At 32.8% G+C, this 57671-nt stretch carries 49 protein-coding genes and 2 tRNA genes (1 of these 51 running past the window's edge); 28 read left to right on the forward strand and 23 right to left on the reverse strand.

What is annotated here, in order from left to right:
* Window positions 1–287, forward strand: partial view of a hypothetical protein gene (locus OIU80_RS10165; protein ID WP_264286898.1) — the final stretch only. It extends 439 nt beyond the left edge of the window; 287 of the gene's 726 nt are visible here — the last part of the coding sequence; the start codon falls outside the window, past its left edge; the stop codon is at window positions 285–287.
* A gap of 78 nt (window positions 288–365) precedes the next feature.
* Here the strand turns inward: OIU80_RS10165 and OIU80_RS10170 are convergent, their stop codons facing one another.
* Window positions 366–1454 (reverse strand): NHL repeat-containing protein, encoded by a 1089-nt coding sequence (locus OIU80_RS10170; RefSeq protein ID WP_264286899.1) that lies wholly within the window; start codon window positions 1452–1454, stop codon window positions 366–368.
* Window positions 1455–1766: 312 nt separating this feature from the next.
* Between OIU80_RS10170 and OIU80_RS10175 the strand changes: the two genes are divergently transcribed.
* The 3 genes from OIU80_RS10175 (at window position 1767) to OIU80_RS10185 (ending at window position 4796) form a co-directional block, all read left to right on the forward strand.
* Entirely contained in the window at window positions 1767–2819 is a 1053-nt protein-coding gene (locus OIU80_RS10175; protein ID WP_264286900.1) for a sensor histidine kinase, read from the forward strand.
* Window positions 2820–2864: 45 nt separating this feature from the next.
* Window positions 2865–4031 carry an alpha/beta fold hydrolase gene (locus tag OIU80_RS10180; RefSeq protein ID WP_264286901.1) on the forward strand — a complete coding sequence of 389 codons (1167 nt, stop codon included), beginning with the start codon at window positions 2865–2867 and terminating at the stop codon, window positions 4029–4031.
* 66 nt (window positions 4032–4097) lie between these two features.
* Window positions 4098–4796, forward strand: coding sequence for a LytR/AlgR family response regulator transcription factor (locus OIU80_RS10185; RefSeq protein ID WP_264286902.1), 699 nt, complete (start codon window positions 4098–4100; stop codon window positions 4794–4796).
* Between the two features lie 239 nt (window positions 4797–5035).
* On the opposite strand, the gene OIU80_RS10190 is transcribed toward OIU80_RS10185, so the two are convergent.
* Both OIU80_RS10190 and rsmG read right to left on the reverse strand, forming a co-directional pair.
* Entirely contained in the window at window positions 5036–6451 is a 1416-nt protein-coding gene (locus tag OIU80_RS10190) for an alkaline phosphatase (RefSeq protein WP_264286903.1), read from the reverse strand.
* Window positions 6452–6591: 140 nt separating this feature from the next.
* The gene (gene rsmG, locus OIU80_RS10195) at window positions 6592–7221 is read right to left on the reverse strand and encodes a 16S rRNA (guanine(527)-N(7))-methyltransferase RsmG (protein ID WP_264286904.1); all 630 of its coding nucleotides are present in this window, start codon (window positions 7219–7221) and stop codon (window positions 6592–6594) included.
* Between the two features lie 107 nt (window positions 7222–7328).
* Here rsmG and OIU80_RS10200 point away from each other — a divergent pair, with 107 nt between their 5' ends.
* The 4 genes from OIU80_RS10200 (at window position 7329) to OIU80_RS10215 (ending at window position 12471) form a co-directional block, all read left to right on the forward strand.
* Complete coding sequence (locus OIU80_RS10200) at window positions 7329–8423, forward strand: fatty acid desaturase family protein (RefSeq protein WP_264286905.1); 1095 nt, start codon at window positions 7329–7331, stop codon at window positions 8421–8423.
* Window positions 8424–8458: 35 nt separating this feature from the next.
* Window positions 8459–9649, forward strand: a complete 1191-nt coding sequence (locus tag OIU80_RS10205; RefSeq protein ID WP_264286906.1) for a pyridoxal phosphate-dependent aminotransferase — start codon at window positions 8459–8461, stop codon at window positions 9647–9649.
* 203 nt (window positions 9650–9852) lie between these two features.
* Window positions 9853–10431: a hypothetical protein gene (locus tag OIU80_RS10210; protein ID WP_264286907.1), complete on the forward strand. Its 579-nt coding sequence runs from the start codon at window positions 9853–9855 to the stop codon at window positions 10429–10431.
* A gap of 165 nt (window positions 10432–10596) precedes the next feature.
* On the forward strand, window positions 10597–12471 hold the full coding sequence (locus tag OIU80_RS10215; protein WP_264286908.1) for a peptidase U32 family protein: 1875 nt from the start codon (window positions 10597–10599) through the stop codon (window positions 12469–12471).
* A 43-nt stretch (window positions 12472–12514) separates the two neighbouring features.
* On the opposite strand, the gene OIU80_RS10220 is transcribed toward OIU80_RS10215, so the two are convergent.
* Window positions 12515–13354 (reverse strand): hypothetical protein, encoded by an 840-nt coding sequence (locus OIU80_RS10220; protein ID WP_264286909.1) that lies wholly within the window; start codon window positions 13352–13354, stop codon window positions 12515–12517.
* A gap of 412 nt (window positions 13355–13766) precedes the next feature.
* Here OIU80_RS10220 and purT point away from each other — a divergent pair, with 412 nt between their 5' ends.
* From purT to OIU80_RS10235, 3 genes are read left to right on the forward strand one after another with little or no spacing between them, the layout of a single operon-like run.
* Window positions 13767–14942: a formate-dependent phosphoribosylglycinamide formyltransferase gene (purT, locus tag OIU80_RS10225; protein WP_264286992.1), complete on the forward strand. Its 1176-nt coding sequence runs from the start codon at window positions 13767–13769 to the stop codon at window positions 14940–14942.
* A gap of 3 nt (window positions 14943–14945) precedes the next feature.
* Window positions 14946–15263, forward strand: coding sequence for a DUF6370 family protein (locus OIU80_RS10230; RefSeq protein ID WP_264286910.1), 318 nt, complete (start codon window positions 14946–14948; stop codon window positions 15261–15263).
* Window positions 15263–15841: a Crp/Fnr family transcriptional regulator gene (locus OIU80_RS10235; protein ID WP_264286911.1), complete on the forward strand. Its 579-nt coding sequence runs from the start codon at window positions 15263–15265 to the stop codon at window positions 15839–15841. The genes OIU80_RS10230 and OIU80_RS10235 overlap by 1 nt, the downstream gene beginning before the upstream one ends.
* Window positions 15842–15957: 116 nt before the next feature.
* Here OIU80_RS10235 and aceA read toward each other — a convergent pair whose 3' ends face one another.
* Together aceA and aceB are read right to left on the reverse strand one after the other, a co-directional pair.
* The gene (aceA, locus tag OIU80_RS10240) at window positions 15958–17238 is read right to left on the reverse strand and encodes an isocitrate lyase (RefSeq protein WP_264286912.1); all 1281 of its coding nucleotides are present in this window, start codon (window positions 17236–17238) and stop codon (window positions 15958–15960) included.
* 236 nt (window positions 17239–17474) lie between these two features.
* Window positions 17475–19076 carry a malate synthase A gene (gene aceB, locus OIU80_RS10245; protein WP_264286913.1) on the reverse strand — a complete coding sequence of 534 codons (1602 nt, stop codon included), beginning with the start codon at window positions 19074–19076 and terminating at the stop codon, window positions 17475–17477.
* A gap of 119 nt (window positions 19077–19195) precedes the next feature.
* Between aceB and OIU80_RS10250 the strand changes: the two genes are divergently transcribed.
* The 4 genes from OIU80_RS10250 to OIU80_RS10265 all read left to right on the forward strand — a co-directional run bounded on the left by OIU80_RS10250 (window position 19196) and on the right by OIU80_RS10265 (window position 22851).
* Window positions 19196–20677 (forward strand): helix-turn-helix domain-containing protein, encoded by a 1482-nt coding sequence (locus OIU80_RS10250; RefSeq protein WP_264286993.1) that lies wholly within the window; start codon window positions 19196–19198, stop codon window positions 20675–20677.
* A gap of 418 nt (window positions 20678–21095) precedes the next feature.
* Entirely contained in the window at window positions 21096–21812 is a 717-nt protein-coding gene (locus OIU80_RS10255) for a pirin family protein (protein WP_264286914.1), read from the forward strand.
* Between the two features lie 168 nt (window positions 21813–21980).
* Window positions 21981–22211 carry a (4Fe-4S)-binding protein gene (locus OIU80_RS10260; protein WP_264286915.1) on the forward strand — a complete coding sequence of 77 codons (231 nt, stop codon included), beginning with the start codon at window positions 21981–21983 and terminating at the stop codon, window positions 22209–22211.
* Window positions 22212–22320: 109 nt separating this feature from the next.
* Window positions 22321–22851 carry a YceI family protein gene (locus OIU80_RS10265; protein ID WP_264286916.1) on the forward strand — a complete coding sequence of 177 codons (531 nt, stop codon included), beginning with the start codon at window positions 22321–22323 and terminating at the stop codon, window positions 22849–22851.
* Between the two features lie 536 nt (window positions 22852–23387).
* Here OIU80_RS10265 and OIU80_RS10270 read toward each other — a convergent pair.
* Window positions 23388–24251 (reverse strand): AraC family transcriptional regulator, encoded by an 864-nt coding sequence (locus OIU80_RS10270; RefSeq protein ID WP_264286917.1) that lies wholly within the window; start codon window positions 24249–24251, stop codon window positions 23388–23390.
* 99 nt (window positions 24252–24350) lie between these two features.
* On the opposite strand from OIU80_RS10270, the gene OIU80_RS10275 reads away from it, so the two are divergent.
* The 4 genes from OIU80_RS10275 (at window position 24351) to OIU80_RS10290 (ending at window position 26790) form a co-directional block, all read left to right on the forward strand.
* Window positions 24351–24713, forward strand: a complete 363-nt coding sequence (locus tag OIU80_RS10275; protein WP_264286918.1) for a DUF983 domain-containing protein — start codon at window positions 24351–24353, stop codon at window positions 24711–24713.
* 75 nt (window positions 24714–24788) lie between these two features.
* Window positions 24789–25664 carry an ACP S-malonyltransferase gene (gene fabD, locus OIU80_RS10280; RefSeq protein ID WP_264286919.1) on the forward strand — a complete coding sequence of 292 codons (876 nt, stop codon included), beginning with the start codon at window positions 24789–24791 and terminating at the stop codon, window positions 25662–25664.
* A gap of 164 nt (window positions 25665–25828) precedes the next feature.
* Entirely contained in the window at window positions 25829–26155 is a 327-nt protein-coding gene (locus OIU80_RS10285) for a LytR/AlgR family response regulator transcription factor (RefSeq protein WP_264286920.1), read from the forward strand.
* A gap of 113 nt (window positions 26156–26268) precedes the next feature.
* The gene (locus OIU80_RS10290) at window positions 26269–26790 is read left to right on the forward strand and encodes a hypothetical protein (RefSeq protein ID WP_264286921.1); all 522 of its coding nucleotides are present in this window, start codon (window positions 26269–26271) and stop codon (window positions 26788–26790) included.
* Between the two features lie 254 nt (window positions 26791–27044).
* Here OIU80_RS10290 and OIU80_RS10295 read toward each other — a convergent pair whose 3' ends face one another.
* From OIU80_RS10295 to OIU80_RS10320, 6 genes are all read right to left on the reverse strand, one after another.
* The gene (locus OIU80_RS10295; RefSeq protein WP_264286922.1) at window positions 27045–28244 is read right to left on the reverse strand and encodes a glycerophosphodiester phosphodiesterase; all 1200 of its coding nucleotides are present in this window, start codon (window positions 28242–28244) and stop codon (window positions 27045–27047) included.
* A 63-nt stretch (window positions 28245–28307) separates the two neighbouring features.
* Window positions 28308–28655 carry a hypothetical protein gene (locus tag OIU80_RS10300; RefSeq protein WP_264286923.1) on the reverse strand — a complete coding sequence of 116 codons (348 nt, stop codon included), beginning with the start codon at window positions 28653–28655 and terminating at the stop codon, window positions 28308–28310.
* Window positions 28643–28840, reverse strand: a complete 198-nt coding sequence (locus OIU80_RS10305; protein ID WP_264286924.1) for a hypothetical protein — start codon at window positions 28838–28840, stop codon at window positions 28643–28645. The genes OIU80_RS10300 and OIU80_RS10305 overlap by 13 nt, the downstream gene beginning before the upstream one ends.
* A 106-nt stretch (window positions 28841–28946) precedes the next feature.
* Window positions 28947–29852 carry a DMT family transporter gene (locus OIU80_RS10310; protein ID WP_264286994.1) on the reverse strand — a complete coding sequence of 302 codons (906 nt, stop codon included), beginning with the start codon at window positions 29850–29852 and terminating at the stop codon, window positions 28947–28949.
* A gap of 82 nt (window positions 29853–29934) precedes the next feature.
* Complete coding sequence (galE, locus tag OIU80_RS10315; protein ID WP_264286925.1) at window positions 29935–30957, reverse strand: UDP-glucose 4-epimerase GalE; 1023 nt, start codon at window positions 30955–30957, stop codon at window positions 29935–29937.
* Window positions 30958–30993: 36 nt separating this feature from the next.
* On the reverse strand, window positions 30994–32124 hold the full coding sequence (locus tag OIU80_RS10320; RefSeq protein WP_264286926.1) for a DegT/DnrJ/EryC1/StrS family aminotransferase: 1131 nt from the start codon (window positions 32122–32124) through the stop codon (window positions 30994–30996).
* A 165-nt stretch (window positions 32125–32289) separates the two neighbouring features.
* Here OIU80_RS10320 and OIU80_RS10325 point away from each other — a divergent pair, with 165 nt between their 5' ends.
* Together OIU80_RS10325 and OIU80_RS10330 are read left to right on the forward strand one after the other, a co-directional pair.
* Window positions 32290–33516, forward strand: a complete 1227-nt coding sequence (locus tag OIU80_RS10325) for a 3-deoxy-D-manno-octulosonic acid transferase (RefSeq protein WP_264286995.1) — start codon at window positions 32290–32292, stop codon at window positions 33514–33516.
* Between the two features lie 371 nt (window positions 33517–33887).
* Entirely contained in the window at window positions 33888–34115 is a 228-nt protein-coding gene (locus OIU80_RS10330) for a hypothetical protein (RefSeq protein WP_129540885.1), read from the forward strand.
* A gap of 150 nt (window positions 34116–34265) precedes the next feature.
* Here the strand turns inward: OIU80_RS10330 and OIU80_RS10335 are convergent, their stop codons facing one another.
* The 4 genes from OIU80_RS10335 to mutS form a co-directional block, all read right to left on the reverse strand.
* Window positions 34266–34613, reverse strand: coding sequence for a YegP family protein (locus OIU80_RS10335; protein ID WP_264286927.1), 348 nt, complete (start codon window positions 34611–34613; stop codon window positions 34266–34268).
* Window positions 34614–34778: 165 nt separating this feature from the next.
* Window positions 34779–34864: transfer RNA gene (locus tag OIU80_RS10340), tRNA-Leu, on the reverse strand.
* Window positions 34865–34878: 14 nt separating this feature from the next.
* Window positions 34879–34951: transfer RNA gene (locus OIU80_RS10345), tRNA-Gly, on the reverse strand.
* A 150-nt stretch (window positions 34952–35101) separates the two neighbouring features.
* Window positions 35102–37711, reverse strand: coding sequence for a DNA mismatch repair protein MutS (gene mutS / locus OIU80_RS10350; protein WP_264286928.1), 2610 nt, complete (start codon window positions 37709–37711; stop codon window positions 35102–35104).
* Between the two features lie 157 nt (window positions 37712–37868).
* On the opposite strand from mutS, the gene OIU80_RS10355 reads away from it, so the two are divergent.
* The 3 genes from OIU80_RS10355 to OIU80_RS10365 all read left to right on the forward strand — a co-directional run bounded on the left by OIU80_RS10355 (window position 37869) and on the right by OIU80_RS10365 (window position 39523).
* Window positions 37869–38291, forward strand: coding sequence for a DUF1573 domain-containing protein (locus tag OIU80_RS10355; protein ID WP_129540884.1), 423 nt, complete (start codon window positions 37869–37871; stop codon window positions 38289–38291).
* Between the two features lie 79 nt (window positions 38292–38370).
* The gene (locus OIU80_RS10360; RefSeq protein ID WP_264286929.1) at window positions 38371–38907 is read left to right on the forward strand and encodes an RNA methyltransferase; all 537 of its coding nucleotides are present in this window, start codon (window positions 38371–38373) and stop codon (window positions 38905–38907) included.
* Window positions 38908–38929: 22 nt separating this feature from the next.
* Complete coding sequence (locus OIU80_RS10365; RefSeq protein WP_264286930.1) at window positions 38930–39523, forward strand: CHAP domain-containing protein; 594 nt, start codon at window positions 38930–38932, stop codon at window positions 39521–39523.
* Here OIU80_RS10365 and folK read toward each other — a convergent pair whose 3' ends face one another.
* A complete protein-coding gene (folK, locus tag OIU80_RS10370; protein WP_264286931.1) occupies window positions 39524–40657 on the reverse strand; it encodes a 2-amino-4-hydroxy-6-hydroxymethyldihydropteridine diphosphokinase in 1134 nt (377 codons plus the stop codon).
* Window positions 40658–40792: 135 nt separating this feature from the next.
* Between folK and sppA the strand changes: the two genes are divergently transcribed.
* On the forward strand, window positions 40793–42556 hold the full coding sequence (gene sppA / locus OIU80_RS10375) for a signal peptide peptidase SppA (RefSeq protein ID WP_264286932.1): 1764 nt from the start codon (window positions 40793–40795) through the stop codon (window positions 42554–42556).
* Between the two features lie 419 nt (window positions 42557–42975).
* Window positions 42976–45612: an AsmA-like C-terminal region-containing protein gene (locus OIU80_RS10380; RefSeq protein WP_264286933.1), complete on the forward strand. Its 2637-nt coding sequence runs from the start codon at window positions 42976–42978 to the stop codon at window positions 45610–45612.
* Window positions 45613–45692: 80 nt separating this feature from the next.
* Here the strand turns inward: OIU80_RS10380 and OIU80_RS10385 are convergent, their stop codons facing one another.
* The 3 genes from OIU80_RS10385 to OIU80_RS10395 form a co-directional block, all read right to left on the reverse strand.
* Window positions 45693–47558: an alpha,alpha-trehalase gene (locus tag OIU80_RS10385; protein ID WP_264286934.1), complete on the reverse strand. Its 1866-nt coding sequence runs from the start codon at window positions 47556–47558 to the stop codon at window positions 45693–45695.
* Window positions 47548–48768, reverse strand: a complete 1221-nt coding sequence (locus OIU80_RS10390) for an MFS transporter (RefSeq protein WP_264286935.1) — start codon at window positions 48766–48768, stop codon at window positions 47548–47550. The genes OIU80_RS10385 and OIU80_RS10390 overlap by 11 nt, the downstream gene beginning before the upstream one ends.
* A gap of 436 nt (window positions 48769–49204) precedes the next feature.
* On the reverse strand, window positions 49205–51850 hold the full coding sequence (locus tag OIU80_RS10395; protein WP_264286936.1) for a TonB-dependent receptor: 2646 nt from the start codon (window positions 51848–51850) through the stop codon (window positions 49205–49207).
* A 357-nt stretch (window positions 51851–52207) separates the two neighbouring features.
* Between OIU80_RS10395 and OIU80_RS10400 the strand changes: the two genes are divergently transcribed.
* Window positions 52208–53236 carry a LacI family DNA-binding transcriptional regulator gene (locus tag OIU80_RS10400; protein WP_264286937.1) on the forward strand — a complete coding sequence of 343 codons (1029 nt, stop codon included), beginning with the start codon at window positions 52208–52210 and terminating at the stop codon, window positions 53234–53236.
* A 177-nt stretch (window positions 53237–53413) separates the two neighbouring features.
* Here OIU80_RS10400 and OIU80_RS10405 read toward each other — a convergent pair whose 3' ends face one another.
* Complete coding sequence (locus tag OIU80_RS10405) at window positions 53414–54208, reverse strand: DUF2797 domain-containing protein (protein ID WP_264286938.1); 795 nt, start codon at window positions 54206–54208, stop codon at window positions 53414–53416.
* 266 nt (window positions 54209–54474) lie between these two features.
* On the opposite strand from OIU80_RS10405, the gene OIU80_RS10410 reads away from it, so the two are divergent.
* A complete protein-coding gene (locus OIU80_RS10410) occupies window positions 54475–55983 on the forward strand; it encodes a GH3 auxin-responsive promoter family protein (protein ID WP_264286939.1) in 1509 nt (502 codons plus the stop codon).
* Window positions 55984–56330: 347 nt separating this feature from the next.
* Here OIU80_RS10410 and serB read toward each other — a convergent pair whose 3' ends face one another.
* Window positions 56331–57560 (reverse strand): phosphoserine phosphatase SerB, encoded by a 1230-nt coding sequence (gene serB / locus OIU80_RS10415; protein WP_264286940.1) that lies wholly within the window; start codon window positions 57558–57560, stop codon window positions 56331–56333.
* Window positions 57561–57671: the final 111 nt, after the last annotated feature.

Consider the following 57671-nt stretch of genomic DNA (forward strand, 5'->3'; position numbering starts at 1 on the left):
TATTACTAGTTCGCCATACCACTCCTAAGAAAAAAAAATTCAACAAATGGCTTAAAAGCAACTTAAAAAGACTTAATCTTTTATTTCCTTGTCAATATACTTATGACGATTATAATAATGAGGAAGCCTATAACCCTTCAGAAGAACCTGTAATATGCCGTGACTTTTTCTTTGATCCACTATACAAATACACAATAAAATCTTCTGAGATTGCAATTAAGACTTTTGTTGCAAGGTTGGATTACGAAACAAATCCTTTTTTATGTTTTCCAAAAGAAGCTAGTTAAATCAATCTATTTTTATAAAAACCCACAACTTTAAAATGTCTTTAAATTTGTGGGTTTTCTTTTTAGTATAAACGAAGTCTATTTCCCTAATTCAAAACTAGAAATAGTATGAAAGGAATCTATTTCTGTATTCTTCTCCCCTTTAAAAGTATCATAGTTTACAACCAATAATTTTCCTTTATAAATTATCGTTTCACAAGGATTATCTAATTGTCCATCAGAACCATCTGCATTGCCATTTTCCCAAATTAAATGCATCGTATTCGTATTTAAATCCAACTGATGAACACTATTATTATCATAATTAGCTATAAAAATAGAATTCCTTTGCTCGTCATAAAAAAAGCCATCACAACATTTTAATTTATCCGAATCAAAAACTACTTTCTTAGATTTTAGCTTACCGTCTTTTGTAAATTCAAGTTTTGTAATCACACCATCTCCAAAGTTCCCTGCATATAGATTCCCCTTTTTATCAAAAGCAATACCGTCAATTCCAATAGTTCGTTTGGTTACTTCAGGCTTAAGAGTAAATGTGGTTACTAGATAATTGGGTTTCGTATTCTTATCCAAAATTATTTTCCCAGAATTTAATTCCTTTAACGAAAAACTATAAATCCCACTTTCTCTTCTATTCTCAAAAAGAGCATCAGTAATATAAACTCTATCTTTATACCACCTTACAGCTTCTCCAAAATTGAAGCCTTCTGCCAGAACCTCGGCATATTTAGGCTTTCCATTCTCAACTACAACCCTTATCAATCTAGAAAAATTTTCATTATCAGTAAAAAACTGATTATCCATTAAATACAAATTTCCGTCAGGACCAAATTCCATTCCCATAGGATGTACTTTCTTCGTTATGGGATGTACTGGTAATTTATCAAACCATGTTATGGGTTTATCATTTTCATCAAAAGTTAGAATCTTACTTCCGTGCTTTTCAAAAGTTACCGGATTAGTAATTGACAAATAAAGATTCCCTTTTTTATCCAAAGCCATACCGTCGGGAGTTTGACACGTTTCGCCCAAATCGGCAAATAAGGTTGGCTTAATTGTTTTCGAAACTTCACTATAAGTAATCTCTTGCTTGCTTTCTTGTGAAAATAAATTTACGGTATTCATTAAAATCAGAATACCAAGTACGTTTTTAATCATTGTGTTCATTTTGTTTTGGTTTAATTATTTTTGGATTGTTTTATAACAGAATACTTTTTAGTTCATTTACTAAAAATAATGCGAATAGAAGAATCAGTTTTATCATGATTTATATATTTGAAAGCGAATATAATTCCAGAGTCAATTCGCTGTTTAGTGCGCAATCGAAAACACAGCTTTAGCATTCAAAAAATAGATTTTAGACGAATATTGCATTCGTATGCCCAAATGCTATTTTTGGAAGCAAAAACTCTTTATTTAAATCTAGGGACAAAGCATACCTCTATATTTTATTATCTTGTTCCCTCATAAAACATTATAATGAGTTTTTTAAAAAATATCGATCTAAAAAGAATTCTCTTCCATTGCATCTATTGGATTTCCTTTTTGCTTTTATATATTTCCAGCAAGTCTAATGACATTAGTTCTTATGACTTTACTTTTGTATATACATGGAAAGTCTTAGCACAAGCAACAGCCGGCTACGGATTAATTTATTGGATTATTCCTCAAACACTGGATAGAAAAAAATATTTACTTTTTATAGTTTTTGCCACAAGCTGGCTCTATCTTGTTTTTGCTGTTTTAATGATTTTTAAATACTATTATCTTGAACCAAAATTCCCAGGTTTCTTTGATGATTGGCTTGGACACAAAATGTCTGTTCCCGAAAGATTAACTTCGTTTAAATTAATATTTAGAGAGTTTTCTTTTATCACTTATCCAATTATCATATTAGGTTTTATTAGTTTTAATCGCAAACAGCAACGCCTTTTAAAACTAGAAGAAGAGAAAAAATCGATGGAATTGAAAGTATTAAAGAATCAGTTAAATCCACATTTTCTTTTTAACACCCTTAATAATTTATACACATTAACGCTTAAAAAAGATGATAAAGCTCCCGAAGTAATTGCGAAACTATCCGAAATTCTGGACTTTGTATTATACCGTTGCAATGAAGATTATGTTTCTATTGAAAAAGAAATTGCTTTAATTGAGAATTATATTGCTTTGGAAAAACTCCGCTATAGCGAAAACAGATTAGATATTTCGTTTACCAAAAACATTCAGGAAAGTAACAAAATTTCACCTCTTATTATATTGACATTTATAGAAAATGCTTTTAAACATGGTGTAATCAATGAAACGGAGAAAGCTACTATCATACTGAATTTAGAAAGCAAAAAAGGACAAATCTTTTTTAGTATCGAGAATACAAAACCTCAGAATAATTTTGCTACAATTACTAATAAATCAAAAATTGGATTGGAAAATGTTCGAAAACAATTGGATTTATTATATCCAAAAAAACACAAATTAGAAATAGAAGAAACGCAATTTCTTTTTAAGGTTAAACTTAATCTTAATCTCTAAAATTTCAAAACAATTTTCTACAAAAAACTAACCCTCTCAACTTTTATGAAAAAACACCTCCTAATTAGTCTTTTATCTATTTTCTGCTTTATCACCGCAAAAAGCCAATCTAAAACCGTTGATACGTTAGTCGATGTAGGGAATCACAAGATTCATTTTAAGATTGTAAAAGGCAAAGGTATACCTATACTTTTTGACTCTGGTGGCGGGAATGATGGTTCCGTTTGGAATTCTATTTTAAAACCAATTTCCGAAATAACAGATGCGACTTTAATAACATACGACAGAGCTGGTTTTGGCACAAGCACCATCGATACTTTACAAACCAATGATGCTAAACAAGGAATTATAAGCAGTATTGAAGATTTAGAAATTGGCTTAAAAAAACTAGGATACGATAAAGAAATCATGCTTGTTTCACATTCTTATGGCGGTTATCTATCAACTCTTTATGCTACCAGACATCCTAAACTTGTAAAAGGGGTTGTATTAATCGATGTTAATCATAGCTATTTTGAAGACGGCTACATTGAAAAAGTATTAGCTACACAAGATAAACTTATACCACAATGGAAAAAGAGCAATAAAGGCATTTATTATATGTCGGCAACTATTGCCAAAACTGTAAAAATAATGAGTAAGTTATCCATTCCTCAAAACATTCCAGTTGTTGATTTTGTCAACGGAATTCCTTTCTATAAAATACCCGATGAAATAGAGCGATGGAAAAATTGTCATAACAAATATGTCGAAAATAACCCTAACGTTACCGGCATTATAGCTTATGGTTGCGGTCATGCTATTTGGATGGACAATCCCCCATTAGTAATTACAGCAATTACCAAAATGTATGCAAATAGTTCTAAACAAAAAACTGAAATTCAAGAACGCGCTTTACAATACACAATACAGGCTTTTAACGAGGATAAAAAAGAGCAATTGGCACACAATAATTCCGAAGACGATTTGAACAATTGGGGATATGAATTATTACGTAAAAATGAAAATGAAAAGGCTGCCGAAGTCTTCAAATTAAATATGCTTTTAAATCCAAAAAGCGCCAATACCTATGACAGTTATGGCGAAGCTTTACTAAAAATCAATAAGAAAGAAGAAGCTATTGCAATGTATAAAAAATCTATAGAACTAAATCCTGAAAATAAAAACGGAAAAGAAGTTTTAGAACGCATAACAAAAGAAACTGCAAAATAACTAGATTAGATTGCAAACAAATTTCAAAAAGGTTAAAATTGCATCTGTTAAACATAAAAAATTCAAATGAAATATAAATGCATTATCATTGACGACGAGCCTTTGGCGAGAGAATTAATTACCTCTCACCTTCTAAATTTTGACAACTTCGAACTTGTCGATTCATTTGAAAATGCATTAAAGGCATATACTTTTTTAGAAACAAATACTGTAGATTTGATTTTTTTGGATATCGAAATGCCTTTATTAAAAGGAAATGATTTTTTGAAAAAATTAAAAAATCCACCTAAGGTAATTTTCACAACTGCTTATCGCGAATATGCCATCGAAGGATATGAACTCAACGTTATTGATTATCTTTTAAAACCAATTACTTTTGACCGTTTTTTTGTTTCAATAGAAAAATTCAAACAGTTTCAAAAACCTAAAAAAGAAGAGAAAGCAATTCCTGAAAATCATATTTTTGTATCTAGTGGAAGTAGGAATATCAAAATAGTTTTTGAAGAAATCTTATACATCGAAAGTTTAAAAGATTATATCACAATACATCTTGAAAACGATAAATCGCATCATCTCAAACAGAACATTTCTGCCTTCGAAAAATTACTAGATTCAAATTTTGTTCGAGTTCACCGTTCTTTTATTATTCAAACAAAAAAGCTAACTGCTTACTCTAAAAATGAAGTCGAAATAAACACAATAGAAATTCCAATAGGAAGTAGCTATAAAGAAAACTGGTTGGCCTATTTAAAAAACATCAAATAATATAAAACCCCACAAACTCAGAATAATTCTGAAACTTGAGGGGTTTTACTTTTTTTAAAACATTAAAAAAAAACAGTTAGAATTAATTATAAATACATATAACCAGCTATGCGAAAGAAATATATTTCTTTTTGTATTCTCTTTTACACATAAAACCTATGTCTCTATGTGTTAAATAAAATTTTACGCGCCGAGCAAACCAAACAGATACAGTAATTACACGCAACAGATTAAATTAATTAAAACTTATTTTCTACTTCTGCGGCTTGCAGCATCAAATAATGCAAATCGGTATTTTTTACGAAAGGTTTTAAAAGTTCGCTTCCGGGACCAAACATAGCCAACTCAACATAATCGGCAGAGTGATCCATACTAATCCAGCCCACCGAGTTTATTTTTCCTTGCATTTCGGCAAACGCTTTATAAGGCAATTTCTTGTAATTGTATAATCCGTCTTCCTTATGTAAACCATCGTAATAACTCAAAACTGTTTTAGCATCATCATCCGAAACCGAATGTCCATTTGCCTTTTCTATAATCTCTTTTACTTGTGATATTGAAGAATCAGGTTTAATTTGATTTAAAATCCATTCATTTGTCTGCGTATATTTCTGAATACTATCAAAATTCTCATTGGCATACTTGCCATAAATAATTCCTGGATTAGCATTCCCATGATCGGTAGTAATAATAACTAACGTTTCCTTGTCTTTTTCAGCAAAATCAATTGCAATTTTTACCGCTTCATCAAATTCAATTTGGTCATTAATCAAACCAGCAATATCATTCCCGTGCGCAGCCCAGTCAACCTTTCCGCTTTCTATTTGCAAAACAAAGCCATTTTTATGGTCTTTCATCCTGTCAATAGCTTTCTGAGCCATTTCGGCTAAACTTGGAACTGTTTGTTTTAAATTATTATCGCTATTTCTATCTACATAATACGGAAGACCGTCCTCTGAAAACACTCCTAAAATAGGCTTAGAATTAGATGCTGCATCCATTTCAGAACGTGTTTTTACCACCTGATATCCTTTTGCGCTAAAAGCAGCATACATATCCTTCTTATCTTTTCTTACCCCAGAGTTAAAATAGTTTGAACCTCCACCCATCATAACATCAAAACCAAGGTCTAAATATTGTTCGGCGATATCATCCTGAGCATTTCTGCTTTTACTATTTACACAAAAACCCGCAGGAGTTGCATGAGTTATTGGAACTGTAGTTACACAACCAGCCATTTTCCCTGATTTCTTGAACTTTTGCCAAATAGGCAAATGTGGTTCCCCTTGAGGACTAACATTAAGCACTCCATTATTTACTCTGAAACCACCACCCCAAGAAGAACTTGCAGCCGATGAATCGGTAACAATAGAACTAGCAGAAGCTGTATCCATCAGAGCTCTTGAAACTCGATTGTCTTTATATAACTGAATCCAATTAGAACCTTTTCCTGTTTTTCTGTTTAGGAATAAATCGGTCATATTTAAAGTTCCAGTGCTCATTCCATCACTAACTAAGAGAATTATATTTTTGGCTTTCTTATTTTTATTAACTGATTCTAAATCTAAAATATTAGCCGATCCCTGAAAAGGATTCATAACTGCTGCTCCAATTGTAAATAAAGAGCCATTTCTAAAAAACTTCCTTCTATCCATCATTACTTTGTTTATGTAAGTATTTCAAAGATAAAAAAATACACCAACTAACAAAATTATCTTTCTGTTATGATACCGAACTAAAAAGCAAAACCCCATCTAATCTAGACAGGGTTTTATAAATTGTATTTCGGTAAATCTTAAACTATAAATTTCAAAGGTAAATGAACTACTTTTTTGGTTTCAAAAAATTCATCTTCAAAGAAATCTGCTAAATTATATTCTGTTGCTTTAGGAAAATCTTTCAATTCTTCAGTTAAATCTCCTCCTTTAAGGTATAAAATTCCGTTTTTAAGTTCATGTTTGTGTTTTTTCTTGATTTTATCTTTAATCCAAGAAACAAAATCAGGCATATTAGTCACAGCACGACTTACAATAAAATCGAAATCTCCTTTTACATTTTCAGCACGAAGCTGTTCTGCTTTTACATTTTTTAAATCCAAAGCATCAACAACGCCCTGAACCACTTTTATTTTTTTAGCAATAACATCAATCAAATAAAAACGGGTTTCTGGAAAAAGAATTGCTAAAGGAATCCCAGGAAATCCACCACCAGTACCCACATCAAGAACATAAGTCCCTGGTTCAAATTTTATAATTTTTGCAATTCCAAGCGAATGTAGAATATGCTTGGTGTATAAGGCATCAATATCTTTACGTGAAATAACATTAATTTTTTCATTCCAGTCATGGTATAAAAAATCTAATTTTTGAAATTGTTCTTTTTGAACGTCAGTCAAATCAGGAAAATATTTCAGAATCTCATTCATTGTTCTATTTTTTTAACAAAAGTACTACTTTACAGTCGAAATATTTAACTCATTTTTGTAAATTGAAAATTTATAATAATTACCTTTGAGAACTATTTAAAATTTATATGAATAAGACCATACCTACATTTGCTAAGCAAGACAATTTAAAGTTTTTTAGAACACTTAACTCTCGAGTGAACAGTTACTTTAAAGATAATAACATCCAAAAGACAGGAAATTGGAAACTTCATTTAAAAGCCATTATTCTGTTTACAGTTTTTCTTGCGCCCTATTTTTTAATACTTACACTCGATATGCCATTTTGGGCTCATTTACTATTAACCATTGTTATGGGAATTGGTATGGCTGGAATCGGAATGAATGTAATGCATGATGGAAATCATGGTTCTTATTCTACCAAAAGTTGGGTAAACAAAATCATGGGAGGAAGTATTTATGTTCTTGCAGGAAACGTACACAACTGGCAAGTACAGCATAATGTTTTACATCATACTTATACTAATATTCATGGTCATGACGAAGATCTTGATGCAGGAAGAATTATTCGTTTTACACAAAATGCTGAGTGGCATCGTTTTCATAAGTTTCAACACTATTATTCGTTTTTCCTTTACGGATTATTGACTTTCAATTGGGCTTTAACAACCGATTTTAAGCAAATGAAAAACTACTTAAAAAGAAAACTATCATACGGAACACCACAAAGTCCTGCCAAATTATGGACTGTACTTGTAATTACAAAAATTATTTATGTACTAATCTGGATGGCATTACCAATGCTTTTAGGTATTGTATGGTGGAAAGTTGTTATTGGATTCTTTGTAATGCATTATACAGCAGGATTAATTTTGAGTATCGTATTCCAATTGGCACACGTAGTCGAAGAAACATCTAACCCTGTTCCAAATGAAGATGGTGAGATGGAAAACACATGGGCAATTCACCAATTGTACACTACAGCCAATTTTGCTCCAAAGAACAAAGTTGTAAACTGGTTTACAGGCGGATTAAACCACCAAATCGAACATCATATTTTTCCAAACATAAGCCATATACACTACGGAAAAATTGCCGAAATCGTAAAACAGACTGCAATCGAATGCAACTTACCATATCATGAATTCAAAACCATGAGAGGAGCAGTTTTGGCACACTACAAACATTTACGAGATTTGGGTATGAAACCCGAAATAGCATAATATCAACACAATAACAAACCACAATTAACTATAAAATGAATCACATTCTTTCAGACAGAATTAACAATTTAGCTACATCACAAACTTTAGCAATGGCCGCTTTGGCACGCGAATTAAAAGCACAAGGAAAAGACATTATTAGTTTAAGTTTAGGAGAACCTGACTTTAATACCCCTGACTTCATTAAAGAAGCAGTTAAAAAAGCAGTTGACGAAAATTACAGTACATATTCTCCAGTAGAAGGTTATCTAGAATTAAGAGAAGCAATTTGCAGAAAATTTAAAAGAGATAACGGATTAGACTACAAACCAACTCAAATCGTAGTTTCTACAGGAGCAAAACAATCTTTATACAACATTGCGCAAGTAATGTTAAACGATGGTGACGAGGTTATTTTACCAGCACCATACTGGGTTTCTTATTTCGAAATTGTAAAACTTTCTGGCGGAGTTCCTGTTGAAGTTCCAACATCTGTAGATACCGATTTTAAAATTACACCAGAACAATTAGAAGCTGCCATCACACCAAAAACAAAAATGATGTGGTTTAGTTCTCCTTGTAACCCTTCAGGTTCTGTTTACAGCAGAGAAGAATTGACAGCACTTGCAAAAGTGTTAGAAAAACACCCAAATATATACGTCGTTGCCGATGAGATTTATGAGCATATCAATTTCTCAGGAACATTCTGTAGTATCGGTTCAATCCCAGGAATGTTAGAAAAAACAATCACTGTAAACGGAGTTGCAAAAGCATTTGCTATGACAGGATACAGAGTTGGTTATATCGGAGCACCCGAATTTATTGCAAAAGCATGTACAAAAATTCAAGGACAAGTAACATCTGGAGCAAACTCTGTAGCACAACGCGCTACAATTACAGCAGTAGATGCTGATCCAAGCGTATTAAACCACATGGTTCAGGCTTTCCACACTCGTAGAGATTTAGTTGTTGGATTATTGAAAGAAATTCCAGGAGTAAAAATCAATGTTCCAGAAGGAGCATTTTATGTTTTCCCAGACGTTTCTTCATTCTTCGGAAAAACATTAAAAGGAACTCATATCAAAGATGCCAATGATTTCTCAATGTATCTTCTTGGTGAAGCAAACGTAGCAACAGTTACAGGAGATGCCTTCGGAAATCCAAACTGTATTCGTTTCTCTTACGCAACAAGCGACGATATTTTAAAAGAAGCATTACGCAGAATCAAAGAAGCTTTGGCTGCATAATACCATAAAATAAGTTTATTTAAACGGCTTAAGGTTTAAAGTTTCATCACTTTACACTTTAAGCTGTTTTTTTATGGGGTTTCCTCTGGTCGGGCAATTCTCTGCAAATCCTCGCACTACTTCGTCATTACGCTGGGGGAGTTTTTTATTTAAATTGAAAAATAATCCTACATTTGCAGCATTTTATAAATCAAAAATATTTTATGACACAAATTGTACGTAATCTTTCTTCAATTCTAATTTTTACACTATTTTTTTCTAATCAAACAAAAGCCCAAACAACAGGCAATTTTATTAAAGTCTCAATAGGTTTTGGCTCAAGTACTTCAAATTACGAAGAAGAAAATCCGGAAATCATAGATGGCACTGGTTTTTTTACCCAAGGAGAATATATAATAGGAGTTACCAAATGGTTTAGCGTAAGACCTTATGCCGGCGTTATTTTTACCTCAACTAGTAAAGATGCTATTAAAAACCCACAAGGCTACAAAGTAGAAACTAATGCATTTTTACTAGGAACAAAAGTTCGCCTTTGTGCTCCCATACCTTGGGTTGCACCATTTATAGAAACTGGTATTGGCGCTTCAATAGGCTCTTTTAAAACCTACACTAATTATGTCAATGAGAAAAAAAGTGGTGTAATTGCACATATTCCAATTAGCATAGGACTTGCATTGGGTCCAAAAAACAACATAGAAATTGGAGTTACGTTTTACGGAAATCTATCTGGTGAGCAAGCTTTCGGTGCATTTACAGCAGGATATACTTTTCCAATAGATTAAAAAACAGCAATCCTTAAACATCATCATTCCATATTACCTAACTATTTCAAAAAAAGTCACTTTAGCATTAGTAAACTCAAATAATTTATAAGAACTTTGCAAACTTTTTTAGGCGAAAGCCAAAAAGTATAGCGTTTTAGAAATAAATAATTTATCATCAACTCGATGAAGAAGAAAATCGAAATATTAGCTCCTGCTAAAGATTTAATTGGAGGAATGGCAGCTATAAATAGCGGAGCCGATGCAGTTTACATTGGGGCACCACAATTTGGAGCCCGTTCTAATGCAAATAACTCTCTTGAAGATGTTGCTGCGTTAGTAAAATATGCCCACTTATTTAATGCACAGGTTTTTGTCGTTATGAATACCATTTTGTACGACAACGAATTAGAAACCTGTCGCCAAATGATCTATGAATTATACGATATTGGTGTAGATGCATTAATTATTCAGGATATGGCAATTATGGAAATGGAGCTACCTCCTATTGTACTTCACGCCAGTACCCAAGCCAATAATCGTGATGCTGACAAAATTAAATTCCTAAAAGATGCAGGAATAAAACGTGTGGTTTTAGCACGCGAACTAAACTTACATCAAATTAAAACGATTTACGACGAAGCTGATGTTGAACTAGAGTTTTTCGTAACTGGAGCTCTATGTGTTTCATTTAGCGGAAACTGCTATATGAGTGTGGCAAACGGAGAACGTAGCGCCAATCGTGGTTCTTGTGCACAAAATTGTCGTTTACCCTACAACTTAATCGACGGAAACGGAGAAACTTTAATAAAAAACAGTCACTTACTTTCGATCAAAGATTTAGATATTTCAGATCAAATCCCGAATTTAATTGAAGCCGGAATTGTTTCTTTTAAAATTGAAGGAAGATTAAAAGATGTTGTTTACGTAAAAAATAACGTATCCTTTTTACGTCAAAAACTAGACAGCTATTTAGAAGGAGCAGGAAGCGAAAAATATACCAAAGCTTCTTCAGGAAAATGTACGTATACTTTCGATTCTTCTTTAAACAGAACATTTAACCGTGGTTACACCGATTATTTTGTAAACGATAGAAATCATAGTATTGGTTCTTGGGAAAGCCCAAAATCAAAAGGACAATATATAGGCAAACTAATCCGAACGGTTGGAAACGCCTACGAAATAGAAAATGGCGAATTGTTAAACAACGGAGACGGACTTTGTTTTATCAATGAAAACAATGAAGCCGATGGAATTTATGTAAACAAAGCCGAAAATGGCAAAATTTACCCGAACGTTTTAAAAGAAGTAAAAGACGGAACTTTTATTTACCGTAATAACGACGCTGCTTTCATTAAAATTGTAGAAAGAGAAGACAGTGCAGTTCGTAAACTAAGCACTACTTTACTGCTTACTGAAAACGAAACTGGTTTTGAATTAATCGCAACCGACGAAGACGGAAATGTAAGCGTTGTTACTTTAGAACATTCAAAAGAACAAACTAAAACCGGCGAATCAATAGAAGAAAACATCAAGACACAATTGGCAAAAACAGGTTTTACACCTTATATAGCCAATGAAATTAATATAATGTTTACTCAAAACTGGTTCCTTCCTATTTCAAAAATCAACGAGATGAGAAGAACAGTTTACGATCAATTAACTGAAATTCGTTTAGCAAATTACAAGCGCGAAGAACACCAATTAGTAAAAACATCACATCCGTACCCTGAAACCAAATTAGATTTCATGTACAACGTTTCGAACAAAACGGCACGTAAATTCTACGAACGTCATGGCGTAACCGAAATCGAAAAAGCATTTGAATTGCAATGGGATCCTGGGAAATCACGTGTAATGACAACCAAATATTGTATCAAATACGAATTAAAAAAATGTCCAATACATCAAAAAGATATAATGGGTGTTAAAGTAAAAGAACCATTGGTATTAAAACAAGGCGAACTAGAATACAAACTGAAATTCAACTGTAAACCTTGTGAGATGGAAATTTGGGAAAAAGATGCCGAATTTGAAATCGAAGAAGATCATTTTCACTAAAAAACAAAAAAGCGATACTTGGTAAAAGTATCGCTTTTTTTAGTTATTTTTTCTTCGTGTTTTTTGGTACTGGCTTTGTTACCGCCTTTGGTTTCGTGTTTTTTTGATCCGCTTTTTGTTCTGTTTTCGGTTCTCGTTTCTTCACAGGTTTCACATTATACAAATTGACAACTTTTTCAATGTCATCATATTTATATTCCTTCTCTTCAATTTTTTTAGCTATGTCCGGATTATCACTAAAATAATAAACACCAAACTGTCTAAAAAAAGCATTATAACCAATAGAAGCTCCATTCGAACTTACAGAAACCAATATAGGATAATCCTCATTATTCCTTTTCATATAATGATTAACCTGTTTACTAACCACTTCCATTTTAGATTCTTTTATCTTTTCTTTTGTCTCTTCATCCTTTACCTTAACTTCTTTTATTCCATATTCTTCACCACCTAAATACAAAGATGCTTTTCCACTAATCGTTTTACACAACCATCTTTCTTTAATAACCTTAAAATCTGTACCTTTCTTTTTATATTCTTTTGTTTTCGTCCATAAGAAAGTATACGACAACTTTTTCTCTGCATCAAAAATCTGGATTGAATCTATTTCACTAGCCGCATATTTTTCATTAGTATCTCCTACTTTAATTTTCACTTTCTTATCTTCAAAATCAGGGAAATGAAGTATGCCACTAACTGTTTGCTTATCTTTTTTAAAAATTACAGCTTCTGCTTTCTGCTGGCCCAGTCCAAATCTATATATAACGATCTGACAATTTGCTGCTGATGTAATGAATAAAATACTCATCACTAAAAAAAATTTAAATTTCATTTTTGGGGGTTTTATTTGTAAGCTGGCAAATATATAAATATCGTATGGCATTAAAAGAAATTTCAAATCAGTTATAACCATAATTATTAACAAAAAATTTCTCCGTAAAAACTTTTCAAAATTTGAGCGTGACCACAAGGGTCGGGCTATTCGCTGCAAGTCCTCGCACTTCCTTCGTCAGGCTGTGGGCTATCCGCTACTATCCCTCACGCAAGTCTGCAAACGAGAGCTATTTATTTCCAATTTTATTTACACGTACAGATTGTAGAAACGCACCGCAGTATTTCTACACACAGTATTTCTACTCAGCTATTAATTAAATCTGCCGAATCTGCAAAATCTGCGTGAAACTCTTTACCTTAAACATAGATTACATAGAAGCACTGCAATGCATCTGTACATTAAGACATATGAATTGAACTTTGCGGTTAAAAACATTTTTCGCTACTTTTACTACTCCAACATTACAAAACTCCAAATGAAAATACTACTTCTAGGTTCAGGCGAATTAGGTAAAGAATTTACCATCGCTGCACAACGAATCGGACAAACTATAATTGCTGTAGATAGTTACGAAAATGCCCCTGCAATGCAAGTTGCACATGGTTTTGAAGTAATCAATATGCTCGATGGCGAAGCCTTAGACCGAATCGTAGCTAAACACAAACCCGATTTTATAGTTCCCGAAATAGAAGCCATTCGTACTGAACGTTTTTACGATTACGAGAAACAAGGAATTACTGTAGTTCCATCTGCGAAAGCGGCAAACTACACCATGAACCGTAAAGCAATCCGTGATTTAGCAGCTAAAGAACTTGGACTAAAAACCGCCAAATACCAATATGCAACCTCAGCCGAAGAATTACAAAAAGCCGTTCAGGAAGTAGGAATGCCATGTGTTGTAAAACCTTTAATGTCCTCATCAGGAAAAGGACAATCAACCATAAAAACCCAAGATGATATCCTAAAAGCTTGGGATTATGCCGTAGCAGGATCTCGCGGAGATGTTATCGAAGTAATTGTAGAAGCCTTTGTAAATTTCCATTCAGAAATTACACTTTTAACAATTACTCAAAATAATAATCCAACACTTTTTTGTGCACCAATAGGTCACCGACAAGAACGTGGCGATTACCAGGAAAGTTGGCAACCCGCCAGAGTATCCGATAAAGATTTATACGAAGCCCAAGATATGGCCGAGAAAATAACCGAAGCTTTAGGAGGCGCAGGGCTTTTTGGAGTAGAATTTTTTCTAACCAATGAAGGAGTTTATTTCTCAGAACTTTCCCCTCGCCCGCATGATACCGGAATGGTAACTTTAGCAGGAACGCAAAACTTCAATGAATTTGAATTGCATTTACGTGCTATTTTAAGTTTACCTATTTTCGAAATAACACTAGAGAAAGCTGGAGCAAGTGCTGTAATTCTAGCCACTGGAGATTCAAATAGCCCAACTTATACCGGGATAGAAAAAGTTGCTGCATTACCTAAAACCGACTTCCGTATCTTTGGAAAACCAACCTCAAGACCTTATCGCCGTATGGGAGTTGTTTTATCAAATGACATTCTGGAAACTTCTATTGAAGAAGTAGTCGAAAGAGCAAAAAAAACCGCACAATTAATAACCGTAAATTTATAAAAGATGAAAAAATTAGTATTCTTAGCATTTCTATTCTTGAGTATTACAATCAATGCACAAGACAAAAAAACCACCGAAAAACCTCAAATCGTAGAAGCAGCTTGTGGAGAATGCCAATTCGGGATGAAAGGCAATAGTTGTGATTTAGCTATTCGTATTGATGGCAAACCCTATTTTGTAGATGGAACTAAAATTGACGAACACGGAGATGCTCATGCAAAAGATGGCTTTTGTAATACCATTCGTAAAGCTGAAGTTACTGGGAAAATAGAAAAAAACCGTTACAAAGTAACTTCGTTTACATTGATAAAAAGCAACTAATGGCTTTAATTCTAGAGAACATTGCCAAACACGTTTTACTAACACCTGAAGAAGAGGCACATTTTTTATCAAAAACAGAAACTCGCTTTTACAAAGCCAAAACTATTTTATTGAATGCAGGAGATGTTTGCAAAGAATCTTATTTCATAAATTCAGGAATCATCCGAAGCTTTAATATCAATGACAATATTGTAGAGCATGTATTAAGTTTTTCTTGCCAAGGCTGGTGGATTAGTGACATGTATAGTTTAATTACACAAAAACCAGGACAACTCTTTATAGAAGTTTTAGAAGATTCTGAAGTAGTAGTTCTTAGTAAAGAAAATCAAGAACAATTGTATTTTGATATTCCAAAATTAGAACGTTTTTTCAGGATTTTAACCGAAAATTCATTGGTTGCCAATCAGCAACGGTTAATGGATAACTTAAGTTTATCTGCCGAAGAGCGTTTTGAAAAATTCTGTACTAAATATCCAACACTAATCCAGAAAGTACCTCAAAAACAAATAGCTTCTTTCATCGGAGTTACACCTGAGTTTTTTAGCAAAATGAAAGCAAGGCTTTTGAAAAGCAAATAATATTTTTTTTTAACCATTAAGAGATTAAGAAAAATTAAGCTTATGTCTTAACGAAACTTAATATCTTAATGGTTTAAATTTTAAAATCAGTTCAATGCTAAACTAGTTTTATTGAATTAAAATTGTTCAACCTCAGTAGAATGTTTCATTGCTGTAGTTGTTGATTTCCCTATCGTTACTGTATTTTGTACCGCATCAAAATAAGAAGTTCCTACGAAAGCCTGATGTTTTACAGCACGGAATCCGCTACTTTGCAATGCAAATTCTTTTTCCTGTAATTCAGAATAGCCTGCCATTCCTCTTTCTTTATATGCTTTAGACAATTCGAACATACTTGTATTTAAAGCATGGAAACCTGCTAATGTGATGAATTGGAATTTATATCCCATTGCAGCCAAGTCTTCTCTAAAAGTTTCCATCTCGGCAACAGATAATTTAGCAGCCCAATTAAAAGATGGAGAACAATTATAAGCCAGCATTTTATCTGGAAATTGCTCACGCATCGCATCGGCAAACTTTTTAGCATATACCAAATCCGGGTTACTGGTTTCCATCCAGATTAAATCAGCATAAGGTGCGTAGCTTAATCCCCTTGCAATTCCTTGATCGATTCCACTATTTACATAAAAGAAACCTTCGTTAGTTTTTTCGCCAGTAATAAACGGCGCGTCTCTAGGATCTACATCGCTCGTTAATAAATTAGCTGCATCGGCATCTGTTCTCGCAACAATAAGCGTTGGCGTTCCCATAACATCTGCTGCTAATCTTGCTGCTACCAATTTATTAATCGCTTCCTGAGTTGGCACTAAAACCTTTCCTCCAAGATGTCCACATTTTTTAGCAGAACTCAATTGATCTTCAAAATGAACTCCAGAAGCACCAGCCTCAATCATAGATTTCATTAGTTCGAATGCATTTAGGTTCCCTCCAAAACCAGCTTCGGCATCGGCAACAATAGGCACTAAATAATCTTTTTTATCTTGAACTCCATTAACAACCTGAATTTGATCGGCTCTTAATAAAGCATTGTTTATTTTCTTAACCACCATAGGCACACTATTTACAGGATAAAGAGATTGATCAGGATACATTTCGCCAGCCAAATTAGCATCCGCAGCGACTTGCCATCCACTCAAATAAATAGCTTCTAAACCTGCATCAACTTCTTGTATCGCCTGATTACCAGTTAAAGCACCTAATCCTGCTACAAAATCCTGACTTTTAAGTTTTCTCCATAATTTTTGAGCTCCCATTTTGGCAATAGAATGTTCTATTTCATAAGAACCTTGTAAAGTAACCACCTCTGTTGCTGTGTAAGGTCGCTCTACTCCTGCCCATCTTGGGTTTGTTAACCAATCGTTGATCAATTCCTGAATTCTGTCTTCTGTTGTTTTCATAGTATCGTTATTTGGGTTGTTAGTAAGCAATTTTCTGTTTTTTGAGTAATTTTCAACACATAGAGACATAGCTTTCCTTTGTGGTTATAAAGGCGTTTCACTTATTTAAACACACATAGCTATGTGTGAAAATCATGATTTTTTAAAATCTCCTTAATTTTAAATTCTATCCCGATACTTCTATCGGGACTATGTTTCTATGCGTTTATTTTTCAATTATTAAGCTCAACGTTTTTTTATAAATATTTGTAACATGGTATAGTAAGAAAGTTTTCAAAGTCGAGCGTTACAACCAACCTTTCTAATACTTTTTCAGCCAAAGGAAACCAGCGTTTTTCATAGTTTTCTTCGCCCAATTCCTTTTTAATTTTACTAAATTCATCTAAAGCTAATTTGTGATAATAGGCCAGATTCAACTGCTTTCCATTATCCAAAACCACTTTGTTATACAACCATTGCCACAATTGAGATCTCGAAATCTCTGCTGTTGCCGCATCTTCCATTAAATTATGTATAGCTGCTGCACCTTGTCCGTTAAGCCAAGAAGCCAGGTACAAAACTCCCACATTAATATTTTTTCGAACTCCTTCTTCAGTTATAGTACCATTTGGCACTTCAAGCAAATCTTGTTCGGTAATTGTAAGGTGTGGTCTTGCAATGTGAATCTGATTTGGCGTTGGCATTCCAGCATCAAATACCTCTTTTGCTAATGAAACCAAATCTGGATGTGCTACCCAAGTTCCGTCATGTCCATTACGTACTTCACGCTCTTTGTCCGCTTTTACTTTCGCGAAAGCGATAGCATTAGCTTCATCATTATTCTTAATCGGAATTTGTGCAGCCATTCCACCAATCGCATGAATTCCTCTTTTATGACATCTCTGAATTACCAGATTAGAATATGCTTTCATAAAAGGCGAAGTCATATTTACCTGATCTCTGTCTGGAACCAAAAACGAAGGATGCTTATGGAATTTTTTTATGTATGAAAAAATATAATCCCAACGACCACAGTTTAATCCAACGATGTGATTTTTTAATTCGAATATAATTTCATCCAACTGAAAACTTGCTGTTATCGTTTCTATAAGAACCGTAACTTTAATCGTTCCCTGAGGAATTCTTAAATAGTTTTGAGTAAACTCGATAACGCTATTCCACCAACGCGCTTCTAGATAATGCTCTAATTTTGGAATATAGAAATAAGGAGCTGTTCCGTTTTCAAGTAATTTTTTATGATTATGAAAAACATACAAGCCAAAATCTACCAATGATGCCGAAACTACCTGACCTTCTACTAAAACATGCTTTTCTGTAAGATGTAATCCTCTTGGACGAACAATTAATGTCGCTATATTTTCATTTAACTGATAGGTCTTGTTTTTAATCTCATCTGTTAAGCTGATTGTTTTATTTACGGCATCAATTAAGTTTACTTGCCCACTCATTAAATTAGTCCATGTTGGTGATGTACTATCTTCAAAATCGGCCATAAACGTTTTTGCTCCAGAATTCAAGGCGTTGATAATCATTTTTCTATCTACTGGTCCTGTAATTTCTACTCTTCTGTCTAATAAATCTTTCGGAATAGCTCCAGCTGTCCAAGTATCTTCTCTGACCAATTTGGTTTCGGTTGGAAAAGCTGGCATGACACCTTTATCAAATAAAATTTGTTGTTGCTCTCTTTGCGTCAACAATAATTTTCGTTGTGAATCAAATTTTAAGTGCAATTCTGTGATAAATGCAACTGCCTCATCTGTCCATATAGCAGCATAAGAATTGTTTTTTTCGGCTAAAAATTCCATTGCCGACTCTGTAGTTTCTAATTGATTTTTCATAGCTAATTCGTTTTACACTACAATGTTATAAAAAAGATTAATACAAAACAAGCGAACGTTCGCTAAATATTAAAAATATTTTTTTGGCGATTATTTTTTTATTGGTTACATTTGATATTATGGATATCGAAAAAGACTACATCAAACTTATTTTTGGGCTAAAACTCAAGCAAGTCCGAACTCAAAAAAACCTTTCGTTATTTGGCTTAGCCAAACTCACGAACCTTTCTAAATCGTATTTAAACGAAATAGAAAAAGGAAAAAAATATCCGAAGACTGATAAGATTTTACTTCTGTGCGAAAACCTTGACATTAGTTATGATCAAATGGTTTCTTTAAAACTGGATAACAACTTGGCTCCTATAGGTGAAATTTTGAAATCTGGTATTTTAAAAGAAATTCCATTAGAACTTTTTGGCATCCATGAAAATGATTTGATTGACATTATTGCCAATGCTCCTGCAAAAGTCAATGCTTTTATTAGTACCATAATCGAAATTGCTCAACATTATAATTTAAGCCGAGAGAGTTTTTTCTTAGCATCATTGCGTTCCTACCAAGAAGCGCACATCAATTACTTTGAAGATCTGGAAAATAAAGTAATTGCTTTCTCTAAATCATTCCAGATTAATCTTGAAAATCAAATTTCGACACTTGAATTAAGTGCTATTCTAAAAGAAGAATATGGCTATACCATTAAAGATTTACTTTTTAAGGATCAGGAAGCTTTGGGTGATTTACGATCTATTTATGTCCCAAAAAGCAAAACACTATTACTTTCTAAAGAAATAGACGACCCACAAAGAGCCTTTATATTAGCCAAAGAAATAGCCTATAACTATTTAGAAATAACTGATAGATTACTAACATTCAGCTGGATAAAGTTTGACAATTTTGATCAGGTCTTACATAATTTTTACGCTTCCTATTTTGCTGGAGCGCTATTATTGCCAAGAAAATTATTAATAGATGATATCAATCTTTTTTTAACCAAAGAGAATCCTAAGCCTGAAGAGTTTGTTACATTAATCGAAAAATTTAATGTTTCTCCTGAATCTTTCTACCAGAGATTAACCAATCTTTTACCGAAGGATTTTCATCTAAAAAACTTATTCTTTCTGAGAATGTCTCACCAAATAGGCTCTGGCACATATCAGATAAAAAAAGAACTCCATATTACCAATCAGCAAGAACCTCATGCCAATGAAATGAATGAGCATTATTGCCGCCGATGGGTTTCTATTAAGACCATCGATGAAGCTATCAAACAAAACAAAGCTCATTTTTTTGACGCCCAAATTTCAAGTTATGAAAATAGTGGAAACGAATATTTGGTTTTTTCATCAGCTACCAAAGATCCTTTTGTAGAGAACTGTATGCGAAGTATTTCGGTAGGGATTTTGATTACTCCTGCCATGAAAAAGAAATTCAAGTTTATAGAAGCTAAACCAATCGTAAAACAAATAGTTGGTGTTACTTGCGAAACCTGTGCTGTTAAAAATTGCTTGGAGCGAGCTTCTCCCCCTAAACAATTAGAAAGCAAAAAGCGCCATGAAAATACTGATTTGATTGTACAGCAATATATTGCAAAGTACAGTTAGAGTATTGGATTGTTGATTATTCGAAATTAAGAACCCAAACAATAAAGATATCGTTGCAGATTTATATTGTGAAGACGCACTGCTGTGCGTCTCTACAAACATGACGTAATAACTATTGCAATAGTATTGATAAAAAATTCACATCTCAAAACGACAAAATTGTCATTAGACTATCTATAAAACAGAGTAAATACTCTATATTTTACGCAACACTACCTTAGCAACTTAGAGTCTCAGAACCTTCTCCCTTTTCCCTTTTCCCTTTTCCCTTTGAGCCTCTGTCCCTCTATCCCTTTGGATCTTAGAACCTTTACCCCCTTTGAACCTCAAAAAAACCACTTCTTAATCTAGGTTAAGTGCTTTCCCTTTCCTTTGGTTGTAAATTTGCACTATCAAATAACAATTAATATTCATAATCATGGAAAATATAGTAATTCATAAAGCAGAAACAAGAGGAAACGCAAATCACGGTTGGTTAAACGCTTACCACAGTTTCAGTTTTGCAGCTTATTACGATTCAGAGCGTATACAATTTGGAGCACTTCGTGTTTTAAACGATGATACTATCGCTGCAGGAATGGGCTTTGGCACACATCCTCACGATAATATGGAAATCATTACCATTCCGCTAGAAGGAGATTTAGCACATAAGGACAGCATGGGGAATACTGAAATCATCAAACATGGAGATATACAGGTAATGAGTGCCGGGACAGGAATTCAACATAGTGAGTTCAATCCAAATGCGGATCAACAAACTAAATTATTACAAATTTGGTTGTTCCCAAACAAACGTAATGTTACCCCTCGCTACCAACAAATTTCGTTAAACACTGAGGACAGACATAATAAATTACAACAAGTATTATCTCCAAATCCTGATGATGCTGGTGTTTGGATTCATCAAGACGCTTGGTTTCACATGGGAAATTTTGATGCAGGCACTACAAAAGAGTATTCGGTTAAAAAAGAAGGAAATGGTTTGTATGCTTTTATTTTAAAAGGAAACGTAACAATAAATGGACAAGAATTAAACACTCGTGACGCTATCGGAATCACAGATTTTAAAACTGTAAACATTAAAGCAAATACAGATGCTGAATTTCTATTAATGGAAATTCCGATGAATTATTAATTCAAACCACAACAAACAAATTCTCCTAAACGGGGCTAATAATTTGAATTTTAAATTATTAGCCCCGTTTTTTATTCTACTATCATTCTAAAAACTCGAAAAGAAAGATTAATTTTATAAGGCTAATTGATTTATCAGAAACAAGATAAACCGCAAAAACTCCCTGTAATGAATCCAGACAACCTAACAAAAGAATATACCAATGGTGAGGTAACCATAGTATGGCAATCTGAAAAATGCATTCATTCTGCAAATTGCGTCAAAAACAATCCCAACGTCTTTCATCCCAAAGAAAAACCATGGATACAACCTGAAAATTCGAATACTGACAAAATTATAGAAGCAGTAAAAAAATGCCCTTCTGGAGCTTTGACATTTTACATGAATGGCAAAAAATAAATAACAAAAGTCATTTCTTAATCTAGGTTAAGTGCGATTACAACACTCCCGAAGTAACTTTGTACCATCAAAATGAAATTATTATTATATAAATAAAAACAAAAAAATTATGGCAACTACAAAATGGGCAATTGACCCAACACACTCAGAAATTGGTTTTAAAGTTAAACACATGATGTTTACTAATGTTTCAGGTAAATTTAATGACTACGAAGCAACTATTATTAGTGACGAGAATAACTTCGAGAATGCAAAAATTGAATATTCTGCAGATATTAAATCTATTGATACTGGAAACACAGACAGAGACAATCACTTAAGAAGCGCCGATTTCTTTGATATTGAAAACAGTCCAAAAATGACTTTCAAATCAAGTTCTTTTACCAAAGTAAATGATGGAAACTATGACCTTACAGGTAAATTAAACATTAGAGGTGTTGAAAAAGAAGTTAAATTCCCTGTAGAATTTAGTGGAATTATGACTGATCCTTGGGGAAATACAAAAATTGGTTTGAACATTACTGGAAAAATCAATCGTAAAGATTGGGGATTAAACTGGAATTCTGCTATAGAAGCTGGTGGTGTTTTGGTAAGTGATGATGTTCGCTTAAATATCGAATTGCAATTTGCAAAACAATAATTATCCCTTATAAATTTTAGTATTTAATTTGGTTAAGCCCTATACTTTGCAAAAAGTATGGGGCTTTGTTTTTTTTTGTGTTCATGAAGGTTATAAACTTTGCAGAATTATATTATGAAGACGCACTGCTATACACCTCTACGAACAAGGCGTAATATCTGTTATTTGAAAAAAATCCGTTTAATCTGCATTCTATTTACCATGAGATTTTCGATTGTAATTCTGTTAGTTACTCAGATTACGAGGCTTCGACTCCGCTCAGCCTGACAACTGCTTTCCATCTCCAATCTTACCTTTTGCTTCTCACATCTTGCTTCTCATATCTTGCTTCTCATATCTTGCTTCTCACATCTTGCTTCTCATATCTTGCTTCTCACATCTTGCTTCTCACATCTTGCTTCTCACATCTTACTTCTCACATCTTACTTCTCACATCTTGCTTCTCACATCTTGCTTCTCATATCTTGCTTCCCATATCTTGCTTCCCACATCTTACTTCTCACATCTTACTTCTCACATCTTGCTTCTCACACAAATCACTTCTTCAAATTCCTAAACTCTGTTGGCGATAAATTGGTGTATTTTTTAAAGACTCGAGAGAAATATGAATAATCATCATAGCCAACTTCTTCTGCAATTTCATTTACTGCCAGTTGCTTATCAATGAGCATTCTTTTTATTTCCAACACAACTCGATCTGTGATTACTTCTGTTGCTGTTTTTTTTAAAATATTATTACATATTCTATTGAGATGCTTTAAGGTAATATGCAATTGTTCTGCATAAAATGAAGGTGATTTATTTGTCTTGTAATACAACTCCAGAAGCGCTTCAAAATTTTTTATTTTCACATTATACGAATGAACCTCATGTATCTCAGAATCATTATATTTTCTTGCAATTTCAATATGAATGGAATCCAATAGATTGAGCATCTTATCTAATTGGTATTTATTTTTTTGCTTACTTTCTCGCATTAGCAATTCAAAATAAGGCGTAATTCCTTTTGTAGCTTTAGCATCAAAATAAACTTGTGGTTTATTATTTATAGAACTATAAAAAGCATAATCATTGATTTTTTTTTGACCAAAATACAGATTATACATTTCCTGAGAAAAAATTACCACAAATCCCTCTACATCTTGTGACAGGCTCCAAAAATGAATTTGCCCAGGCTGAAGTAAAAACAAACTTCCTTCTTTTATATCAAATCTATCAAAATCAATCTCATGAATTCCTGAACCAGCTGTAAAAAACACCATTAAATAAGAATCATGGCGATGTGGTTTTTCGACAAAACTATGTGTTTTTAAATGTTCAGTAAAAGAATTCACATAAAAATCGCTTCTAGTATCATTACAACTAAAATTGGCAACACTATAGATTGGGTATTTTTTCATGGCTACAAATGTCTTTATTGTGCTATAATAAGCGAAGATATAAAAATGGAATTGAAAACGAGCGAAGTATCTTTGTATATAATAAAAAATGAATCAATTATGTCATATATGATCACCCATGTTTTACGAAATGAATGTCCTAATTGTCACAAAGGAAAAGTTCTTGATGAGAAAAATATATTTTTTACCTTCAAATTTCCGAAAATGCACAAAGAATGTAGCGAATGTGGTTTTAAATTTGAGAAAGAACCGGGTTTCTTTTTTGGTGCCATGTATATGAGTTATGGACTAACTGTAGCACAAGGTATTGCTACTTACTGCATTGCTCAATTTTTCTTTGAAAAAAATTTCGACTTAAGAATCATTCCTATTATTGCTGTAGTGATTATTGCATTTTCTTTCTTTAACATCCGACTTTCGAGATTGTTATGGATTTATATGTTTAAGAATTATTCAAGCTAAAAAAATAGTATTTTTGCCTTTCAATTGAAACTAATTTTTCAATTTTAGAATCATTAAATTTTTAAATTAAAACAAATGAAAGCATACGTATTTCCAGGTCAAGGCGCACAGTTTACAGGAATGGGCAAAGACTTATATGAAAATTCGGCTTTAGCCAAAGAATTATTCGAAAAAGCTAACGAAATATTAGGTTTCAGAATCACAGATATCATGTTTGAAGGTACTGCTGAAGAACTAAAAGAAACTAAAGTAACTCAACCTGCAGTATTCTTGCATTCTGTTATTTTGGCTAAAACTTTAGGAGAAGATTTTAAACCAGAAATGGTAGCAGGCCACTCATTAGGAGAATTTTCTGCTTTGGTTGCAAATGGTACTCTTTCTTTTGAAGACGGATTAAAATTAGTTTCGCAACGTGCTTTGGCAATGCAAAAAGCATGTGAAATAACTCCATCTACAATGGCTGCAGTTTTAGGATTAGCAGATAACATAGTGGAAGAAGTTTGTGCTTCGATAGACGGAATTGTGGTTGCAGCAAATTATAACTGTCCTGGACAATTAGTGATTTCTGGCGAAACAACAGCTGTTGAAAAAGCTTGTGAAGCAATGAAAGCTGCTGGTGCAAAACGTGCTTTGTTACTACCTGTTGGTGGTGCTTTTCACTCACCAATGATGGAGCCTGCAAGAGAAGAATTGGCTGCCGCGATTGAAGCAACTACTTTCTCGACTCCTATTTGTCCTGTATATCAAAATGTAACAGCAAGCGCAGTTTCTGACGCAAATGAAATAAAAAAGAATTTAATCATTCAGCTTACAGCTCCTGTAAAATGGACTCAATCTGTACAACAAATGATTGCTGATGGCGCTACTTTATTTACAGAAGTAGGCCCAGGAAAAGTTTTAGCTGGATTAATCGGAAAAATTGATAAAGAAGCTGTTACGGCGAATGCATAATTTTTTAGTATTCAGTTGCAGTTTTCAATTTTCAGTCTAAAAATTGTCAATACAAATAGAATCCTCACAAGCATATGTTTGTGGGGATTTTTTTAATGTCTTTTCATCATCACCATAAGTAGTATTTATGTAATTTTGAAACTCACACAAACTACAAGGCTACAATGACATCTGAAAAATTTACCTTCATAAAAACAGATAAAAAGATAATCAAATTATACTTTGATACTATCGCTGTCATTACTGGTTTAGGAAATTATGTACAAATAATAACTGTAGATAATACAAAATATACTTATTACAAATCCCTGAAAGATTTGATTGATGTATTGCCCAATGAATTTATGAGAGTTCACAATTCTTCAATAGTGAATTTAACCAATATCGATAGTATCGAAGACAATCATATTATTGCCAAAGGAAACAAAATCACTATTGGAAAAACCTACAAAGAGTGTCTTACTACCGCTCTCGATAAATTTATGTTATAACCACCTACATAAAGAAACAGGCTATGTGTATAGTATTTATACATGTATGTATAAAATAGTTTCATGTGCTTTATTCTTTGTTTTCATTTGCCTGAACATTAAATAATTCAGTAATGATTAAAGCAATTTTAAAAATCACATTATCTATTATTATGACTACACAAATTTCGAATGCACAGAAATATCCACTAAAAGAAGATGTAGCTACTATTAACGGAATTATGAAAGCTACTTACGAAGCTGTTTCGGGAGAAGCTGGTGAAAAACGACAATGGGAACGTGACCTTTCACTTCATGATCCAAATGCTATTTATTCTTTTCCGCTAGAAAATGCTTCTGGTAAAACACTACAAACCACAATGCCACTTAAAGAGTTTCATAAAGAAACCGATACTATGGTTGCAAAAACTGCCTTTTATGAAAATGAAATCAATAGAGAAGTTAGAATCTTCGGAAATATTGTCCACGTTTGGAGCACTTATGAAACTCGGTTAGTTAAAAATGGTCCTGTTGCCCGAAGAGGTATTAATAGCATTCAGCTTTATTACAACGAAGGTAGATGGTGGATTATATCCTGGACTTTTGATAAAGAAAAAGAAAACCAAAAAATTCCACAGACCTTCGACCAACAATAACAACTTCTAGGTTATCCCGCAAGGTCTTTTTCCTGACCTTGTGGACATAATAATCCGAGAGGCAATTAATTTAACACATAGAAACATAGATCTTCTATTCTCTAAAAAAGGCGTTTCACTTATTCAAAAAACACATAGACAGAGCAATGTGAAAGAAATACTTTTCTTTTTGCCTTCTTTTTTCACACATAAAAATTATACCTACAAGGTTAAAAAACCTTGCAGAATTAAAATCCTTATCAAAAAGAAAAAACTTATCTCGCTTGAACAGCTGTATCGGTAAAATCAGAAAACACACCATCTAATCCTAATTTATAGAAAGCCTGATATTCTAAAGTTGGATTATTTTTATAATTACTCAACAATCGTTTTCCTTCATTTCTGAACGTATATGCATGCACTTGCAATCCTTTTTTATGTGCGTCTGAAATTAAAGCTGTTGGTGGTAGCGCTACTTTATCAGCGTCATCTACTTTACCATCACCATTTATATCATCTGCCTTTCCATCGTTGTTTGCATCTATTCCTTTATACGAAATGATAAAAGGTTTCCACGGACCAATTCCTGTTGCATACGTTTTAACAAAATCCAAACCTGCCTGAGTTCTAAAAAATCCGTAATCTCTAGCATCTCCTTTTAGATGCCAATCATATGGTTTTCCATCAGAAATCATTCCTCCTTCTGGAACTGCAAAAACTAAGTCTCCGTTTAGAGCCACATCGTAACATCCTAACAACTGTATTGTTTTAACAGTTGATTTAGTTCTTATGTACTGCAAATTAGAAACTTCAAATGACTGAATATAAACTGGAGATGAAGCACTGTTCCAACCCTCGGCAGTTAACATCTCTAATAATTTATCGGTTATTTTTAAATTTAAAGCTTCATGAAAAGACGGATGTTTAGTTTCTGGATAAATCCCGACAACACGTCCTAATTGTGCTGATTTTTGTTTTGCCAAAGCAATAACTTCCGCAAATGTTGGAATCGAATATTTATTATTATATTGTTGTGAGCGCTCCGTAAAAGCTTGTTTTGCTTTTAATTGTTTAATTTCTGCTAAAGTAAAATCAGAAACAAACCAATCAGTTATCATTGCGCCATCGATATTTTTGGTCGTCTTTTTAGAAGCAAAAGCTGGAATTTCCGATACGTTTGTTGTTCCGGACAACATTGGTTCATGTCGCACCACAAGTTGCCCATCTTTTGTCATCACTAAATCCGGCTCTATAAAATCAGCTCCCATTTCGATAGCTTTCGTATATCCTTCGATTGTATGCTCTGGCAAATAACCTGATGCGCCACGGTGAGCCACTACAATAGGATTTGCACCTGTTAAAGTTGGATATTTTCCATTTTCAGGCGTTTGATTATCATCATTCATATCACAAGCCAATAACAAAATTACACCACTTAAGAAAATTGTACTTTTTAAAATTTGAAATGAATTCATAGTTTATATTTTTAGCAAATAAATGCTATTTTCACTCCATAAACGTTAGCAATGGGTTAAGTATCAGTTATACTTTTCTTCTAAAAAAACAGAATTAAAAACATTTGCTTCTTCACTATGATTATTTAAAATTCCCGTAATCAAGAAATTTTCATTCTTTTTTTCAAAGAAAACAAACCATGTAGTCCTTTTATTTACTTTATAAAAAATATAATTTGAACCTAAATACTGGAGTGATTTTGGTGTTGTTCTATATGGAAAACTAGAAATTTCTAAAATTATAAAATCTACAATTTTATCAACGTAAAGTTGAGCGCTTTTAGGATAACTAAAATAGTCTTCCGTAAAGAGAGTAAAAACCAATTTATCAAAATATTCCAGAACAACTTCTTCAAAAATTATTTTTCCCAAGGATATGCTTTTATTCTTTTATACATTTCAGCCTTAAATTCCTCTGGCGTAAGTCCATTTTTCATCTCTTCATCAAAATCAAAAGTAGCTCTATCGATTCCTTTAAATTTAGTCTTAGAAATTTCATAAGCAACCGAAGGCTCTTCTACTTTATTTATTTTAGGATTTTCTTTTTTAGCATTCATAATGATTTTATTTAACAATCAAATTTACAACATTTTACACTAAACAAAAAATCCCAAACTATCAAGATGACAATTTGAGACTTCTATATAATTAGAAACAAGATTTTTATACAATCCTTTTTTCTTTCTTTTTATAATTGATAATAAAAACTCCTGATATAATAAGTGCTGTAGCAATAATAAAATCGGCTGTAATTACTTCATCTAACAACAACCAACCTAGAAAAACGGCGATTATAGTATTAATATAAGACAAAATAGAAACTTGAATAGCCGTTACTCGTTTTAAAGCATAATGATAAGAGAAAAAAGCAAGTATCGACCCAAAAACAGACAAATATAAAGCTGCAAAAATACTTCTTGTACTCCATAAACTTACATCTGGATTTGGAGAAAAAATAAAAGCTAAAACCAACTGAACTAAAGTAGCGATAGTAAACTGATAAAATAAATTCAGTGTAATATTATTCGATTTATGGGTGTGAGTTTTTGTATAAATTGTTCCTGCTGCCCAACCTGAAATTGCCAAACTCATAAATATAAGTCCGTGTTGATAATTAGAATCTAAAAACGAACCTAGTCCATCTTTAAAAATAAAAACAACTCCCGTAAAACCAATTACAACACCTACAAAACCTTTTATACTTGGTTTTTGTAATCCAAAAAACACACTACCTATAAAAATAAGTACAGGCGACAAAGCACTCATTATTGATGCTAACCCACTTGGCAAAGTTTGCTCAGCAACGGTAGTAAAACCATTTGCAATAACAATCATTAATAAAGCTGGAATTAATTGGTGTTTAAAATTCTCCCAGCCAATCCATTTTAATTCTTTTTTAAACAGTAAAATAGTCATCGCTATTAATCCTGCTAAACCCTGACGGATAGAAGTTACAAACCATGGCGGAATGGTTTCTACCGCAACCCTGATTCCTAAAAAAGTTGTTCCCCACACAATCCCTACTGTTACCATACAGAGATATAATTTATAATCTGGCTTTTGTTGCATCGCTACTACTATGTCTTTTAAATATAAAAGTCCCAAATTATATTCTATAATTTGGGACTTTTAAAATATGATCTATTTTAAACTAAGAAACTTTGTTTCTTATCTTTTCTTCCCATTTCCAAGCACTCTTCATCGCTTCATCTAGCGTTGATTGAGCTTTCCATCCCAGCACATCATTGGCTTTTGCAGTATTAGCATAGGCCTCGGTAATATCCCCTTCTCTTCGTGCTACAATTTTGTATGGTAATTTTTTATCACTTACTTTCTCAAAACTCGTAATCACCTCAAGAACAGAACTTCCCTTTCCTGTACCCAGATTAAATGTCTCTACCTTATCCAGATTCTTTTTATTCAATAACCGCTGCAAAGCCACAACATGTGCTTTTGCTAAATCGACAACATGAATATAATCACGAACACAAGTACCATCGGCTGTAGGATAATCATCTCCATAAACAGACAATTCCTTACGCAATCCTATTCCGGTTTGTGTAATAAAAGGAACTAAATTCTGAGGAACCCCAATTGGCAGCTCTCCTATTTCTATTGAGGGATGTGCACCAATTGGATTAAAATAACGCAATAAAATAGCATTGATATTAGTTGCCTTCGCAGTGTCTCTAATAATTTCTTCCCCTATTTTCTTGGTATTTCCGTATGGAGAAATAGGCTGTTGCACAGGAGCATCTTCTGTGATTGGCATTTTTTCTGCTTGACCATAAACCGTACAAGAAGAACTAAAAATAAAACTAGCTTCTGGTTTTTGCTGTAACTCTTGTAAAAGATATACCAAGCTACTAATATTGTTTTCATAATACAAAAGTGGATTTTCGACACTTTCACCAACCGCTTTTGAAGCAGCAAAATGAATTACCCCAGTAACATCATCATATTTTTTAAAGAAATTTTGTACCGCTGCTTTTTCTCTCAAATCTAATTTTTCAAATACAGGCGTTTTACCGGTAATGGCTACGATCCCTTTTAAAACATCTTCTGAAGAATTAGAAAGATTATCAATTATTACAACTTCAAAGCCTTCTTTTTGCAATTCGACTACAGTATGCGAACCGATAAATCCTAATCCTCCTGTTACTAATACTTTCATTTTCTGGTTGTTTTTTGGCTATTTATTTGATTTGGTTTATTTCAAAAACTCAATTACACTATCTGTAATAAACTTAATTTGTTCATCGTCAAGTTCTGTATGTATTGGTAATGAAAGTACTTCTTGTACCAATTGATTGGTTACTGGAAAATATTCTTCTTTATAACGAACATCAACGTATGCTTTTTGCGAATGCAACGGAATTGGATAATAAATTGCACAAGGAATTCCTTTATCCTGTAAGTGTTGCAACAATCCGTTTCTATCAGCATTTATAATTCGCAAAGTATATTGGTGAAAAACGTGATCATTTTCGTTAGCATTAAATGAAGGCGTAATAATATTAGCATGTCCTGCTAATGCTGCATTATATTTAGTTGCTGCTTCACGACGTGCTTCATTATACTCATTTAATAACGGAAGCTTTACATTTAAAACTCCTGCCTGAATACTATCTAAACGTGAATTCACACCTACAACATCATGATGGTAACGTTCGTACATTCCGTGATTTACAATTCCACGAATAATGTGTGCCAAAGCATCATCATTAGTAAAAATAGCTCCACCATCACCATAACAACCTAAATTTTTAGATGGAAAGAAAGAAGTTGCAGCCACATGCCCCATAACTCCTACTTTAGTTTTTGCACCAGATTTAGAAATATAATCAGCCCCGATTGCTTGTGCATTATCTTCGATTACGTACAGATTATGTGCTGCAGCAAGCTCCATAATTGCATCCATATTAGCCGCACGACCAAACAAATGTACTGGAACGATTGCTTTTGTTTTTGGAGTTATTGCTTTTTTAATAGCCTCGATAGAAATATTCATACTATCCATTTCAACATCTACCAAAACTGGTGTTAATTGCAACAAAGCAATCACCTCTACAGTAGCCGCAAAAGTAAAATCAGCAGTAATAACTTCATCTCCTGGTTTTAAATCCAGACCCATCATTGCAATTTGCAATGCATCGGTACCATTTGCACAAGGAATAACATGTTTTACTCCTAAATAGGTTTCAAGATTTTTTTGGAATTGATGAACCAATGGTCCATTAATATATGTATTTGTATCTAAAACGTCTTGAATTGAAGCATTTACTGCTACTTTTATTTTATCATATTGACTTTTTAAGTCAACCATTTGAATTTTTTTCATTTCGATATTCTAATTTAAAGTTTGCATTTCCGAATAAAGAAAGCCCCATCTTAATTGACTTTCAAAATAATACTTCCGAAAACGAGGAACAAAAATAGTTATTTAATGAGTTTAAACCAATGAAAATAATTGAAAGAAACGTATTTTAGCCCCAAATATCCAACTATGCTTTTCTTATACAATCTAATCGTTATTATTGTAAGCTTTTTATTAAAAATAGTAGCTCTTTTTAGCCGTAAAATCAAACTTTTTGTAGATGGTAGAAAAAGTGTTTTTACTACGCTACAAGAAAAGATAAAACCCACAGATAAAACGATTTGGTTCCACGCTGCTTCATTAGGAGAATACGAGCAAGGCCTGCCTGTTATTGAAAAAATTAAAGAAAAATATCCTTCACATAAAATTATTGTTACTTTCTTTTCTCCTTCGGGTTATGAAGTTCGAAAAAACAATACTGTTGCCGATGTAACCCTCTACCTACCTTTGGACACAAGACAAAATGCCGAAAAATTTTTAAAACTAGCTCATCCAGAAATGGTCTTTTTTATCAAATATGAATTTTGGTTAAACTACCTTAATGAATTAAAAAAGAACAACATCCCAACCTATTTAGTTTCTGGAATATTTAGAGACAATCAGATATTCTTTAAATGGTATGGCGGTTTTTATAAAAAAGCACTTGACGCATTTACCTATTTTTTCGTTCAAAATGAAAACTCTAAAAACAAAATTAAATCTATTGGTTACAAAAATGTAATTATTTCAGGCGATACTAGATTCGATCGCGTGGTTGCTATTTTAGAACGCAACAATACTTTAGATTTTATTGCTGAATTTAAAAACAACACCCCTACTATTGTTATTGGCAGCTCATGGCCTAAGGATGAGGTTTTACTAACCCAGTACATCAATACCACCCAAGAGCGTGTAAAATTCATTATCGCTCCTCATAATATCAAACCAGAACAAATTACCGCTCTACAACTATCTATTACTAAAAAGACAATCTTGTTTTCTGAAAAAGAAGGCAAAAACCTAGCAGATTATGATGTCTTTATCATTGATACTGTCGGGATACTAACCAAGATATATAGTTACGCTACGATTGCCTATGTAGGTGGTGGTTTCGGAAACCCTGGCGTGCATAATATTCTCGAACCTGCAACTTTTGGTCTTCCTATTATAATTGGACCAAATTATTCTCATTTTGCCGAAGCAACAGAACTCGTTCAATTAGGAGGCTGCATTTCTATTACCAACGAAACAGAGTTAGAGACCACATTTAACCACCTCATTTCAAACCAAAGTTACCTGAATGAAAAAGGCCTAATTTGCAAGTCTTATGTCCAAAATAAAAAGGGAGCTACAGACACAATTATGAATGCAATTTAATCTCACTCCCTAATTTACCATAAAATATGTTATCCAAATCATAATTTTTTATTGTTTGGAGATGAGAATCGATTTATAATTTTAATTTCACACAACTAACACCAACTCTTTTTTATTACGATAAATTCAACTCAAAATAAAAAAACACCGTATTTACTACCATTCGCGAGCATTACCCTTTAAGAAACATTTAATTAAACCCTAATTCACCACATAAAAAAGCCTTTTAACGTTTTTGGCACGTTAATTGATAATAAGATAAACGTAGGCAACGAAGAATATTTTAAAAAAAAAATAAAAAAATATTTTACATATTAAAAAATTTATATCTTTGCCACGAATTAATAATTAACCTTTTATAATAAAGTAAGATGAAAAAAGTATTTTTAAGTTTAGCTGTTGTTGCTGTTTTAACTGTTGTATCTTGTAAAAAAGCTGACGCTGCTCCTGCTGACGACGCTGCTGCTGTAGTTGATTCTGCTGCTGTTGTTGTTGATTCTGCTGCTGCTGTAGTTGATTCTGCTGCTGTTGTAGTTGATTCTGCTGCTGCTACTGCTACTGAAGCTGCAAAAACTGCAACTGAAGCTGCAAAAAAATAATTAGAACTTAGATTCTAAAATTTTTAAAGCCATCCGCTTATCGCGAGATGGCTTTTTTATAGGATTAAACTTTAGCTTTATGTTTAAGCAAAAAAAAAGAGAGCATTTTGACTTGTCAAAATGCTCTCTTTTTTTATTTCAATTCCCTACTTAATCTTCAAAAACAAAATCATCCACAGAGAAATCCAAAATTTCAGCTTTAGCCCCATAAGTAACAATCTCCTTTATCCCTTTCTGAAGAAGCAACTCTGTTGTATATTTTCTACTCGTTGCAAAATGATTATCGTTAAATACCAACTTAAAAAAATACTTCCCTCCAGACGATTTAAACTTTAAAAATTTAGCCGACTCTATACTACCCTTAAATTTCTCAATCTCCTCCTCACACTCAAATTTAAGCTCATAACTAAGACTTGTAAAGATGACCTTCCCTTTTCTGGAAGTAAACACAAATTTATACTCATCATTAAACCTCTTACTTATTACAAAAGCACCCATTTATTTTTTAGATTTTTTTTAGATTGTTATCCCGATAGCCACCGGAATTAGAATTAGCGAAGATTTATTTTTTTTTAAAGCCCAAAACCAAGCACCATAAACTTACTTACAAATTACAGACTTTTGTAAAATAAAAAAACCCCTTCAAAAAGAAGAGGTTTCTTGTACTCAGAGCGGGACTTGAACCCGCACGAACATTGCTGTTCACTGGATTTTAAGTCCAGCGTGTCTACCAATTTCACCATCCGAGCATTATATGGCTTTGAGCGAAAAACGGGGCTCGAACCCGCGACCTCGACCTTGGCAAGGTCGCGCTCTACCAACTGAGCTATTTTCGCCTTTCAAATTCTAAATAAGAACTACAATACCTAACTTGTTCTGTATTGCGAGTGCAAATTTAAGACATTTATTGAGTTATACAAGCGTTTTTCGAAAAAAAATTTTACTTATTTCATAACCTACTGATAACCTAAAACTTAAATTTGAAATTATTTTCTAGTAATCATTCTTTTAATCTCATTAAGTTTCATTAACGCCTCTACAGGAGTTATTGCATTTATATCAAGATTTAAAATCTCCTCTTTAATCTCTTCCAATAATGGATCATCTAGATTAAAGAAGCTCATTTGCATTTCATCATTATCCGATTTAATTCCGTTTAGCGCATCACTTGAATGATCCTTCTCTAATTTCTTTAAAAGCTTTTGCGCTTTCAAGATTACAATCTGAGGCATTCCAGCCATTTTTGCAACGTGAATTCCAAAACTATGTGCACTACCTCCTTTTACAAGCTTTCTAATAAAAAGAACAGTGTCTTTTAATTCTTTTACTGCAACGTTATAATTCTGAATTCTCGGAAGCGAATCGGTCATTTCATTTAACTCGTGGTAATGTGTAGCAAATAAAGTCTTAGGTCTTGATGGGTGCTCATGCAAAAACTCTGCAATTGCCCATGCAATCGAAATTCCATCATACGTACTGGTTCCTCTTCCTATCTCATCTAACAACACTAAACTTCTGTCTGAAATATTATTCAAGATTGAAGCCGTTTCATTCATCTCGACCATAAAAGTCGATTCTCCCATCGAAATATTATCCGAAGCTCCTACTCTGGTAAATATCTTGTCTACCATTCCCATCCTAACACTATCCGCAGGAACAAAACTTCCCATTTGGGCCAGCAACACAATTAAAGCGGTTTGACGCAAAATAGCCGACTTACCAGACATGTTGGGTCCAGTAATCATTATTAGCTGCTGTGTTTCTCTATCCAAGAAAACATCATTAGCTATATAAGGTACTCCAACTGGTAATTGTTTTTCGATAACAGGATGTCTTCCGTTTTTAATTTCTAATTCGAAAGTGTCATCAATTTCTGGACAAACATATTTATTCTCGATTGCTAGTTGTGTAAATGAACACAAACAATCTAATTGCGCCACCAAACTTGCATTCATTTGCACAGGTTTGATGTATGTTGTAATCCAAGAAACCAATTGCTCAAAAAGCTCTAACTCTATTTTATGAATTTTTTCTTCGGCACCTAGAATTTTAGTTTCGTATTCTTTTAATTCTTCAGTAATATAACGCTCCGCATTAACCAACGTTTGTTTACGAATCCATTCTGCAGGCACTTTATCTTTATGCGTATTACGAACTTCTATATAATATCCAAAAACATTATTGAATGATATCTTCAAAGAGGTAATTCCTGTTCTTTGCGATTCTCTGGTTTCAATTCCTTCTAAATATTCTTTTCCTGATGTTGATATTGCTCGTAAATCATCCAGTTCTTCACTAATTCCTTTTGCAATAGCATTACCTTTATTAATGGATACTGGTGCTGATTCTTGATTTAGAGTAGTTTTTATTTTCTCACGTAATAAATCGCAACTATGCAAACTATCTCCTATTACTTTTACCGCTTCTTGAGGACTTTTAAGCGCAAGTTCTTTTATCGGAATTATTGCATCTAGAGATTCTTTTAAATAAACAATCTCTCGTGGGGAAACTTTTCCCGCTGCAATTTTAGAAATCAAACGTTCTAAATCTGATATTTGTTTAATCTGATATTGAATATCATGTAGCACTTCCTGATTTTCCTTCAGATATGTTACTACCTCATGACGGCTTTTTATCTTATTACTATCTTTAAGAGGTAAAGCAAGCCAACGTTTTAATAAACGGCCACCCATTGGCGAAAGTGTTCTATCAATAACATCCAGAAGCGTAACCGCATTTGGATTATAGCTGTGATACAACTCTAAATTTCGAATCGTAAATCGATCCATCCAAACATAAGCATCTTCTGCAATACGCTGAATTGTTGTTATGTGCTGCACTCTATTATGTTGCGTTTCGGACAAATAATATAAAATAGCCCCCGAAGCAATGATTCCTTCTTTTAATTCCTCGATTCCAAAACCTTTTAGAGAAACCGTTTGAAAATGCTTCGTTAAAATCTCTAAGGCATAATCTTCTTTGTAAATCCAGTCTTCTAAATAAAAGCTATGAAAATCTTCTCCAAAAGCTTCTTTAAAATTATTCTTATCATGCTTTGGAACCAGAACCTCACTTGGACTAAAATTCTGTAATAATTTATCAATATATTCAGCGTTTCCTTGAGCAGTAAGAAACTCTCCCGTAGATACATCTAAAAATGAAACTCCTATATTTTTATTGGTAAAATAAACAGACGCCAAAAAATTATTGGTTTTTGACTGCAACACCTCATCATTAAGAGAAACACCAGGAGTTACAAGCTCGGTAACACCTCTCTTAACAATTGTTTTAGTCATTTTAGGATCTTCTAACTGATCGCAAATTGCTACGCGAAGTCCTGCTTTTACTAGTTTTGGCAAATACGTATTAATAGAATGATGTGGAAAACCCGCCAAAGCTGTTTCAGTTTCTGAACCTGCTCCACGTTTTGTTAATGTTATACCAAGTATCTTAGAAGCTCTAACAGCGTCTTCTCCAAAGGTTTCGTAAAAATCACCTACTCTAAAAAGCAAACATGCATCTGGATATTTTCTCTTGATTTCATTGTACTGTTTCATTAACGGTGTTTCTTTCACCACTTTCTCTTTCGCTGCCAAATTACTGTGTTTTTAAATGAAAATTTATGACAGCGAATTTATAAATTTTAAAGCGAATAAAGAATCCCTGAAAAAATTAAAATATTTTTAAGGCAATTTTAAGTTACACTTTCATTATTTTACATAAATTTGTTAATAATTAAAAATTAAACTGAAAATGAAAAAAATAATTTTACTTGTAATGTTTACAGTATTAAGCGTTGCTACATCTAATGCCCAAGCAAAAGCTAAAACTGCTAAAGTTGATGGCGCTGGGATGGTTTTTGTTAACGAAGTTATAGATTACGGAACTATTGCACAAAATGCAGATGGAAAACGTGAATTTGTATTTACTAACAACGGTAACAAACCATTAATCATTACTAACACACAAGGATCTTGTGGATGTACAGTACCAACTTCTCCAAAAGAGCCTATTGCTCCAGGTGGAAAAGGTATTATTGGTGTAAAATACGCTACTGACAGAGTAGGTGCTTTTACTAAAACTGTAACAGTTACATCTAATGCAGCTGGACAACCTACAAAAATACTTACTATTAAAGGTACAGTTTTAGCGGCAAATGAAGCTCCAAAAAGCTAAATCGTAAAACAACCACAAAAATAAACGAAAAGCTTCCTTACATTTGGAAGCTTTTTTTATTACTAGAATTTAAATATTTATGAGAAAACTCGAAAACAGCGAACTCGAAAGAAAATCTATTACTGATTTTAAAAAATCAGAAAAAACACCTCTTATTTTAGTATTAGACGATATCCGCAGTTTACATAATATAGGCTCTGTATTTCGAACTGCAGATGCCTTTTTGATAGAAAAAATAATCTTATGTGGCATCACTGCTACTCCACCCAACAAAGAAATTCATAAAACTGCACTTGGCGCCACCGAAACTGTTACTTGGGAGCATCATGAAAACGTATTAGAAGTAATCGAAAATCTTAAAAAAGAAAACATTACAACTCTAGCAATTGAACAAGTTGAGAGTGCAATTTTTTTACAAGATTTTGAAGTAGAGAAAGACAAAAAATATGCGCTAGTTTTTGGAAATGAAGTTTATGGTGTCGCTCAGGAAGCTGTTGCAATTTGCGATGGTTGTATCGAAATTCCGCAATTAGGAACCAAACATTCACTTAATATATCTGTAAGTGCAGGAATTGTTGTTTGGGATTTATTTCAGAAAATGAATTGGCCAAAATAAAAATAACTTTATTGCTATTACAATGAAATTCAAACGTTGGACTTATCTTCTAATTGGTTTATCAATATTTCTTTTCTCAGGAATATGGGCTTTTAAAAAATTTAATTTTAATACAGAACATACCATAGGGCAACCTCTGGACAGTTTGAATGGTGTTCGTGTTTATTACAATGGCGGAGTAAATAATGTTACTGATAGAAATCTTACTGCAGACAATTACAATCTTGGCTTAAAATACCAATGTGTAGAATTTGTAAAAAGATATTATTACGAACATTTTAATCATAAGATGCCTGATAGTTATGGTCATGCCAAAGACTTTTTTAACGCAGATCTTAAAGATGGACAGAAAAATGAAAAAAGAAATTTGGTACAATATACCAATCCAAGCACAAGCAAACCAAAAGCGGATGACCTTTTAATTTATAGCGGAACCATTTTTAATCGATTTGGGCATGTTGCCATTATTTCGAATGTTACCGATAACGAAATTGAAATAATCCAGCAAAATCCTGGTCCTTTTAGCAAATCGAGAGAGGTTTTTTCTTTAATCGAAAAAGAAGGTAAATGGATAATTGGCAATGATCGAATTCTGGGTTGGTTAAGAAAAGAATAGCTACCCTATTTTTTTCTGAATTTCCTCTAAAACAAAAAGATAGTCCTCGTGTTTTTTTACAAAATCACGGTCTGAAACATCAATAATCAGAACATTCAAATCTGATTGTGATTTTATATACTCCAAATATCCATTATTGATTTTATCCAAATACTCAGCCTCAATGTTTTGCTCGTAGCTTCTGCCTCGCTTTTTTATGTTCTGTAATAAGCGTTCTGTATTTTGATATAAATAAACATACAAATCTGGTTTTGGCATTTCCTTATAGATAATATCAAACAAGTTTCGATACAAGCGATATTCATCTTCGGCAAGTGTTATTTTGGCAAAGATTAATGATTTAAAAATATGATAATCGGCTACGATAAAATCTTTAAATAAATCAAATTGCGCTAAATCATCTGATAATTGCTGATAACGATCTGCCAGAAAAGACATTTCGAGCGGAAAAGCATATCGGTTTTGATCTTTATAAAATTTAGGTAAAAATGGATTGTCTGCAAAACGTTCTAATACTGTTTTAGCATTAAAATCATCGGCTATTTTATGAACTAAAGTTGTTTTTCCAGCACCAATATTTCCTTCAAAAGCAATATAATTAAATCGTTGCATTGGAATTTCCTGCAACGGGCTTTTCAAATCCTGAACTACCGTACAAATACTATCATCGGGTGTTATTGCAATTAATTCTGAAATTGTTTTTTGAAAAATTGGATGTTTCCAATTTAAATTTAAATCTTGAATGGGCATCAAGACAAAATTTCGATTTTGCATCAAAGGATGTGGAATCTGAAGCTTATCAGTATCGATAATTTCATCTTCATAAATAATCACATCAACATCTATAAGTCGGGATTGATATCCTTGTTGTTCTGAACGAATACGACCTAATTGTTTTTCTACTTTTAGAACCTGATTTAATATTTTTTGTGCCGATGCATTGGTATGCAAAATTAAGGCACAATTATAAAATGCATCACTTTCAAAACCCCAAGCTGGTGTTTCATATAACCTCGAAACCTGAACAACAGTACCGATTTCCTGATGTATCAAATTAATGCAGTTTTCTATATTTGCTAACCTATTTCCTTGGTTACTTCCTAGGGATAAAACGACCTGATGTTGTGATTTCATAATTAGATGCAAATTAACTAAAAGTATTTTAGAAATAGAATATATTTGTATAGCGACTTATAACAAAATAAAAAAATATAAAGTCTCGATTTGTAACATTTTAGCTTTTTAGCTACTTATTAAAAAAATGTAATTATGAAATTTTTAGGAAATGTAATAGCTACCGTAATCGGTATTTTTGTTTTTTTCATGCTGTCCTTTTTTGGAATAATGTTATTAGCTGCGCTTTTTGGAGGCGATAGTAATGCTGTTACCGTAAAAAGTGACTCTGTAATTGAACTTGATTTAAGAAAAATACAAAATGATTATGCTGGAAAATATAAAGACCCTTGGGTAACTATTTTTTCTGAGCAAAAAGGTATTGGGTTAACAGATATCATTAATGCTATTGATGTCGCAAAAACGGATGATAATATTAAAGGAATTTCAATTCTTAATGATGCATCATCTTTAGGAATGGCACAAAGTAAAGATTTACGAAATGCTCTTGAAAGTTTTAAAAAATCAGGAAAGTTTGTAATGGCGTATTCTAATGCGTATTCTCAAAAAGAATATTATTTAAATTCGGTTGCAAATACAATTTATTTAAATCCCGTTGGTGATTTAGATTTTAAAGGACTGTCTTCTGAAATTATGTTTTTTAAAGATTTTCAAGAAAAATCAGGTATTCACATGGAGGTAATTCGTCATGGAAAATATAAAAGTGCTGTTGAACCATTTCTTGAGAACAAAATGAGCGATGCCAACAGAGAGCAAACTGGAGCTTTATTAAACTCTATTTGGAATACTGTTGTTGCTGATATTTCTAAAAGCCGTAACATTCCAGTTACCCGATTAAATGAAATCGCAAACGGACTTTTAGCCCGAACACCAGAAATGGCAAAAACGGAGCGTCTTGTAGATGTTATTGCCTACGAAGATGTATATCATAATGCTATCAAAAAAGCATTAAAAGTAACAGGCGATGATGATTATAATAAAGTCTCTATCTCTGATTATACACAAAATATCATTACAACTGCTGTTAGTTCTGATTCTTCAAGCGATCAAATCGCAATTATCTACGCTCAGGGAGAAATTCAAAGTGGAGAAGGCGATGTCACTGTTATTGGTGAAGGATCTATGCGCCGTTCTTTACAAGAAGCTCGTAAAAACAAAGATGTAAAAGCAATTGTGCTAAGAATTGATAGTCCTGGAGGAAGTGCTTTAACTTCTGATTTAATTTGGAGAGAAGTAGAATTAACTAAAAAAGTAAAACCTGTAGTTGTTTCTATGGGTAACTATGCAGCATCTGGAGGATATTATATTGCATGTAATGCTAATAAAATATTTGCCGAAAGCAATACAATAACTGGTTCTATCGGAGTTTTTGGAGTACTACCAAATTTCACTCCTTTGGCAAATAAACTAGGAATTAATACTGAACAAGTAAAAACTCACGTAAATGCTGCCAACTATAGCCCGTTTGTACCTTTGGATGAAAACTTCAAAGCTGTGACCTTAGAAAGTGTTGAACATATTTACAAAACTTTTGTAACTCATGTTGCCGAAGGAAGAAAAATGACTTTTGATCAAGTTGATGCTATTGCACAAGGAAGAGTTTGGACTGGTTCTGAAGCCCTTAAAATTGGTCTTGTAGATAAAATTGGAGGCCTAAATGATGCGATAGCTGAAGCTGCAACTCTTGCCAAAATAAAAGACTACAGCACACAAAACTATCCAGAATACGAAAAGAAATTTAATGATATGTTGCAAGGTTTGCCTTTTGCAAAATCAAAAGAGAATTTCATTAAAGAAGAAATAGGTGAAGAAAAATATTTTATTATCGAACAAGTAAAAAGATTACAAAATAAAAAAGGAGTACAAGCAATGATGCCCTTTCAAATTAATATTCAATAATTACAACTTCATTACATATTACAATCCGTTTGAGTCTAACTTAAACGGATTTTTTATTTTATATATAATCGCTTAAAGTTAACTCAGGTTTAATTTACTGGTAACACATCTAAGTGCATCTTGTTGCTACTTTAGCAAAATATTGCAAGGTTAGTTATACAAGCTTTTAAGACATTTTACGCTAGTAGAATTCATAACAATATTACCCTGTTTATTTTTTTGAATAGCTTACTCATGTCAGCCCCTCGATATGTAGTAGGCTATTTTTTTCTATTTAAAAAAAGATAAAACTTACAAATAAATGTGCTTCAATTTCTTTTTATGAAAAAATTGCAGAAGGAATCACACATAAAAGTTTATTTTTGCAATAAGCAGGCACAAAATTTGCTTGTAATAACTGAATCCAAATAACTACATATATGCTAAAGAAAGTTCTGAAAATCGCAGGAATAGTAATCGTTTTACTAATTGCATCGTTGTTTGCAATTCCATATTTTTTTAAAGACCAGATAAAAGCCAAAATATCTGAAGCCATCAATGAGAGCGTTGATGCCAAAGTTAGTTTTGTCGATGCTGATTTGAGTTTATTTAAAAACTTCCCGAACGCTAACGTTTCCATAGAAAAACTGGTGATTATCAATAAAGCTCCTTTTGAAGGTGATACTTTAATTTCATTGGGTGAGTTAAATTTGAAAATGAGCATCAAAGAGCTTTTCAAAGGAAAAGATGAACCTTTGAGTATTCAGGGAATTGATACCAAAAACGGATTAATCAATATTATATTTGATAAAAATGGTGTTGGTAATTTTGACATTGCATTAAAAAAAGACGATTCAAAAAAAGACGAGACGGCAAGCAAACCTCTTTCCTTAAAAATCAAAGGTTATAAAATCGAAAATTTCACTTTTAGATATTTTGATCAAGGTTCAAAAATTAAAATGGTTATCGATAGTTTGAACCACGAAGGTAACGGAGATTTCACTGCTTCTAAGTTGGACTTAACAACAAAATCGACCGCCAAAGTATCTTTGGATATGGACAAAATCAATTATATGAAAAATGTGTCACTAACTCTTGATGCGGTTTTAGGTATTGATTTAGAAAAAAACAAATACACATTTAAAGAAAACAAGGCTTTAATTAATCAGTTGCCTTTAGAGTTTGATGGTTTTATTCAAATGGTTGAAGGTGGACAACAATATGATTTAAAGTTCAAAACACCTACCTCATCGTTCACTAACTTTCTGGGCTTAATTCCATCTGCCTATTCTTCTGGATTAGATGGCGTAAAAACTACAGGAGATTTTACTGTTGCTGGATTTGCAAAAGGACTATTTTCAGACACTACTGTTCCTAAATTCAATATTGAAATTGCATCTAACAATGCTTCATTTAAATATCCAAACTTACCCAAATCGGTTCAGAACATTGTAATCGACACTAAGATTATAAACGAAACTGGAGTTTTAAATGATACGTATGTAAATTTAGATAAACTTTCGTTCAAGATTGATCAGGATGTTTTTAACGCTAAAGCAAATATCAAAAACATTACTGTTAATCCTATTGTAGATGCTGCCTTAAAAGGAACTATTAACTTAGCCAATCTTTCTAAAGCATATCCTATAAAAATGGACAAACCATTAGCTGGAATATTAAAAGCCGATGTAACTACTAATTTTGATATGGCTTCGGTTGAAAAAAGTCAATACCAAAACATAAAAAATGCTGGTACAATGAGCTTATCTGGATTTAAATATACAGATGAGAATAATAAATCAATGAATATTAGCACTGCTTTGGTTCAGTTTAATACAAGTACAATTAACTTAAAACAATTTGATGCTACAACCGGAAAAAGTGATATTAGCATTAATGGTATTCTTGAAAATTTCTATGGTTTTATGTTTAAAAAACAAGAGCTAAGAGGGAATTTCAATATGAGTTCAAACCAATTGGCTGTTGATGACTTTATGACTACGGGAGAACCTGCTGCTGCTAAAACTGAAACCGATTCTAAGGCTAAAGCTAAACCAGCCGAAGCTATGAAAATTCCTGCTTTCCTAAATTGTACATTAACTGCAAAAGCAAATACAGTTTTGTATGATAATTTAAAACTAACAAATGTTGCTGGAAAAATAATTGTAAAAGACGAAAAAGCAACTTTAGAGAACTTTAAAACATCCATTTTTGGAGGAACTATTGGCTTAAACGGAACTGTTTCTACAAAAGAAAAAGTTCCTACTTTTAATATGAATTTAGGATTCAATCAAGTTGATATTGCACAATCATTCACGCAATTAGATATGTTGAAAAAGATTGCTCCGATAGCAGGAATTATCAATGGTAAATTAAATTCGACTATTAAACTTAACGGAAATCTAAATGCTACCGAATTAACTCCAGATTTAAAATCAATTTCAGGAGATTTGATAGGGCAATTACTTTCGACTACTGTAAATGCTAAAAATTCGACGGTATTAAATGCTTTGACTTCAAACATTAAATTCATTGATATGAATAAAGTAAATTTGAACGATATTAAAGCAGCCTTATCTTTTGAAAATGGAAAAGTTAACGTAAAACCGTTTGACATTAAATATCAAGATATTAAAATTACTGTTGGCGGAACTCACGGTTTTGATCAAACGATGAACTACAATATTAAGTTAGACGTTCCTGCAAAATATCTTGGATCTGAAGCCAATGCTTTTATTGCTAAAATGTCTCCTGCTGATGCTGCTAAACTAGAAAATATTCCGATTAACGCATTATTGACTGGAAATTTTTCTAGTCCAAAAGTATCTACAGATATGAAAAGTGCCATTACGAGTTTAACTACACAATTGGTTAATCAGCAAAAAGATAAGCTTACTAAACAAGGAACAAGTGCTTTAACAGATTTGATTAATAAAAATACCAAATCAAAAGATACTACTAAAGCTGGTGCAACAGCTAAAGAAAAAACTACTCAGGAAGTAACTAATAAAGCGAGTGAATTATTAAACGGTTTGTTTAAGAAAAAGAAAAAAGAAGAGCCTGCAACGACTCCATAAAATTTCATCATTACGTTTAAAAAAAGCCTAAGAATATTAATTCTTAGGCTTTTTTATTGATGGCTATTAAATTTTTCTTTCTAAAACAATGTATCAGGATCTGTTAGTTTTTCTAATTCTTCTTTTAATTCCGTTTTTAAAATACTCAATCCAACCTGATAGGAAGCATTCATCCAACCAAAACCTTCTTCGGTAATATAATCGAATGCTGTACCTACATTTCCGTATTCAGCAAATATTTTTAGGGAACTGGTTTCTAAATTAAATTTCTCCGGAATAGTCCCGTTATAATCTACTGCATTGCGAGTAATAAGCCATAACCATCGATAAATCATTTCCTGAGCTTCATTTACATAATTATAATTCAGTAATCCTTCCCATAAAAACATTTGATGTGGCGCCCATCCAAAAGGGTAATCCCATTGTCGTTGTGGTGAATTTACATCTAAATCATCAATTGCTTCCTTGGTACTTCCTGCGATTCCTCCTTTTAATTTAAATTTAGGTAATGCGTTTTTAACTAAAACTTCGGCTTGTTCTGCATTACATAAATTTGCCCAAAGCGGATAAAATGTTGCTGCTGCATCAAATTGGTGTGGTTCATTCTTTACAAAATTATAATCGTAATAAATCCCTGCATTGGTATCCCAAAGCAATTCATTGATTTTTTCTTTTCTAAAAGCTGCTTTTTCTTTCCAATATTCACTAGAATATGTTGTGTGTTTTTCATCTGTAAAATGATTATCAAACTCTGTTTCAATTAAGAAAGCAATATCTATTTCATATTTATAAAGCAAACTGTTTAGATCTATCGTATTTAAATCGGCACAAACATTTACAAATCGATTGGTTGTATCGTGACCGCTTTCTCGCATGCTACGATCGTGAACAAAATAGGCATCTAGGCTAGCATCGGTAATTTCTCTGTCAAGATATTTTTTTTCAAATTCTCTTAAAGGTAAATTATATAACAGCGCATATTTCTCCAGAACATCATCAAAATGCCCTACCTCAACTTCAAACGGAAGACCAATTCCTTCTGCTTTATATCGGTTTAGTCCATTTGGCGTAAGCCTCTTCCCTTCTTGCATCCAAACGGTTTGGTATTCTTTTATTGCAGTATGCAGATGTTTTGCAATCCAGTCTTTTTCTGGCTTAGAATTTTCTGTAATCGCAACAATTAATGAAGTATATAATGGGGGTTGTGTTCGTGTTAAATAATAACTTCTGTTTGCATTAAGTATCTTGCCATAATGGTCGATTTGATATTTAAAATTCTCGGCAATCCCTACAGCTAGTTCTGGTTTATTATCCAGCAAAAGTCCTATTGCAATAAAGTAGCTATCCCAGCCATACATTTCGTTAAATCGACCTCCAGGAACTACAAACGGAACACCTTTTATCTCCTTATTGTCTTGCTGCAATGCCAGAGCCAAGATTCCTGGTTTCTTGTTTAAAGTCAATACATATTCTGATGAAATATCCTTGGCTAGTTGAACCACTTTTAATTTTGGAATAGATGCTTCTAAATTTTTAAAATACTCAAAAGCTACAGTATCTGTTGCTGGAACATATAAATACGAAATTGCATTTTCTATCTTATCATCTTCAACAATTTTTGCAACGCCTTTTGCATCGATAGTTCTCGTTAATCCATTCCAATATAAATTCTTTATTTTTCTGGAAATGCGACTTACTGGATTCTCTATTATTTCGGAACTATTTATTTCTGCAAATTCTGAATTGCTTTTTTTAGACAATGCCAATTCCTGCAATAAATTAGACAAATGATAAGTTCCCTCTATGTTTAGAGAATTTCCGTTTTCATCTTCTAATAAAAAAGTTTTAGGCCCTTTATCGTCTATCGTAATTTTTTTATCACCATCCGTGTCTTCTTGTGCCAATAACCTCTGAAGCGTCTGATTTATGTTTAGTTTAAATTTCATTTTTAGTCGTTATTTTTTTTAATATAAAGAATGACACCAATAATAATGACATTGGAATCAATGTGTAATAAAATGCATTTTGTGGTCCTTGATTTTGAAATAACCATCCTATTATTCTTGAACCTATCGTTCCTCCCAGTGCAGAAAAAACTACGATTAATCCTGTCATGGAACTATGTAACTTTTTAGGCAAAGCGCTCAATATAACTGAATTTAGCAACGGATAAATAGGTGCTATAAATAATCCCACTAGTGGAAATGCAAAGCCTATTAATGGAATTTCGCTAAACGAATGAATCGTTTTGACCTCTAACCCTACTGCTTTAGGTAATACAAAAATTACAATGAGCATAGCGCATATAATACAACAACTCAATACCCAAATCCAGTTTATTTTTTTGGTAATTTCTCCCGCCAATATCCTTCCAATTGCCAATGAAATAGCCAGAATACTTGCCATCATTATACTATTGTTTTCTGATAGATGAAGCACTTTATCATTAAATGTTGGCAACCAAGACATAATTCCTTGTTCGATCATTACAAACAAAAAGGCACTTACTACGAAAACTATTACGAGTAGCTTTGCCATTAATTTTATCATTTGCACAAAATCATCAGCAAGATTTGCCCCTGGAATTTCTACTGGTTTTTCTATTTTTATAAAAAATAAAAAGCCAAATGATAGTAATGTTAATAAAGCCAAAAACCAATATACGTTAAGCCAAGAATCAGGATTAGTATCATTATTAAAAGCAGGAAATAAAAAATAGGCCAATGCAATTCCTATCATAAAAACGCCTTCGACACTACTCATCAAAGCGTTATGTTCTTTCTGATTATTGGTTACTGTACCAATAAGGGAATAAACGGATACTTTTATTAATGCAAAAGAAACTCCTACGGTTGCAAAAAGTAATTTGGCATAATTAAAAGAGTTACCATAATACATAGCGATACAGGCAAAAGTGACCAATCCTAGCCCGATAAGCATTGCTTTTTTATAGCCTATTCTTGGTAAAAATGAAGCTATCAAAAATGACACAATTGCGATTGGTAAATCCTTAAAAGCTTCTAGAATACTGGCTTGTAATTCATTTACGCCATAATTTTTTTGCGCTTTCAAAATTACTATCCCAACGCTGTTCAGTAATATTGCAAACACAAAGTAATTGAGATATAATACTGCTGTTATTCCTGCTTTTTTCATCTTAACATTTTGATTTACTAATGAATGCAACAAAAAGCCAAATGTTGTTATTAAAACAGCATTCGGCTGAACTAATTAATACTCGTCGAGTATAATAAAAAACACAATATTTTATTTTTTTTAACCCGTTGGGTGTAATTATTTTAACACATAGAAACATAGTTTTTTTAGCTAAAAATAAGGCATTTCATTTATTTAAAGTGCGCAGAGTTAGCTATGCGAAAGAAATGTATTTCTTTTTGTATTCTTTTTTACACATAAAATCTATGTTTCTATGTGTTTGATTAAGCTTTTGTGACCCGAGTAAAGCGAATAGACGAAGTAATTACACCCCAACGGATTTATTTTAATAAAACTCTACATCTATATAATCTCGCAAAGTCGCAAAGTTTCTACAAATTATTTTCTTTGTGTCTCGGCGTCTTTACGAAAGAACCTAAAAGTTAATTGCTACAGAAAATCTAAAAGCACGTCCTAAAATCGGTCTTGCCAAAAACACATCTGTATCTGATGTTGATTGTCTTGGATTACCTTCTGTCAAACCAATCTCGTTGAACAAATTTGTTCCATCAACAGCAAATCGTAAATTGTTAACGGTGTAACTTAAACCTGCTCCAACTTCTTTAAAAGCTGGCAAAACTTGTTTATTATCCTGATTTGTATATTTTTTATCAAAATAAGAATACTGAACATATCCTGATAATCTTTTGGTTATATCTACTTCTGGTCTTATAACACAAAAGAATTTAGGGATTCTACGGGCGGTGTTTCCGTTAAAATTAAATGTACTTCCATCGGCATTTTGACCTGTAAAATTATCATACTCTGGATTTTGAAGTGTAAAATTAAAGTTCAATCTCGCAATGCTATATCTTACATTTGTTTCTACTTCTAACCCTAAATTATTTACATCAGCAAATTTATTTTCAGATGATCCGTCTGCTAATATATCCGTAAAAGCAACATTCTTTAAATTCATGTGAAATAAATTGGCATTTACCGAAAGGAATGAATTCGCATATTTATACCCAAACTCTAATTGGTTTACAAAAGTATTTTCTAGTTTGCTTAAATCATTGGCATTGTCATAAAATGACTCTTCTATTGGCGATCTAAAACCATGACTATATCTTATATAAGAAGCCATATTTTCATTAAACTTGTAATTTCCTGCTGCTGTATAAGAAAGTTCACTCACATCATATCTCCAATACGTATATGGATTTCCCTGAATTGTTGTTACCGCATCATCCGCAGTATTATTATCCAAAACTCCTAAATTTTCGGCACCAAATCGAGCATTATCTCTGTATCCTGAATACACATTTTTGTCGTATCTCAAACCGGCATTAAATGTTAAATTATCGGTAGCTTGAATTTCGGCATCAACATAAAAATCATTTAATTTACCTTTTGTTTGTGCATCTCTTTCTAACCATGTAATTCTTTCTATCCCGTTCCATGTATGTGCTATCCCGCTTGCAGTATTATTTACGTTTACCAATCTTGGATTATCGGTAACATCTACCAAGTAATTACTCCAGTTCCAGTATTGATTTGATTTCCAATTAGAGTAATAATATCCAACTGTAAGGTTAACAGGTTTTAAATCGAAATTAAAAGACAGGTTATTGGCAAAATTTTCCATTTGTTTATGAATATACCAATGATCTGCTCTCATAATTAACGCGTTTGGATTTAATGCTGTATTATTATCTACATATGTATAGCTTAAATCTCCTGTGTTTGCTGGAGCTAAATTTTGTACATCTGTTGCATAACCATCTTGTGTCCATGGTCCACCGCTACTATAAATGGCATTGTAATTCAAATCTATTTTAGTATTTCTGAATGCATTTTTCAGGGTAACTTTATCGGCTATTTTCTTTTTAAACTCAGCTCCAATGGCATCTACAACTGGGTGAACTCCATCTTCTAAATCGGCTTTAAAAGTTCCTCCTCCATATTGCGGTACACTTAAATGAGAGAAGTTTGCTGAAGTCAACGTTCCATAATTTGGATCAAATCCTGCTACTCCCTCTACTTTTCCGTTATTACTTTTTAATGGAATTGGCAAATAGAACGTATTTCTATCATCTAGTTTTTTGTAATTCAATCTCAAATAACCTCCATCATCAAATTTATAAGTAAGGTTCATTTTTACTTGTCCTCCTTTATTTGCAGTAAAACCAGTTTTTCTAATTCCGTCATCAGCTCTATAAAATCCTCCTACATTAAAAAACAATTTATCTTTTACCAAGGCTCCTCCTAAATTAAGATCAGTACGAAACAATCCATAATCTCCTACAGTAAGTTTAGCTCTTCCTTGAAATTCATTTTGTCCTGTTTTCGAAATAAAATTGACAATTCCTCCTGGTGCATTCGATGCAAAAATCGATGCTGAACCTCCTCGAACGGCTTCCATTTTGCTTACTGTTTCATCAAGTCTGTACCAATTATCTGCATTTGCAAATTGTAAAGCTCCATCTTCAAAAACTGGTAAACCATCTTCCTGTATTTGCACATATTCATACGCTCCTGCCGACGGAATTCCTCTTGCAAAAAGGTTATTTCCTACTTCTCCTCCCGATGTTTCGACAACAAATCCCGGAATAGTCTGAAGAAGATCTGCTGTACTTATTGGTGCTCTATTTTCGATTGCTTTTGCTCCTAAAGTCGTAATTGCAATGCTTGATTCTAATTTTGATCTTGGATTTGATGAACCTGTAACAACTACTTCTTTCAAACTTTGAGATTCGGCTTCTAAATGAAAATCAATTTTTATATTTTCTCCATCTTTAAGGGTAACACTCTTTTGAGTTGATTTATATCCAATATTTGTAACAAGAATAATATAAGTCCCTCTTGAAAGATTAAAAAATGTATATCCTCCATCTGCATCCGTACTCACCGCTAGTGAAACGTCTTGGATAACGATATTTACACCCGGAGCTGATTGCCCGTTTTCATCGAATACTTGCCCCGAAACACTACTTTTTTCTTGTGAAAAAACCATTGCTGGAAGAATAAATAACAATAACATCCAGAACGACGTTATTGAGCTAGAATTAAACTGTTTCATGATTAATTTATTTGGTTAGGTTATTAGTTAGGGTAAAACTATTGCCTATTTATTTATATCAATGAATATTTTCGTCGAAAACGTTTTCGATTTAACCGAAAACGTTTTCGATTCATTAAAATTAACCCATTGAGTGTCATTTCTAAAAATTTTATATAACACATAGAAACATAGATTTCATCTACAGAAAAAAACACAAAAAGAAATACATTTCTTTCACATAGCTAACTCTGTGTACTTTAAATAAGTGAAACGCCTTTTTTAAGAGTACAAAATCTATGTTTCTATGTATTAAAATAATTACACCCAACCGGTTAAATTTAATTAATTATCAATTAGTTTTATTACTTTTATTCAATGAATGATACCAGACTTATAGACATCGCAGCTGCCTTAGGAATTTCTGTTACTACAGTTTCAAAAGCACTAAAGGGCTACACTGATATTAGCGATAATACCAGAGCAAGGGTTCTTGAAATGGTAGCTACTATGAATTACAAACCCAACGCCAATGCAGTAAATCTAAGAACTAACGAAACCAAAACTCTTGGTGTTGTTATCCCTACTATGGTACATCATTTCTTTTCGAGTGTTTTAAATGGAATTATAGATGAGGCAGAAAACAGAGGGTATCTTGTAATTATTTTACAGTCTAATGAAAAGTATGAGCTTGAAAAAAAGCAGATTGCTTTGCTACAACAAAAAAGAGTTGATGGAATTTTGATTTCGTTATCCAATGAAACGGATAATTTCTCTCATATTAATGATGCTATAAAAAAGAATACTCCTGTAGTATTATTTGATAAAATTGCCAAATTAGTCGATTGCTCGAAAGTCATTATCAATGACCGAAAAGCTGCTTATGATGCCGTAACGTATTTAATAAATAAAGGGTATAAAAAAATTGCACATTTTAGAGGTTCTTATACTCCACAAAATTCTATTGATCGTTTTCTTGGATATAAAAAAGCGCTCGAGGATCATAATATTCCTTACGATCCTACACTTGTTTATTTATGTGATCACAATTCCGATTTTGAAGATGGTTACGCCAATGCACAAAAACTAGTTGCTGAACATAAGGATGTTGATGCTGTTTTTGCCATAACCGATTTGGTAGCTATTGGTATTATAAAATACCTCAACGATATGCATATTAAGATTCCGGAGCAAATTGCTGTTTTTGGTTTTAGCAATTGGTTTATGTCTACCGTAATTTCGCCAAAGCTTACCACGATTGACCAACCTGGTTATGATATTGGTCAACGTGCTGCTGCTATATTAATAAATGAAATTGCCCAAATCAAAGAGCATCTTCCGGTTATTCATCAAACTATCGAACTCCCTACACTTATTATCGAGAGGGAATCAACGATAAGGAATTAATAACTACACATTCTCAATTATCCCAAAACATAGAAACATAGCTTGACTTTCAAAGTATATAAAAGACGTTTCACTCAAAATAAATCGCATAGTACTATGTGAAAAAATCATGATTTTCTAGAAACTCTTTTAAGTTTTTAATCTATGTTTCTATATGTTAAATATCACTTTTAAGAATTATACATTTATTGTTACCACATATCCTTCGGAACCACGAATATTAAAAACTGTTCCGTCTTCAAACAATAAATACTGTCCTTTAATTCCACTAAGTTTTCCTTGAAAAGTTGGTGTTTTATCCAAACTCAAACTTGCTACTTTTTTTGGATATTCAAGAACTGGATAATGCATTTCATACAAATCATTTTTCTCTGGATAAAAATATTCGCGAACTTCATCTGGAATCAAACTTTCGACTTTAGCTTTCTCAAGAATTAAATCAACGCTTTCGATATTATTTTGAAGCATTTTTCTCCAATTTGTTTTGTCGGCATAATGATTTTTTAATGCCACCTCGGTGATTCCTGCTAAATAACGATTCGGAACTTCTACGATTGCCAATGCTTGTGTTGCACCCTGATCGATCCAACGTGTTGGTACTTGTGTCTTTCTAGTCACTCCTACTTTTACTTCGCTAGATAAAGCCAAGTATACAATATGCGGTTGCAATTGTACTTTTTCTTCATAAACTAAATCACGATCCTGAATTCCTAAATGCGCCGTACTTAATTCTGGTTTCATAATCCAATCTCCAACAGCAGGGCTTGAATAAAAACAATCGTAGCAAAATCCCTGACGGAATATTTTTTTCTTTTTACCACAATTTAAACATTGGTAGCCTACAAAATTGATTTCAATTTCTTTATTCAATAATTGATTGACATTGATAAAACTATCTTCAAAAACCAAATAATATTGAATTGGATTCCCTATTTCGGTTTGCATCTTTGTAAGTACGCCTTGATATTGCATTAGATTTTAATTTTTAGCCCCGAAGCTATCGGAAGCTGATTTTAAATTTTTAGGTTTTAGATTCGTTCTAAAGAATTTAAACCTCGATACTGTTAAAACTCCATTTTTGAATTGGAATCTTTGCCATAAATAGAATTGTCATTTATAAAAAAACACTATTTTTGATACAACGACAAAGTTAGTATTTGTCTATCGATATTCAAATCTTAAATTCCTGACTTTTTATGTTAGTAAGAAAATCAGCAATCTAAAATCTAAATTCATTCATGCCTCTATCAATAATCAACTCCTTTGCTTCTTGGGTTCTTAAACAAAGAATTCATCAAATAGAGCTTTTTCTTAAATATCCAAATGAAGTTCAGGAAGAGCTCCTCCATAATTTAATATTGGCTGCCGAGAATACCATTGTTGGAAAACAATACGATTTTGCTTCGATAAATTCTTATCAAACTTTTTCTGAAAGAGTGCCTATAGCTACTTACGAAGAATTGCAACCCTTGATTGAGCGCACGCGCCAAGGCGAACAAAATGTTTTTTGGGAAACTCCTATAAAATGGTTTGCTAAATCGAGCGGAACTACAAATGCTAAAAGTAAATTTATCCCTGTGAGTAATGAGGCTCTGGAAGATTGTCATTATAAAGGAAGTAAAGATTTATTGTGTTTATACTTGAATAATAATGAAGATTCAGAATTGTTTTTAGGTAAGAGTCTTCGCTTAGGCGGAAGTTCTCAGATTTATGAAAACAACAATACTTTCTTCGGAGATTTATCGGCTATCTTAATTGAAAATATGCCTATTTGGGCGGAATTCAGTAGTACACCAAGCAATAAAACGTCGCTTATGAGCGAATGGGAAACCAAAATTGCTGCTATTATAAATGAAACCAAAAATGAAAATGTAACCAGTTTTGCTGGTGTTCCTTCATGGATGTTGGTTTTAATGAATCGTGTTCTTGAAGATTCTGGAAAAGGAAATTTATTTGAAATATGGCCTAATCTGGAAGTTTACTTTCATGGCGGCGTGAGTTTTTCTCCTTACAGAGAACAATACAAAAATATATTACCGAAAAAAGATTTTAAATACTACGAAATATACAATGCTTCTGAAGGTTTCTTTGCCATTCAGGATTTAAATAATTCCAGTGATTTATTACTAATGCTGGATTACGGAATCTTCTACGAATTTATTCCTATGGAGACTTTTGGGAAACCAGAACAAAAAGTAATCCGTTTGGCCGATGTTGAATTAGATAAAAATTATGCAATCGTTATTACTACCAATTCTGGTTTATGGCGTTATTTAATTGGTGATACGGTTCGTTTTACTTCTTTAAATCCATACAGGATCCGAGTTACAGGAAGAACCAAACATCATATTAATGTTTTTGGCGAAGAACTTATGGTTGAAAATACCGATCAGGCTATTGCCAAAGCATGCCAGTTAACAAATACTGAAGTTATAGATTATACTGTAGCTCCGATATTTATGCAAGACAAAGAAAAAGGAGCTCACGAATGGATGATTGAGTTTAAGAAAAAACCTGCTGATGTAGGGCTTTTCCAAAAAGCGCTTGACGAAACGCTACAATCTCTAAACTCTGATTACGAAGCTAAACGTTATAATAATATGACGCTAAATCCTTTGGTGATTAATGTTGCCAGAGAGAATTTATTCTATGATTGGTTAAAAGAAAAAGACAAATTAGGTGGTCAGCATAAAATACCTAGACTTTCGAACCAAAGAGATTATTTAGAGCAATTGAAGGGGATGTAGTTTTAAAATACCAATAATTTTGTTCATTGCTGACGCGAGCGTCTCGCTCGTGAACACAATCAATTTTAAAATATACTCTTTACGGGTACGAGCGAGACGCTCGCACTAGCGCTGGGAATTTAGAAACCTCAAAACCCAAGTTGTCTAAAATCTACTGAGTCGCATGAGGGATAGCAATGGAAATCCTTTTTATTTTTTTCTTTAAAAAATAAAAAGATTGCAATGTATAGCCCGACCCGCTTTTTCTGCGGGGCATGCCCATAAAAAAACCTCAGCTTAAATTAAAACTAAGGTTTGTTATATAAAAAGGCTTCGCCTCCGCTCAGCCTGAAATTATTATAAATAAACTACATCATATCAATATATCGGTCATGATATCCTAATAGGTACAAAACTCCATCGAGTCCTAAACTTGAAATTGAGGTTGATGCGCTTTCTTTTACCGTTGGTTTAGCATGAAATGCGATTCCTAGACCTGCTAAATTTAGCATTGGCAAATCGTTGGCTCCATCTCCTACTGCTATAGTTTGATTGATATGAATTCCTTCTTTTTCGGCAATTGCTCTTAGGTATTCAGCTTTCTTCTGGCCATCTACAATTTCGCCTAAATATTTACCAGTTAACTTACCATCTTTAATTTCTAATCGGTTAGCATGAACGTAATCAATACCTAATTCTTTTTGTAAATAATCACCAAAATAGGTAAATCCTCCCGATAATATAGCGGTTTTATATCCGTAATATTTTAGAGCTTTCATTAAGCGATGTGCTCCTTTGGTGATAGGTAATTTTTCGGCAACTGATTGTAAAACATCTTCGCTCAAACCTTCTAACAATGCCATGCGTTGCTTGAAGCTTTCGTTGAAATCTATTTCTCCATTCATAGCCGATTCTGTAATTGCTCTTACTTGCTCTCCTACTCCATTAAGTTCTGCCAATTCGTCTATTACTTCAGTTTGGATTAGCGTTGAGTCCATATCGAAACAAACTAAACGTCGGTTTCTTCTGTAGATATTATCTTCCTGAAATGAAATATCTACATTTAGGGTTCTGGAAATTTCCATAAAACTTGCTGTCATTGCAATCTTATCTACAACATCTCCTGTTAACGATAATTGTATGCATGAACGAGGGTAATCTTCATGTTCTACAACTGATGTTCTACCTGTTAGTCTTATTATGGAAACAATATTTAAATTTTGATCGGATAATAATTTTGCAACTGCTGCTAATTGTGAAGCTGCTAATTTTTCTCCAAGAATATTAACTATGTAACGTTGTTTGGATTGTGTTTTTACCCATTTTTCGTAATCTTCGATAGAAATTGGGATGAACTTTACCTTTACTTCTAATTCATAAGCTTTAAACAATAAGTCTTTTAATACTGGTCCTGAAGTGGAACCAGCTTCGATTTCGAACAAAATCCCCAGAGAAAGCGTATCGTGAATATCAGCTTGTCCAATATCTAAAATAACGGCATCATAAGTAGCCAATACTGCTGTTAATCCTGCTGTAACTCCTGGTTTGTCATGACCTGAAACTTTTAATAAAATAATCTCTTTATCTTCTGTTGTCATTTTATCTTTATTGATTTAGAAGTGACAAAAATCGGCAATCTATTGTTGATAAAAAAGAATATGCTTTGTTTTCTTGTAAAGAAAAAACACAAATCGATATGATTTATTTAA

The sequence above is a fragment of the Flavobacterium frigoritolerans genome (genome assembly GCF_025847275.1).
Lineage (GTDB): Bacteria > Bacteroidota > Bacteroidia > Flavobacteriales > Flavobacteriaceae > Flavobacterium > Flavobacterium frigoritolerans.

What these genes read in the sequence shown, in the direction of transcription:
- OIU80_RS10170 (WP_264286899.1), bottom strand. Translation starts at nt 1,454, where the DNA reads ATGAACACAATGATTAAAAACGTACTTGGTATTCTGATTTTAATGAAT.
- OIU80_RS10175 (WP_264286900.1), top strand. Translation starts at nt 1,767, where the DNA reads ATGAGTTTTTTAAAAAATATCGATCTAAAAAGAATTCTCTTCCATTGC.
- OIU80_RS10180 (WP_264286901.1), top strand. Translation starts at nt 2,865, where the DNA reads ATGAAAAAACACCTCCTAATTAGTCTTTTATCTATTTTCTGCTTTATC.
- OIU80_RS10185 (WP_264286902.1), top strand. Translation starts at nt 4,098, where the DNA reads ATGAAATATAAATGCATTATCATTGACGACGAGCCTTTGGCGAGAGAA.
- OIU80_RS10190 (WP_264286903.1), bottom strand. Translation starts at nt 6,451, where the DNA reads ATGGATAGAAGGAAGTTTTTTAGAAATGGCTCTTTATTTACAATTGGA.
- rsmG (WP_264286904.1), bottom strand. Translation starts at nt 7,221, where the DNA reads ATGAATGAGATTCTGAAATATTTTCCTGATTTGACTGACGTTCAAAAA.
- OIU80_RS10200 (WP_264286905.1), top strand. Translation starts at nt 7,329, where the DNA reads ATGAATAAGACCATACCTACATTTGCTAAGCAAGACAATTTAAAGTTT.
- OIU80_RS10205 (WP_264286906.1), top strand. Translation starts at nt 8,459, where the DNA reads ATGAATCACATTCTTTCAGACAGAATTAACAATTTAGCTACATCACAA.
- OIU80_RS10210 (WP_264286907.1), top strand. Translation starts at nt 9,853, where the DNA reads ATGACACAAATTGTACGTAATCTTTCTTCAATTCTAATTTTTACACTA.
- OIU80_RS10215 (WP_264286908.1), top strand. Translation starts at nt 10,597, where the DNA reads ATGAAGAAGAAAATCGAAATATTAGCTCCTGCTAAAGATTTAATTGGA.
- OIU80_RS10220 (WP_264286909.1), bottom strand. Translation starts at nt 13,354, where the DNA reads ATGCCATACGATATTTATATATTTGCCAGCTTACAAATAAAACCCCCA.
- OIU80_RS10230 (WP_264286910.1), top strand. Translation starts at nt 14,946, where the DNA reads ATGAAAAAATTAGTATTCTTAGCATTTCTATTCTTGAGTATTACAATC.
- OIU80_RS10235 (WP_264286911.1), top strand. Translation starts at nt 15,263, where the DNA reads ATGGCTTTAATTCTAGAGAACATTGCCAAACACGTTTTACTAACACCT.
- aceA (WP_264286912.1), bottom strand. Translation starts at nt 17,238, where the DNA reads ATGAAAACAACAGAAGACAGAATTCAGGAATTGATCAACGATTGGTTA.
- aceB (WP_264286913.1), bottom strand. Translation starts at nt 19,076, where the DNA reads ATGAAAAATCAATTAGAAACTACAGAGTCGGCAATGGAATTTTTAGCC.
- OIU80_RS10250 (WP_264286993.1), top strand. Translation starts at nt 19,196, where the DNA reads ATGGATATCGAAAAAGACTACATCAAACTTATTTTTGGGCTAAAACTC.
- OIU80_RS10255 (WP_264286914.1), top strand. Translation starts at nt 21,096, where the DNA reads ATGGAAAATATAGTAATTCATAAAGCAGAAACAAGAGGAAACGCAAAT.
- OIU80_RS10260 (WP_264286915.1), top strand. Translation starts at nt 21,981, where the DNA reads ATGAATCCAGACAACCTAACAAAAGAATATACCAATGGTGAGGTAACC.
- OIU80_RS10265 (WP_264286916.1), top strand. Translation starts at nt 22,321, where the DNA reads ATGGCAACTACAAAATGGGCAATTGACCCAACACACTCAGAAATTGGT.
- OIU80_RS10270 (WP_264286917.1), bottom strand. Translation starts at nt 24,251, where the DNA reads ATGAAAAAATACCCAATCTATAGTGTTGCCAATTTTAGTTGTAATGAT.
- OIU80_RS10275 (WP_264286918.1), top strand. Translation starts at nt 24,351, where the DNA reads ATGTCATATATGATCACCCATGTTTTACGAAATGAATGTCCTAATTGT.
- fabD (WP_264286919.1), top strand. Translation starts at nt 24,789, where the DNA reads ATGAAAGCATACGTATTTCCAGGTCAAGGCGCACAGTTTACAGGAATG.
- OIU80_RS10285 (WP_264286920.1), top strand. Translation starts at nt 25,829, where the DNA reads ATGACATCTGAAAAATTTACCTTCATAAAAACAGATAAAAAGATAATC.
- OIU80_RS10290 (WP_264286921.1), top strand. Translation starts at nt 26,269, where the DNA reads ATGATTAAAGCAATTTTAAAAATCACATTATCTATTATTATGACTACA.
- OIU80_RS10295 (WP_264286922.1), bottom strand. Translation starts at nt 28,244, where the DNA reads ATGAATTCATTTCAAATTTTAAAAAGTACAATTTTCTTAAGTGGTGTA.
- OIU80_RS10305 (WP_264286924.1), bottom strand. Translation starts at nt 28,840, where the DNA reads ATGAATGCTAAAAAAGAAAATCCTAAAATAAATAAAGTAGAAGAGCCT.
- OIU80_RS10310 (WP_264286994.1), bottom strand. Translation starts at nt 29,852, where the DNA reads ATGCAACAAAAGCCAGATTATAAATTATATCTCTGTATGGTAACAGTA.
- galE (WP_264286925.1), bottom strand. Translation starts at nt 30,957, where the DNA reads ATGAAAGTATTAGTAACAGGAGGATTAGGATTTATCGGTTCGCATACT.
- OIU80_RS10320 (WP_264286926.1), bottom strand. Translation starts at nt 32,124, where the DNA reads ATGAAAAAAATTCAAATGGTTGACTTAAAAAGTCAATATGATAAAATA.
- OIU80_RS10325 (WP_264286995.1), top strand. Translation starts at nt 32,290, where the DNA reads ATGCTTTTCTTATACAATCTAATCGTTATTATTGTAAGCTTTTTATTA.
- OIU80_RS10330 (WP_129540885.1), top strand. Translation starts at nt 33,888, where the DNA reads ATGAAAAAAGTATTTTTAAGTTTAGCTGTTGTTGCTGTTTTAACTGTT.
- OIU80_RS10335 (WP_264286927.1), bottom strand. Translation starts at nt 34,613, where the DNA reads ATGGGTGCTTTTGTAATAAGTAAGAGGTTTAATGATGAGTATAAATTT.
- OIU80_RS10355 (WP_129540884.1), top strand. Translation starts at nt 37,869, where the DNA reads ATGAAAAAAATAATTTTACTTGTAATGTTTACAGTATTAAGCGTTGCT.
- OIU80_RS10360 (WP_264286929.1), top strand. Translation starts at nt 38,371, where the DNA reads ATGAGAAAACTCGAAAACAGCGAACTCGAAAGAAAATCTATTACTGAT.
- OIU80_RS10365 (WP_264286930.1), top strand. Translation starts at nt 38,930, where the DNA reads ATGAAATTCAAACGTTGGACTTATCTTCTAATTGGTTTATCAATATTT.
- folK (WP_264286931.1), bottom strand. Translation starts at nt 40,657, where the DNA reads ATGAAATCACAACATCAGGTCGTTTTATCCCTAGGAAGTAACCAAGGA.
- sppA (WP_264286932.1), top strand. Translation starts at nt 40,793, where the DNA reads ATGAAATTTTTAGGAAATGTAATAGCTACCGTAATCGGTATTTTTGTT.
- OIU80_RS10380 (WP_264286933.1), top strand. Translation starts at nt 42,976, where the DNA reads ATGCTAAAGAAAGTTCTGAAAATCGCAGGAATAGTAATCGTTTTACTA.
- OIU80_RS10385 (WP_264286934.1), bottom strand. Translation starts at nt 47,558, where the DNA reads ATGAAATTTAAACTAAACATAAATCAGACGCTTCAGAGGTTATTGGCA.
- OIU80_RS10390 (WP_264286935.1), bottom strand. Translation starts at nt 48,768, where the DNA reads ATGAAAAAAGCAGGAATAACAGCAGTATTATATCTCAATTACTTTGTG.
- OIU80_RS10395 (WP_264286936.1), bottom strand. Translation starts at nt 51,850, where the DNA reads ATGAAACAGTTTAATTCTAGCTCAATAACGTCGTTCTGGATGTTATTG.
- OIU80_RS10400 (WP_264286937.1), top strand. Translation starts at nt 52,208, where the DNA reads ATGAATGATACCAGACTTATAGACATCGCAGCTGCCTTAGGAATTTCT.
- OIU80_RS10405 (WP_264286938.1), bottom strand. Translation starts at nt 54,208, where the DNA reads ATGCAATATCAAGGCGTACTTACAAAGATGCAAACCGAAATAGGGAAT.
- OIU80_RS10410 (WP_264286939.1), top strand. Translation starts at nt 54,475, where the DNA reads ATGCCTCTATCAATAATCAACTCCTTTGCTTCTTGGGTTCTTAAACAA.
- serB (WP_264286940.1), bottom strand. Translation starts at nt 57,560, where the DNA reads ATGACAACAGAAGATAAAGAGATTATTTTATTAAAAGTTTCAGGTCAT.